General features: G+C 67.9%; 57 protein-coding genes and 8 pseudogenes. 32 read left to right on the top strand and 33 right to left on the bottom strand.

Translation table 11 applies throughout. The annotated features are described in order from the left end of the window. Positions 1-482 precede the first annotated feature (482 nt). The gene (locus ABT254_RS20810) at positions 483-1,028 is read right to left on the bottom strand and encodes a DUF6884 domain-containing protein (protein WP_351471928.1); all 546 of its coding nucleotides are present in this window, start codon (positions 1,026-1,028) and stop codon (positions 483-485) included. A gap of 661 nt (positions 1,029-1,689) precedes the next feature. Between ABT254_RS20810 and ABT254_RS20805 the strand changes: the two genes are divergently transcribed. Further along, complete coding sequence (locus ABT254_RS20805) at positions 1,690-3,384, top strand: thiol-activated cytolysin family protein (protein WP_351471925.1); 1,695 nt, start codon at positions 1,690-1,692, stop codon at positions 3,382-3,384. On the opposite strand, the gene ilvY is transcribed toward ABT254_RS20805, so the two are convergent. After that, positions 3,385-4,269 (bottom strand): HTH-type transcriptional activator IlvY, encoded by an 885-nt coding sequence (gene ilvY / locus ABT254_RS20800; RefSeq protein WP_351471922.1) that lies wholly within the window; start codon positions 4,267-4,269, stop codon positions 3,385-3,387. A 74-nt stretch (positions 4,270-4,343) separates the two neighbouring features. Here ilvY and ABT254_RS20795 point away from each other — a divergent pair, with 74 nt between their 5' ends. After that, positions 4,344-5,060, top strand: a complete 717-nt coding sequence (locus ABT254_RS20795; protein WP_351471919.1) for a class I SAM-dependent methyltransferase — start codon at positions 4,344-4,346, stop codon at positions 5,058-5,060. 35 nt (positions 5,061-5,095) lie between these two features. Here ABT254_RS20795 and ABT254_RS20790 read toward each other — a convergent pair. From ABT254_RS20790 to ABT254_RS20785, 3 genes and pseudogenes are all read right to left on the bottom strand, one after another. Then, positions 5,096-5,469 (bottom strand): annotated as a pseudogene (locus tag ABT254_RS20790) (transposase); the annotation flags it as partial. After that, positions 5,455-5,967: pseudogene (locus ABT254_RS46565) on the bottom strand (Mu transposase domain-containing protein); the annotation flags it as partial. The pseudogenes ABT254_RS46565 and ABT254_RS20790, both read right to left, overlap by 15 nt. A gap of 164 nt (positions 5,968-6,131) precedes the next feature. Then, on the bottom strand, positions 6,132-6,845 hold the full coding sequence (locus ABT254_RS20785; RefSeq protein WP_351471916.1) for an SDR family NAD(P)-dependent oxidoreductase: 714 nt from the start codon (positions 6,843-6,845) through the stop codon (positions 6,132-6,134). 223 nt (positions 6,846-7,068) lie between these two features. On the opposite strand from ABT254_RS20785, the gene ABT254_RS20780 reads away from it, so the two are divergent. The 5 genes and pseudogenes from ABT254_RS20780 to ABT254_RS20760 all read left to right on the top strand — a co-directional run. After that, positions 7,069-8,253 carry a N(5)-(carboxyethyl)ornithine synthase gene (locus ABT254_RS20780; RefSeq protein WP_351471913.1) on the top strand — a complete coding sequence of 395 codons (1,185 nt, stop codon included), beginning with the start codon at positions 7,069-7,071 and terminating at the stop codon, positions 8,251-8,253. Positions 8,254-8,798: 545 nt separating this feature from the next. Beyond that, positions 8,799-9,086: a hypothetical protein gene (locus tag ABT254_RS20775; protein ID WP_502972003.1), complete on the top strand. Its 288-nt coding sequence runs from the start codon at positions 8,799-8,801 to the stop codon at positions 9,084-9,086. Positions 9,087-9,128: 42 nt separating this feature from the next. After that, positions 9,129-9,530 (top strand): DUF5994 family protein, encoded by a 402-nt coding sequence (locus ABT254_RS20770; protein ID WP_351471910.1) that lies wholly within the window; start codon positions 9,129-9,131, stop codon positions 9,528-9,530. A gap of 305 nt (positions 9,531-9,835) precedes the next feature. Beyond that, positions 9,836-10,021, top strand: a pseudogene (locus ABT254_RS20765) (transposase); the annotation flags it as partial. Next, positions 10,021-10,185 (top strand): annotated as a pseudogene (locus ABT254_RS20760) (hypothetical protein); the annotation flags it as partial. The pseudogenes ABT254_RS20765 and ABT254_RS20760, both read left to right, overlap by 1 nt. 297 nt (positions 10,186-10,482) lie before the next feature. On the opposite strand, the gene nhaA reads toward ABT254_RS20760, so the two are convergent. The 4 genes from nhaA to ABT254_RS20740 form a co-directional block, all read right to left on the bottom strand. Then, on the bottom strand, positions 10,483-12,363 hold the full coding sequence (gene nhaA / locus ABT254_RS20755) for a Na+/H+ antiporter NhaA (protein ID WP_351471908.1): 1,881 nt from the start codon (positions 12,361-12,363) through the stop codon (positions 10,483-10,485). Positions 12,364-12,886: 523 nt separating this feature from the next. Next, positions 12,887-13,201 carry a cation:proton antiporter domain-containing protein gene (locus ABT254_RS20750; protein WP_351471905.1) on the bottom strand — a complete coding sequence of 105 codons (315 nt, stop codon included), beginning with the start codon at positions 13,199-13,201 and terminating at the stop codon, positions 12,887-12,889. A gap of 204 nt (positions 13,202-13,405) precedes the next feature. Next, positions 13,406-13,585 (bottom strand): hypothetical protein, encoded by a 180-nt coding sequence (locus tag ABT254_RS20745; protein WP_351471902.1) that lies wholly within the window; start codon positions 13,583-13,585, stop codon positions 13,406-13,408. Further along, the gene (locus tag ABT254_RS20740; RefSeq protein ID WP_351471899.1) at positions 13,510-13,947 is read right to left on the bottom strand and encodes a cation:proton antiporter domain-containing protein; all 438 of its coding nucleotides are present in this window, start codon (positions 13,945-13,947) and stop codon (positions 13,510-13,512) included. Before ABT254_RS20740 ends, ABT254_RS20745 begins: the two co-directional genes overlap by 76 nt. A 154-nt stretch (positions 13,948-14,101) precedes the next feature. Between ABT254_RS20740 and ABT254_RS20735 the strand changes: the two genes are divergently transcribed. The 4 genes from ABT254_RS20735 (at position 14,102) to ABT254_RS20720 (ending at position 16,431) form a co-directional block, all read left to right on the top strand. Next, entirely contained in the window at positions 14,102-14,695 is a 594-nt protein-coding gene (locus ABT254_RS20735; protein ID WP_351471896.1) for a molybdopterin-dependent oxidoreductase, read from the top strand. A 10-nt stretch (positions 14,696-14,705) separates the two neighbouring features. After that, the gene (locus ABT254_RS20730; RefSeq protein ID WP_351471893.1) at positions 14,706-15,425 is read left to right on the top strand and encodes an FAD-binding oxidoreductase; all 720 of its coding nucleotides are present in this window, start codon (positions 14,706-14,708) and stop codon (positions 15,423-15,425) included. Positions 15,426-15,435: 10 nt separating this feature from the next. Next, on the top strand, positions 15,436-15,726 hold the full coding sequence (locus ABT254_RS20725; protein WP_351471890.1) for a DUF6510 family protein: 291 nt from the start codon (positions 15,436-15,438) through the stop codon (positions 15,724-15,726). A gap of 252 nt (positions 15,727-15,978) precedes the next feature. Beyond that, positions 15,979-16,431: an RraA family protein gene (locus ABT254_RS20720; protein ID WP_351471887.1), complete on the top strand. Its 453-nt coding sequence runs from the start codon at positions 15,979-15,981 to the stop codon at positions 16,429-16,431. A gap of 120 nt (positions 16,432-16,551) precedes the next feature. On the opposite strand, the gene ABT254_RS20715 is transcribed toward ABT254_RS20720, so the two are convergent. The 4 genes from ABT254_RS20715 to ABT254_RS20700 form a co-directional block, all read right to left on the bottom strand. Further along, positions 16,552-17,469, bottom strand: coding sequence for an NADP-dependent oxidoreductase (locus ABT254_RS20715; protein WP_351471884.1), 918 nt, complete (start codon positions 17,467-17,469; stop codon positions 16,552-16,554). 1,115 nt (positions 17,470-18,584) lie between these two features. Beyond that, entirely contained in the window at positions 18,585-18,770 is a 186-nt protein-coding gene (locus tag ABT254_RS20710; RefSeq protein ID WP_351471881.1) for a DUF8636 domain-containing protein, read from the bottom strand. A gap of 213 nt (positions 18,771-18,983) precedes the next feature. After that, entirely contained in the window at positions 18,984-19,658 is a 675-nt protein-coding gene (phoU, locus tag ABT254_RS20705; RefSeq protein WP_351471879.1) for a phosphate signaling complex protein PhoU, read from the bottom strand. Between the two features lie 341 nt (positions 19,659-19,999). Further along, on the bottom strand, positions 20,000-20,488 hold the full coding sequence (locus tag ABT254_RS20700) for a DUF6415 family natural product biosynthesis protein (RefSeq protein ID WP_351471876.1): 489 nt from the start codon (positions 20,486-20,488) through the stop codon (positions 20,000-20,002). 417 nt (positions 20,489-20,905) lie between these two features. On the opposite strand from ABT254_RS20700, the gene ABT254_RS20695 reads away from it, so the two are divergent. Both ABT254_RS20695 and ABT254_RS20690 read left to right on the top strand, forming a co-directional pair. Beyond that, a complete protein-coding gene (locus ABT254_RS20695; protein ID WP_351471873.1) occupies positions 20,906-21,418 on the top strand; it encodes a hypothetical protein in 513 nt (170 codons plus the stop codon). A gap of 140 nt (positions 21,419-21,558) precedes the next feature. Next, the gene (locus ABT254_RS20690; protein WP_351471870.1) at positions 21,559-21,822 is read left to right on the top strand and encodes a hypothetical protein; all 264 of its coding nucleotides are present in this window, start codon (positions 21,559-21,561) and stop codon (positions 21,820-21,822) included. Positions 21,823-21,879: 57 nt separating this feature from the next. Here ABT254_RS20690 and ABT254_RS20685 read toward each other — a convergent pair whose 3' ends face one another. Further along, positions 21,880-22,368 (bottom strand): hypothetical protein, encoded by a 489-nt coding sequence (locus tag ABT254_RS20685; protein ID WP_351471867.1) that lies wholly within the window; start codon positions 22,366-22,368, stop codon positions 21,880-21,882. 623 nt (positions 22,369-22,991) lie between these two features. Here ABT254_RS20685 and ABT254_RS20680 point away from each other — a divergent pair. Next, entirely contained in the window at positions 22,992-23,714 is a 723-nt protein-coding gene (locus ABT254_RS20680) for a hypothetical protein (RefSeq protein ID WP_351471864.1), read from the top strand. A gap of 524 nt (positions 23,715-24,238) precedes the next feature. Continuing rightward, positions 24,239-24,595, top strand: coding sequence for a DUF6879 family protein (locus tag ABT254_RS20675; RefSeq protein WP_351471862.1), 357 nt, complete (start codon positions 24,239-24,241; stop codon positions 24,593-24,595). Positions 24,596-24,688: 93 nt separating this feature from the next. Here ABT254_RS20675 and ABT254_RS20670 read toward each other — a convergent pair whose 3' ends face one another. From ABT254_RS20670 to ABT254_RS20655, 4 genes and pseudogenes are all read right to left on the bottom strand, one after another. Then, entirely contained in the window at positions 24,689-25,501 is an 813-nt protein-coding gene (locus ABT254_RS20670) for a hypothetical protein (RefSeq protein ID WP_351471859.1), read from the bottom strand. Between the two features lie 195 nt (positions 25,502-25,696). After that, positions 25,697-26,098 (bottom strand): annotated as a pseudogene (locus tag ABT254_RS20665) (transposase family protein); the annotation flags it as partial. Positions 26,099-26,114: 16 nt separating this feature from the next. Beyond that, positions 26,115-27,230: pseudogene (locus ABT254_RS20660) on the bottom strand (IS110 family RNA-guided transposase). A 225-nt stretch (positions 27,231-27,455) separates the two neighbouring features. Continuing rightward, a pseudogene (locus ABT254_RS20655) lies at positions 27,456-27,819 on the bottom strand (transposase family protein); the annotation flags it as partial. Positions 27,820-28,012: 193 nt separating this feature from the next. Between ABT254_RS20655 and ABT254_RS20650 the strand changes: the two are divergent. Beyond that, complete coding sequence (locus ABT254_RS20650) at positions 28,013-28,834, top strand: ATP-binding cassette domain-containing protein (protein WP_351471857.1); 822 nt, start codon at positions 28,013-28,015, stop codon at positions 28,832-28,834. Continuing rightward, positions 28,831-29,487 carry a hypothetical protein gene (locus ABT254_RS20645; RefSeq protein WP_351471854.1) on the top strand — a complete coding sequence of 219 codons (657 nt, stop codon included), beginning with the start codon at positions 28,831-28,833 and terminating at the stop codon, positions 29,485-29,487. Before ABT254_RS20650 ends, ABT254_RS20645 begins: the two co-directional genes overlap by 4 nt. A 335-nt stretch (positions 29,488-29,822) precedes the next feature. On the opposite strand, the gene ABT254_RS20640 is transcribed toward ABT254_RS20645, so the two are convergent. From ABT254_RS20640 to ABT254_RS20625, 4 genes are all read right to left on the bottom strand, one after another. Next, on the bottom strand, positions 29,823-30,797 hold the full coding sequence (locus tag ABT254_RS20640) for a hypothetical protein (protein ID WP_351471851.1): 975 nt from the start codon (positions 30,795-30,797) through the stop codon (positions 29,823-29,825). 177 nt (positions 30,798-30,974) lie between these two features. After that, a complete protein-coding gene (locus ABT254_RS20635; RefSeq protein ID WP_351471848.1) occupies positions 30,975-31,553 on the bottom strand; it encodes an AAA family ATPase in 579 nt (192 codons plus the stop codon). Positions 31,554-31,579: 26 nt separating this feature from the next. Then, positions 31,580-31,738 carry a hypothetical protein gene (locus ABT254_RS20630; RefSeq protein WP_351471845.1) on the bottom strand — a complete coding sequence of 53 codons (159 nt, stop codon included), beginning with the start codon at positions 31,736-31,738 and terminating at the stop codon, positions 31,580-31,582. Positions 31,739-31,873: 135 nt separating this feature from the next. Then, positions 31,874-32,548, bottom strand: a complete 675-nt coding sequence (locus ABT254_RS20625; RefSeq protein WP_351471842.1) for a hypothetical protein — start codon at positions 32,546-32,548, stop codon at positions 31,874-31,876. A gap of 614 nt (positions 32,549-33,162) precedes the next feature. Here ABT254_RS20625 and ABT254_RS20620 point away from each other — a divergent pair. The 6 genes from ABT254_RS20620 to ABT254_RS20595 all read left to right on the top strand — a co-directional run bounded on the left by ABT254_RS20620 (position 33,163) and on the right by ABT254_RS20595 (position 39,852). Beyond that, positions 33,163-33,366, top strand: coding sequence for a hypothetical protein (locus ABT254_RS20620; protein WP_351471840.1), 204 nt, complete (start codon positions 33,163-33,165; stop codon positions 33,364-33,366). 233 nt (positions 33,367-33,599) lie between these two features. Beyond that, positions 33,600-33,902: a bacteriocin immunity protein gene (locus tag ABT254_RS20615; RefSeq protein ID WP_351471837.1), complete on the top strand. Its 303-nt coding sequence runs from the start codon at positions 33,600-33,602 to the stop codon at positions 33,900-33,902. Between the two features lie 259 nt (positions 33,903-34,161). After that, complete coding sequence (locus tag ABT254_RS20610; protein ID WP_351471834.1) at positions 34,162-35,856, top strand: IS1182 family transposase; 1,695 nt, start codon at positions 34,162-34,164, stop codon at positions 35,854-35,856. Between the two features lie 294 nt (positions 35,857-36,150). After that, positions 36,151-37,233 (top strand): pentapeptide repeat-containing protein, encoded by a 1,083-nt coding sequence (locus ABT254_RS20605; protein WP_351471831.1) that lies wholly within the window; start codon positions 36,151-36,153, stop codon positions 37,231-37,233. 652 nt (positions 37,234-37,885) lie between these two features. After that, on the top strand, positions 37,886-39,517 hold the full coding sequence (locus ABT254_RS20600) for a hypothetical protein (protein ID WP_351471828.1): 1,632 nt from the start codon (positions 37,886-37,888) through the stop codon (positions 39,515-39,517). Positions 39,518-39,576: 59 nt separating this feature from the next. Next, complete coding sequence (locus ABT254_RS20595; RefSeq protein WP_351471825.1) at positions 39,577-39,852, top strand: hypothetical protein; 276 nt, start codon at positions 39,577-39,579, stop codon at positions 39,850-39,852. Between the two features lie 237 nt (positions 39,853-40,089). On the opposite strand, the gene ABT254_RS20590 is transcribed toward ABT254_RS20595, so the two are convergent. Then, entirely contained in the window at positions 40,090-40,542 is a 453-nt protein-coding gene (locus tag ABT254_RS20590) for a WD40 repeat domain-containing protein (protein WP_351471822.1), read from the bottom strand. A 479-nt stretch (positions 40,543-41,021) separates the two neighbouring features. On the opposite strand from ABT254_RS20590, the gene ABT254_RS20585 reads away from it, so the two are divergent. After that, on the top strand, positions 41,022-41,477 hold the full coding sequence (locus ABT254_RS20585; RefSeq protein WP_351471819.1) for a hypothetical protein: 456 nt from the start codon (positions 41,022-41,024) through the stop codon (positions 41,475-41,477). Between the two features lie 446 nt (positions 41,478-41,923). Continuing rightward, the gene (locus tag ABT254_RS20580; protein WP_351471816.1) at positions 41,924-42,490 is read left to right on the top strand and encodes a SigE family RNA polymerase sigma factor; all 567 of its coding nucleotides are present in this window, start codon (positions 41,924-41,926) and stop codon (positions 42,488-42,490) included. Positions 42,491-42,598: 108 nt separating this feature from the next. On the opposite strand, the gene ABT254_RS20575 is transcribed toward ABT254_RS20580, so the two are convergent. Then, positions 42,599-43,066, bottom strand: a complete 468-nt coding sequence (locus ABT254_RS20575; protein ID WP_351471813.1) for a hypothetical protein — start codon at positions 43,064-43,066, stop codon at positions 42,599-42,601. A 121-nt stretch (positions 43,067-43,187) separates the two neighbouring features. Beyond that, complete coding sequence (locus ABT254_RS20570) at positions 43,188-43,349, bottom strand: hypothetical protein (RefSeq protein ID WP_351471810.1); 162 nt, start codon at positions 43,347-43,349, stop codon at positions 43,188-43,190. A gap of 978 nt (positions 43,350-44,327) precedes the next feature. Between ABT254_RS20570 and ABT254_RS20565 the strand changes: the two genes are divergently transcribed. Together ABT254_RS20565 and ABT254_RS20560 are read left to right on the top strand one after the other, a co-directional pair. Next, entirely contained in the window at positions 44,328-44,990 is a 663-nt protein-coding gene (locus ABT254_RS20565) for a hypothetical protein (RefSeq protein WP_351471808.1), read from the top strand. A 331-nt stretch (positions 44,991-45,321) separates the two neighbouring features. Continuing rightward, the gene (locus ABT254_RS20560) at positions 45,322-45,483 is read left to right on the top strand and encodes a DUF6417 family protein (protein WP_351471805.1); all 162 of its coding nucleotides are present in this window, start codon (positions 45,322-45,324) and stop codon (positions 45,481-45,483) included. A 231-nt stretch (positions 45,484-45,714) separates the two neighbouring features. Here ABT254_RS20560 and ABT254_RS20555 read toward each other — a convergent pair whose 3' ends face one another. Next, on the bottom strand, positions 45,715-45,975 hold the full coding sequence (locus ABT254_RS20555) for a hypothetical protein (RefSeq protein WP_351471802.1): 261 nt from the start codon (positions 45,973-45,975) through the stop codon (positions 45,715-45,717). A gap of 177 nt (positions 45,976-46,152) precedes the next feature. On the opposite strand from ABT254_RS20555, the gene ABT254_RS20550 reads away from it, so the two are divergent. Further along, positions 46,153-46,353, top strand: coding sequence for a hypothetical protein (locus ABT254_RS20550; protein WP_351471799.1), 201 nt, complete (start codon positions 46,153-46,155; stop codon positions 46,351-46,353). A 14-nt stretch (positions 46,354-46,367) separates the two neighbouring features. On the opposite strand, the gene ABT254_RS20545 is transcribed toward ABT254_RS20550, so the two are convergent. The 6 genes from ABT254_RS20545 to ABT254_RS20520 all read right to left on the bottom strand — a co-directional run bounded on the left by ABT254_RS20545 (position 46,368) and on the right by ABT254_RS20520 (position 51,626). After that, positions 46,368-46,727 carry a hypothetical protein gene (locus ABT254_RS20545; RefSeq protein ID WP_351471796.1) on the bottom strand — a complete coding sequence of 120 codons (360 nt, stop codon included), beginning with the start codon at positions 46,725-46,727 and terminating at the stop codon, positions 46,368-46,370. Positions 46,728-46,921: 194 nt separating this feature from the next. Further along, complete coding sequence (locus tag ABT254_RS20540) at positions 46,922-47,839, bottom strand: hypothetical protein (protein ID WP_351471793.1); 918 nt, start codon at positions 47,837-47,839, stop codon at positions 46,922-46,924. Positions 47,840-48,160: 321 nt separating this feature from the next. Continuing rightward, the gene (locus ABT254_RS20535) at positions 48,161-50,620 is read right to left on the bottom strand and encodes a caspase, EACC1-associated type (protein ID WP_351471790.1); all 2,460 of its coding nucleotides are present in this window, start codon (positions 50,618-50,620) and stop codon (positions 48,161-48,163) included. Continuing rightward, positions 50,617-50,976 carry an effector-associated constant component EACC1 gene (locus ABT254_RS20530; RefSeq protein ID WP_351471787.1) on the bottom strand — a complete coding sequence of 120 codons (360 nt, stop codon included), beginning with the start codon at positions 50,974-50,976 and terminating at the stop codon, positions 50,617-50,619. Before ABT254_RS20530 ends, ABT254_RS20535 begins: the two co-directional genes overlap by 4 nt. A gap of 87 nt (positions 50,977-51,063) precedes the next feature. Beyond that, positions 51,064-51,216 (bottom strand): hypothetical protein, encoded by a 153-nt coding sequence (locus tag ABT254_RS20525; protein WP_351471784.1) that lies wholly within the window; start codon positions 51,214-51,216, stop codon positions 51,064-51,066. 74 nt (positions 51,217-51,290) lie between these two features. Further along, positions 51,291-51,626, bottom strand: a complete 336-nt coding sequence (locus tag ABT254_RS20520; RefSeq protein WP_351471781.1) for a hypothetical protein — start codon at positions 51,624-51,626, stop codon at positions 51,291-51,293. Between the two features lie 113 nt (positions 51,627-51,739). On the opposite strand from ABT254_RS20520, the gene ABT254_RS20515 reads away from it, so the two are divergent. The 3 genes and pseudogenes from ABT254_RS20515 to ABT254_RS20505 all read left to right on the top strand — a co-directional run. After that, positions 51,740-51,910 carry a hypothetical protein gene (locus ABT254_RS20515; RefSeq protein ID WP_351471778.1) on the top strand — a complete coding sequence of 57 codons (171 nt, stop codon included), beginning with the start codon at positions 51,740-51,742 and terminating at the stop codon, positions 51,908-51,910. Positions 51,911-52,476: 566 nt separating this feature from the next. Next, positions 52,477-53,288, top strand: a protein-coding gene (locus ABT254_RS20510; RefSeq protein ID WP_351471775.1) for an IS5 family transposase whose coding sequence is annotated in 2 segments (ribosomal slippage) — positions 52,477-52,824 and positions 52,827-53,288 — 810 coding nt in all. Because the reading frame shifts where the segments join, the coding sequence is not laid out codon by codon here. Between the two features lie 529 nt (positions 53,289-53,817). Continuing rightward, positions 53,818-53,907, top strand: a pseudogene (locus ABT254_RS20505) (transposase); the annotation flags it as partial. A gap of 28 nt (positions 53,908-53,935) precedes the next feature. Here the strand turns inward: ABT254_RS20505 and ABT254_RS20500 are convergent. Next, complete coding sequence (locus ABT254_RS20500; RefSeq protein ID WP_351471772.1) at positions 53,936-54,808, bottom strand: SDR family oxidoreductase; 873 nt, start codon at positions 54,806-54,808, stop codon at positions 53,936-53,938. 145 nt (positions 54,809-54,953) lie between these two features. Here ABT254_RS20500 and ABT254_RS20495 point away from each other — a divergent pair, with 145 nt between their 5' ends. Continuing rightward, complete coding sequence (locus ABT254_RS20495) at positions 54,954-55,358, top strand: winged helix-turn-helix transcriptional regulator (RefSeq protein ID WP_067253666.1); 405 nt, start codon at positions 54,954-54,956, stop codon at positions 55,356-55,358. Positions 55,359-56,041: the final 683 nt, after the last annotated feature.

Below are 56,041 nucleotides of genomic sequence, written 5' to 3'. Positions count from 1 at the left end.
CGGGGCCGACAGGTTTTCTCAAGGTCAGCAACACCCCTTCCGACCTGGGCGCTTCGACCATGCCCCCTGGCACGCAGGCCACACCGGGCGAGACCGCTGCCGCGACGGCGGCCGACGCCCGACTGGAGGCGATGCGCCACCGCGTACACCCGACACACGCAGCAGTCCGGACCATCACCGCCGACGGCCCCCTCACCCTGGATGTCGCGGTACTGTCCGGGCCGACCACCGTGGCGGCCGCCCCATCCGCGAAGCCCACCGCCGTGCGCACCGCGACGGCCACCAACAACCCAGGCGGCTATACGCAGTTCCTCAGCGCATGGCTGCGCAGCAGCGCGGACGAGGCGACGAGTGCGCAGACGCGGCTTGCGCAATCGATGGCACCGGACATCGAACTGCCCGACCCAGCCCCCAGTGCGCAACCGGCGCCCCAGTCGGTGACGGCGGTGCGCAGCAGTGCGCAGCGTGGCGCCGGCACGTGGTCAGTGACCGTGGCTGCACAACACGCCGACCAGTCGGTGCGCTACTACACGGTGCCGGTGGCCTACGACAGCACGGGCTCCCGCTGCCGTCCACGGTGCCCGCATCCAGCGCCTAGCCGGGCGGTGACGGCACTGGGCAAGCCGCGAAGCTCCGGGCCAGGCCGAGCGGATCGAACGGCCGCGGCCAGGCCGGCCAGTCGGGAGCGCTGCGCGCCGATGCCGCGGCATCCGTCCAGGGGGCGCAGGGCGTCCGGCCGTACGGCGGTGACGGCGTCGACGTACGCGCGGCCGCCCAGGGCGATCAGGAAGGTTGGCCGCGAGGCTGCCGAGCTCGGCAGCCTGCCCACGCAGGCGCTCGATACCGATGCGGCCGTGGGTGTCCATCCGCTGCTCGTACGGCAGGAGTTCGTCGTCGAGCCGGACGAAGCCGTGCAGGGCGGAAAGCACGAGGACTCCGGCGGGACCGGCGATCCTCTCGGCGGCTCGCCGGCACATGAGGTGATAGGAGCCGGTGTAGAGGTGGCGGGCGGGGGTGGGACGGTCCACTGCGAGTTTGGCGGCCGAGCAGGGCGAAGCGCGCGGGTTCGTCGATTCCTGGATGAGGCGGTGCCCCAACCCACGCGCCGATGACGGTTTTGGCCGACCCTACGAGCGAGTTCGCCGCCCAGACAAGCGACGGCCTGTGCCCGTACCCGCGCACCACCAAGTGGGGGCGGGGTCAAGCCCGTACGCCAGACCTACCAGCCCGGATCCAGAGGCTGGTACAGACTGAGGCGCCGCGACACCACCGAAGCGGTCATCGGCGCCATAACGGGCCCTCTGATCCGCCTCGGCTCTTCTTGCTCGGCCGCAACGACCAAGACGGCCTGCTGCGCCCTGTGGGACGGACCGGCCCGCTGAGGACTGAAGGACGCACGGCTGGGCGCGAGGCGTTGGGGCCATTGACCAAAACGGCCTGTAGCCGCCTTCGCCGATAGCCACGCCGCAGCTGCCGACGTCACCTCTGACAGCCCAGAGTGCGCCGCGATTCCCGCCCACGGTGCGCCATTACGCCCTCGTGGATCCCCCGGACGGCCCTAGATCCACATCTACTGCCTGGCACAGGGTGGAAGCCACCAAAACGATCAGGGATCCGTAGCAAGAAGGATGGCCGTCGCTGCTGCTTCGGGCTCCTGACGGCAGCGCGATCAGACGGGAGCGCCTCTCAATGACTAGCGGACCGGACGAGCGCGGCACGCACCGCAAGCACGCACTCAGCGAACAGACCGAACTCGTGCCCTACCGCCTTCTCGATGACGGTGAGGTGGGTCTGTCGTGGTGGCTCGTCCCTGGAGCGGACCGTTACGAGGTCACCGCACTCGACGGCGACGGGACGGCAACGCCCCTGGGAATCACCGAGGACATCACCTTGGTAATTCCGCCGGAGTCGGTGAACGGCGCGACGAGCTACCGCGTCGTCGCTGTCTCCGGCGGTGAGGAGATCACACAACTCGAAATCAGCCCTTCTCCCAAGGCTTCCGACAGTGAGCCCGCAGACATGAACGCGTACGTCAAGCAGCTTGCCGGCTGGCGCTCCATCGCCCCTCATGACCCGGACAAGGTTGAACCGCATGGTCCTGAAGCGAAGTTGACCGAGAAGGCCGAGTCCGGCTACGTGGTCACAAAAACGCAGCGCTACGACATGACCAAAACCCCTGAGATCATCATGACGCGCGACCCGAACGCGGACATCCTGTGGCCCGGCGCTCTGGTCCAGGGGGCCGCAGCCGTGGAGGGCGGCCTCACCGAATGTGCGATCAAGGAACGCAAACCTATCCGCATCGGAATCACCTCACTGGGAGGAAACATCAAGTCCCAGCTGGTGGAAAACCCGAGCGGCTCACTTGTCGGCGACGCGATCCGCGCCATGACAGGGGACAGGGACGCCACCCCGGAGACAACGTTTTACCGTATGAGTGAAGCGTCCTCCGCCCGCTCGGCGTTGCTGGAGATGAACGCCTCAGCGAGCTACATGGGGTTCAAGAGCGAAGCCAGTGGAGAGTTCAAGAAGGAAGACAAGAGCACAACAATCTACGCGCTCTTCATCCAGCGGGCTTTCACGATCACCTGCGACAATAACGGCCTGCCGGACCAGTGGTTCACGCCGGCGCTGACGAACAAGAGACTCAGCGAATACCAGCCGCAGTACATCGATCAGGGAAACCCGCCGCTGTGGATCTCCGGCGTGTCCTACGGACGGAGTCTGATCTTCGCGTTTCACAGCAACTCCAGCACCTTGGACGCCAAGGCTGCGCTTCGTATGGGATACGACGGGGGCGCGTTCAGCGGGTCGGTCGAGCTGAAAGCGAAGTTGCAGCAGATCCTGGATACGTCCGAGGTCAGCATCATCGCACGCGGCGGTCCGAACAAGGACATCATGGCCCTGATCAGGGATAATTCGCTGAAGTCCTATTTCAGCGGTGACCTGAAGATGAACCAGTGTGTGCCGATCTCCTACACCCTCAAGTCCCTGGCCGACGCGTCCATCGCCAGCATGTCGGAGACGACCCAGTTCACCAAGGTCAGCCGCTCGCCCCTCGCCTTCACGTTCCAGCTCGATGCCACCAGCTTCGACGGCCGGACTATCGCTTGGGGCATGGAGATCGGGATTAGAGGAAAACTCGAAAAGAGATGGACCAGGGACTTCGGCTCCAACCCGTTTGAAACTGGTTTTGAGGAGCAACTCGACATCTCTGGTCACAAGTTGACTGTTCGGGTCCCGGTGAACCCTGAAATGTTCCGGCAGCGCAGGACGATCAACAGCAAGAGCTATTGCGAGCAACCTGACATTCCGCTCAGCGGTGATGTCTCTTACACCCTGACGATGCTGCAGCCGTCCGGGGACGACTGGCCCATGGTCTAGCTAGTGCTGTGACCGCAAAGATTGACCGGATCCTGTGGCAGCCCAAGCGGCGGCGACCAGGGGGCGGTGGAGATCAGTGCGCCGGATGCACGCCCCGATGGTGAGTTCGCCGGGACTGGACGGGGTGGGGACGACCTGGAGCCGGTTCCGGATGCTGCAGTGCTGTAGGACGAGGTCGGGGATGATGCCGGTGCCGTAATCGAGAGCGGCCAGCGTGAGCAAGGCTTCGTGTCCGTCGGCCTCCGCGGCTATGCGGGGGGTGATGCCGATACGGCGGAACCACCGGTTGGCGATGTCTCGCACCAAGCCCTGCCTCGGAAGCACGAACGGCTCGTCGGGATCAGGAGGCTTCACGCTCGATCGTGGTTGGTCGGCTCGGACGAGGACGAGCGAGGTGCGGGTGACGGTGCGGGCGAGGAGGGTGGCCGGAATCCGAGAGGGCAGGGCCGCGACGGCGAGGTCGGCCTCGCCGTCGTCGAGGAGCGCGAGGGCGGCTGCGGCGTCACCTGTCCGCACCGAGATCTGCACCCGGGGATGGGCGTCTCGCAGAGGTGCGAGCAGGTCGGGCAGCAGACTCTGGCAGGCCGTGACTGAGGCGAATACCCGTAGTTGACCACCGAGTTGGTCCCTTGCAAAGCCGTCGTCACAGTAGCGGTCCCACAACTCCAGGGCATCTGTCACGTAGCGGCGAAAGCGGTGACCGTGCTCTGTCAGCGCGACACCGTGCGGGCCTCGGTCCAAGAGCCGGCGCCCGGTCGTGGCCTCCAGCCGCTGCACGGTCCGGGACAACGTCGCGGGGCTGACATGGCAGTCGGCCGCGGTTCGGGTGAAGCTCAGCGTGGACGCGAGATGGAGGAAGAGCCGGTACTGGTCGCGGTCCTGCATCTTTCACCTTCCGGAACGCCATGCTGCGGATGTTGCTGTTGCCGCCGGGTCTGCCCGGACCCTACAAACGGGTCATGCCACAAAGCGACACCACCCGCCCACGCCCCGCATGGTTCTTCCGTGAGTACGAGCCTGTCGGCATCGACCTGGGCAGCGCGGCTGCGGTGGCCTCATACGACAGCAACCAGGGCACCGACCCGGACGCCGACGATGCGCTGCTCGACCGCCTCGATGTGGTCGCAGGCACCCGCCTGGTCGATTTGGCCTGCGGCACCGGCGCGCTGGTGGTCCAGGCAGCACGACGCGGAGCCGAGGCCCACGGCGTCGACGTCTCGGAGGAAATGCTCGCCTTCGCCCGGACCAGAGCGAAACGGGCCGGTGCCAGCGCACACTGGCACCGGGCCGGCTTCTTGGACTACACCCACCAGGCAGAGCCTGCGGACGTGGTGACCACCAAGTCGGCTCTGCACCAGCTCCCGGACTTCTGGAAACAGCAGGCGCTCCTCAACGCTGCCGGCATGCTGCGGCCGGGCGGCATCTTGTACCTGTGGGACGTCATTTTCAGCTTCCCGCCCGCCGACGCCGCTGAGCATCTGCAGCAGTGGATCGACACCGCAGGCCGCCCCGAGGGCCGGGGCTTCACCCGGGCGGACTTCGAGGCGCACGTTCGGGAGGAGTTCTCCACATACACCTGGATCCTGGAGGGCATGCTGGAGCGGGCCAGCTTCGACATCGTCTCGCATGCGGCCCGCACACCGACGCACGGTGAATTTCTCTGCCGCCGCCGGTAGCTTCTTCAGCGGGTACGGCCGAGGATCCTGGCTGGTCAAGCGGTATCGGCGAGGGGGCGTCCGCCCCAGCGGATGCCCTTTCGCTGCGGATGCGGGCGCGTTCTTTGCGTTCGGCGGCCAGGACGTCGCGGCGGCGGGCGTTGGTGTTGCGCCAGCTCAGGTAGGCGTGCAGGGCCCGGGTCTGCACGGTGTGGTTGGGGTGGTTGGAGTTGGCGATGGTGAACTGCCGCAGCGGTCCGAAGTGGGCTTCGATCGGGTTCGCCCCGGATGCGTAGGTCGGGGTGAAGCACAACTCGACCTTGTTCTTCTTGGACCATCGGCGGAGGTCGGCGCCCTTATGGGCAGACAGGTTGTCCAGGATCACGTAGATCGGGGCGCCGTCGGGCCGAGCGGCGCGGATCGGCTCGACCCGGTCGTGCTCACCCTGATGGTCCAGGATCGACAGCAGGTCGCCCTCGGCGAAGCGGCCCACCGTCGCCGCGGTGCCCAGAGCCCGGTCGACGTCAGTTGTCCCGTGCAGCTTCGCCAGGGTGACGGCGTCGGCCATCTTCGCCCGGATCCGGCGGACGCCAGTCGCTGCGGCCTCGACCAGCCAGGCTGCCGCCCCCGGGCCGATCGCCAGGAACTGAGCCTCGGCCGGGTTCGTCGCCCGGGGTGTGCGCTCGCCGCGTGGGGCGTCGGGGTAGTGCTCGTCGGCAATCCGCGGGCTGCCCGGCGTCGAGCGCAGGTGGCGGGCGACCTCGATTGCGTTGCCCGCGACCATTGCGGTCACGATCAGTTCGTCGCCGTGGAAGCGGACCCAGACGCTCTCCTCGACGAGCTCGTGCGGGACCGAGTAGCGGACCGACCCAACCGAGATCGTGGAGTCCTTGCCGACTCTGCGGGTCTCGCCGAACGCGGCCTTGAACGAGTCGCCGACCCGCTCGGGTTCGTGTGCGTCCACCGCGGACTTCCAGCGCTCCAGGACGTCACGCAGCACCGCTTCGTCATCGGCCTTGCTGCTCGTCGTGTCTGGTCGGCCTGTCCATCAATCCTCCGTGTGTGGATGTCACGCGTCGCGTCCGGAAAGTTTCAGGAGCCGGCGCTCTGACCGCCGTCGACGTGCAGGATCTCGCCGGTGACGAACGAGGCCTGCTCCAAATACATGATCGCCTCCACGACGTCGTCGATCTCGCCCGTGCGTCCCATTGGGTGCAGTGCGGCCAGTACACCGCCCGGGTCGTCAGGGTGCATGGGGGTGCTGATGACGCCGAGTGATAGGGCGTTGGCGCGGATGCCGCGGGCCGCGTACTCGATGGCCAGTTCCTTGGTGACGGCGACGAGGCCACCCTTGGTCAGCGAGGCGAGCGCCGCAGGGATGCGCGCGTTGGCGCGGTCGACCAGAGACGTGGACACACACAGCACGTGCCCGCCGTCGCCGCCGGCGAGCATCGCGGGGATGGCGCTGCGGGTGACGTCGAAGAAGCCGCGCAGATTGACGCCGGCCACCAGGTCGTAGTCGTCGTCGGTGTAGTCGGTGAACGGCTTCTCGATGTACACGCTGGCGTTGTTTACCAGCGTGTCGATCCGGCCGAAGCGAGCCATCGCCTGGTCAACGATCTTGGCGCCGGTACCCGGCTGCGACAGGTCGCCGGAGACAGCGAGGACGTCCGGATCCTCCGACACCGGGATGGACCGCGCGACTGCGACGAGCGCGTATCCTCGTTTGCGATATGCCTCGGCGACACCTGCACCAATGCCTTGGGATGCGCCGGTGACGATAACAACCTTCTTCGTCGAGCTCATGTCGTTATCCAAACTGCGGAGCAAGCCGACTGGTCAGGGCCGACAGTCCGGTGTCTCCGGCCATTTCCCAAATACGTTACGTCCCAACCGACTCCGGCGCCGCCCGGAAGCGCACGGGGCCACGCGTATGTCGCCGGGGCCCGGCTCCCGCCTGGCACCGCCCGTCACGACTGGCTGCCGCATTGCCCCGGTGTGCTAAACAGGGAGCAACCAAAGGGGAATTTTGCAGCAGCTCACGCTCGGAATCATGTCGCAGACCCGCAAGGAAAACGAGCATCGTCTGCCCGTTCACCCCGCTCATTTCGACCGCATCGACGCCGGTACCCGCAAGCGCATCTACCTCCAGGAAAACTACGGAGAGCATTTCGGTGTCCCGGACAGCCGACTCGCCCCGCTCGTCGCGGGCTTCCGCACGCGCGAGGAACTCATCGCCGACTGCGATGTCATCCTGCTGGCCAAACCGCTCCACGAGGACCTGGCGGAACTACGCGAGGGTCAGGTCCTGTGGGGCTGGCCGCACTGTGTCCAGGACGAGAGGCTAACCCAGACCGCCATAGACCGGCGGCTGACTTTGATCGCCTTCGAAGCGATGAACCACTGGACCCGCAGCGGCGCCTTCAACCTGCACGTCTTCCACAAGAACAACGAGCTGGCCGGCTACTCCTCGGTCCTGCACGCCATGCAGCTGACCGGCGTGACAGGCGACTACGGGCGGCGGCAGCGTGCCGTGGTCATCGGCTTCGGCGCGACCGCCCGCGGCGCGGTGACCGCGCTCAGCGCCCTGGGCGTGCACGACGTCGACGTGCTCACCGCGCGTGGCGTCACCGCTGTCAGCTCCCCCATCCACTCCGCGCGGATCGTCCACTTCGATCACGACAAGGCCGACGACACCCTCGACCCGCGACGCAGCATCGCCCTCACCGAGGACGGCCCGCTGCCGCTGGCCGAGTTCCTCGCCGGGCACAACATCATCGTCAACTGCGTGCTGCAGGACACCGACGCGCCGCTGATGTTCCTGATAGACGAGGACCTGCCCAAGCTGGCCCCGGGCACCCTGGTCATCGACGTCTCCTGCGACGAGGGCATGGGCTTCGACTGGGCCCGGCCCACCACCTTCACCGAGCCGATGTTCACGGTCGGCGACCACGTCAGGTACTACGGCGTGGACCACAGCCCCTCCTACCTGTGGAACTCCGCGACCTGGGAGAACAGCGAGGCCCTTCTGCCGTATCTGGACGTCGTGCTCCAGGGCCCCGACGGCTGGGACGCCGACGACACGATCCGGCACGCCATCGAGATCCGCCGTGGCGTCGTCCAAAACCCCAAGGTGCTCGCTTTCCAGCACCGCACCGCAAAGTACCCGCACGCCCACGAGGAGACCCAGACCCGGGCGGCGTCGCGGCCGTAGCGGCAGGGCATCCGGTGCTCAGCCGTCCTCCGACCACTGTCCCGAGCCGCCGCGTGGCGGGCGCCTCGCGGAGGAGTGCGGATCCGGCTCGTCCGTAGAGCTCCGAGACACTCGGCGATCTTGTCCCGCTCGTCCGACGGGGACAGCGGTCCCGGATCCGGGGCGCGGCATCCTGTGACGCCGCAGGGCTGGTCCGCTGAGTGTGGGGCGCGCGTCTGCTCGTACATGATCAAGTGCGCTTTCCTGCGCGTTGTGTCGGATGTGCGGAGCGGCATGGCCCTCAGCTGTGCAGCCGGTCAACGCCCGGTGGCGGCCCGCGTCCACGCGATGCCGCTTGCGAGCACACGCGGTTGTGACACGGGCGGGAGTATGGTGGAAACGGCGAGTAGTTTCCGTATGCCGGAACTGAGACTGGCCCGCCCCGGGCCGTCGCCTCGTGTTCGGGTCTACCGGCCCACACCCTCCTTCCGCACCACGCCACCCGTCCTCACAGGGCAGCCCGTGAGCCCGGCCGCGCCATCCGCATCCAGGCCGAGGAGTCACGTATGCCGCTCAGTCCAACCACGTCCACGAGGGTCACACCGTCCCGCTGCCCCAGAGCTACGAAAGGGACGTCCCCCTTCCCGGCGCTGTGCCTCCTCGCCCTCTCCCTGCTCTCGTTCTGCGAGAGCGGGCACAACCTCCTCCACGCTGACCCCACCAGCGCCCGCCACGGGGCCGATCGCGGCCAGCTCGCGCCATCGGCCGCCGTCATCCGCCTCCTCAAACACCTCGGCTGGGTGCACGACGACCGTCGGCCGAGTCCGGCCCGCATCGCCGCCCGCCGCGCCTGACATCAACCATTCGCCCATGTACGGCAGTTGGCAGGAGCTCTCATGACCACCGCACTCCAACCCCCGCTTCCTTCCCATCCCCTCCTGCGCCTGCGCCTGGCACCTCACGGCGGCATGCCCCGCGCCATCGATGGAGCGTGGTGGCCCCGTTCGTACGACCTGCTCGCCGAACTCCCCCTACTGCTCGCCGGGTTGCCGCGCGCGTGGGGCCATATCACCAGCGTCACGGTCAACGGGACAACCTGGTCTGCGGTGCCCGGCCGGATGCTCGTCTCCAACCACGTCGTCAGGCTGCACAGGACCCTCACGGCATCCGCCGCGCACACCATCGTCCTGCTCGCGCCCGGTCAGGGGCGCTGGGACCTGACGGTCGTGCCACCGAATACGACCGAGGAGGCCGCGGAACCGCTCATGGCGGCCGGGGCGGCGGGCGGTCAGGCGTGAGAAGCTGTGGAGAAACCTCGAGTTGATCTTGTGGGTCGGGGCGGGGGTCAAGCGCGTGCGGCGAGCGGTCCGGTGCGGACTGCGCTGCCCAGCACGGACAGAGGCCGATGGTGTACGGACCCGTTCGCGGCACAGATCATCTCCGGCGCCTTCGACAGCACGTTCATCCCGGCCTCAGCACCGGACTGGGCACGACGGCCGCCTCGGCTGACGGCGTCAAGTCTTCGGCGCTACCCGGTCCGTACCGGTGTCGATGAGGATCTGTCTGCGTGATCGACGCCCAGAGCGTCAAGACCTCCACCTCCATGCCCGCAAGGACGCAAGGGATCGACGCGGGGAAGAAGATCGTGGGCCGCAAGCGCAGCATCATCACCGACACCCTCGGCCTGCTGCTGGCGGTGCTGGTCACCGCGGCCGGCGTCCAGGACTCCACCGCCGGCCGCACCCTCCTGGAGCAGGCCGCCACCGACCACCCCACCCTGCGCAAGGTCTGGGTCGACGGCGGCTACCGCAAGCACTTCGTCGAGCACGCCGCCGCCCTCGGCATCGACCTCGAAATCGTCCAACGCACCCCCGGGACCAGGGGATTCACCCCATCCCGAAACGCTGGACGGTGGAGCGGACCTATGGCTGGCTCATGCTGCACCGACGCCTGGCGCGCGACTACGAAACCCACCCGCACCGCTCCGAAGCCATGATCCATCTCGCCATGACCGACCTGATGGCCCGCCGCCTCACCGGCGAGACCACCATCTCCTGGCGCGACCCGACATCACCGGATCAAATTCGCATCCCGGGATGAAACAACGGGAGAAAACGACCTCTAAGCTCTGTACGCCATGGGCTCCTGCCAACTCGGCATGAGCCCGCGCTGCCCGAAGCCATGATGCTCCGCGCGACCTGGGCGAGAAGGATGCCGCCCTGGACGGTAGCAAGGAGCAGATTGGCCCCGTCACGTGGCGACGGCGGCTCGTTCGCGGGCTGCGCGAACGGCGGCGGTGAGGCTGGGGAGGTCGTAGGCGCCGTGGTGTCTGCGGCCATTGATGAAGAAGGTGGGAGTGCCGGCCACGCTGCTGAGGTCGGCTGACTCGACGTGTTCGGCGATGCGGGCTGCGCCGGTGTGAGCGCGCATGTCTCGTTCGAAGCGCTCGGTGTCCAGGCCGATAGCGGCCGCGTGGGCGTGCAGGTCTTCGATGCGGAGGGCTTGTTGATGGCTGAGCAGCAGGTCGTGCATGTCCCAGAAGCGGCCCTGGTGTGCGGCGGCTTCGGAGGCTTCGGCGGCGAGTTGGGCGTGGATGTGCACGTCGGTGAGGGGGAGGTGGCGCCATACGTAGCGCAGGTCTCCGAAGTCGGCGAGGAGTTCGCGGACGATGGGTTCGGCCTGCCCGCAGTAGGGGCATTCGTAGTCGCCGTATTCCACGACGGTGACCGCGGCGTGGTGTGGTCCTCGGATGTGATCGTGGTCGGGGTCCACGGGCACGGCCAGGTCGACGATCGTCTCCGCCTTCCCGAGCAGGGCCCGGAGTCGCAGCGCAGGCGGCAGAAGGCCGATCGCCGCGGTGACGAGCCGGGCTGTCAGGTAAGAGCAGACGAGTGTGGCGAGGATGCCGATCTTGGCCTCGTTGAGGCGTGCACCGTGGAAGGCGAGGGTCGCGATGAGCAGGGAAACGGTGAACCCGACCCCGCACAGCGCGCCGCCGGCGGTTGCCGCGCCCCAGCCGACCGGGAGGCGTAGCCGCCCGCGGGAGGCGAGCGTGGTGAGGGCACAGGCCCCGACGATGCCCAGCGGCTTGCCCAGGATGTAGGCGATGAGGATGCCCAGGGTGACGGGCGAGGTGAAGGCTCGTGCCAGTTGGTCGCTGCTGATCTCGATGCCTGCATTGGCGAGGGCGAACAGCGGGACCACCGCGTAGCTGGTCCAGGGGTGGTAGATGCGTTGCAGGCGGTCGTTGGGGGAGATAGCCGAGGCGATTCCGGCGCGGACGGACCGCTCCAGTTCCGGGGTGGGCTGCTCGCGGAACAGCCGGAAAAGGCCGCTGGCGTGTTCCAGGTCGGCGCGCGAGGCGGGGTAGGCGTAGGTGAGCAGTCCCAGGGCGAGACCGACCACGACCGGGTCCACACCCGACTCGAGCAGGGCGACCCAGGCGACGACCCCCAGCAGCGCGTACACGCTGCCGTGGTGTACGCCGAGTCGCCGGGTGAGCAGGACGAGTGCGAGGGTGCCGATGGCCGCGACGAGAGCGGGTACGGCGATGCGGTTGCTGTAGGCGAAGGCGATGACGCCGAGGGAGAGGAAGTCATCGACGACGCTCAGCAGGAGAATGAAGACCCGCAGTCCGGGCGGCATGCCGCGGCCTGCGACAGCCAGCACGCCCAGGGCGAACGCGGTGTCGGTGGACATCGCCGCTCCCCAGCCGTGCTCGCTGCCGTGGCCGGCGTTGACGGCAAGGTAGAGGGCGACGGGCACGATCATGCCGCTGAGTCCCGCGACGAGCGGGAGTGTGAGCCGCTTGCGCTCGCGCAGTTCGCCCATGTCGAACTCGCGGCGTGCCTCCAGACCGACGACGAAGAAGAAGAGCGTCATCAGGCCGCTGTTGACCCACTCACGCAGGCCGAGGGAGATCCCGTACGCCCCGAAGCGGACAGACAGGCGGGTGTGCCAGAACGACGTGTATGCCGAGGGTGCCGCGTTGGCCCACAGGAGTGCGGCGAGCGCCGCGGCGACCAGGACGGCGGCGCCGCCGGTCTCGGTGCGCAAGAAGGTACGCAGCGGGGAACGCGATCCGCTGCTGCACAGCGTCTGCCCGGTGTAAGCCTCTGGGTCAGGGGACATGGGTCAGATTCTCGTTCGAGGCCTGGCGAGCCGGCGTGCGGACGGAAAGCCGGTGCGTCGGCAGTGGGTCGATTCGCAGGCTGGTGGGCTCGTGGGTCATGGCAGCGGCGCCGGCCAAATTCACGGGGGCCTCGTCGGCTGCGTCCAGGCGCTGGAGCACGCGGCCCCGCATGCACCGTACGTCACGCTCCCCGAGCTTGGAGTACGCCGGCGTCGGGAGACGTCCTTGCCGCCCACCTGCCGCCCTACGCCCCCGGCCGCAACCCAGTCGAGGGCATCTGGTCCCTGCGGCAGACGAAGCGCTCTCGGGCTGCGGGTAGCGCTCGGCCCTGGCGGCCGGTGCCTGCCTGGCCCGCGTCTTTGGGGCGGCCGTGAGAATCATTCCGCCTCCTTCTCGGGCCCGATCTTGCGGATCCGCGTGAACGGTTCAGCAATGGCAAGGCCGTCAGAGGAAGCACGACCACTGACAGTAGGCCTGCCGCCACCAGCGCGGCGGCGTTAGCTGGTCGGATCGCCTCCAACTTCAAGCCGATCGTCGTCGCAGCCACGATGAGCGGAACGAGGTGGCCTGCAAGAGTCCGCTGGCCATGACCTCGGCGCGCGAGAGGCCGGCGCTGCGGTAGACCAATGCGGGCACTCCACGAACGAGGAGGAGCGCGGCAAGGAACACCGGTACCCGCAGCGCCGTTCCGGCGTCCGCGAACGGGGCTCCAAGGTCGAACCGGATGCCGCTCGTCACGAAGAAGACCGGGATGAGAAAGCCATAGCCGAGGCCCTCCAGTTTGACGTGGAACTGCGGATGCGTCTGTTCGGAGTCGGGGTCGACCAGCCGTAGCACGGCCCTGCGATGAAGGCACCCAGAACGGCCTCGAATCCGAGATGCAGGGCGACCGCGGATAGACCAACGATCAGAGCCATTGTCAAGCGGACCCGGACTCGAGCGCTCGTGTCCGCGCCAGGTTCATTACCGTCTGGGAGAGCCACATGGAGCGTCCTGCGCGTATTGAGGCCGCCACGATGAGCACCATCAGGCAAGCAAGGCCTAGCAGGAGAAGCAGCCTGGAAGCCGGCCCGATGCATGCTCGGAGAAGAACAGCGACAGCAACACCACAGCGCTGATCTCACCTGCCGAGCCTCCACCGATGGTCAGCTGGCCAACCGGCCGGTCGACCGCGCCGGCGTCCTCGAGGATCGGGACCAGAAGTCCCAGAGACGTGGCCACCAGCGCGGTGCCGAGGAGCAGCGGGCTCCGAACAACCCGGCGATGTGCAGCGTCCAGCCGAGGGCTGCGGCCAGCGCAAGTGTGCCGGCCAGACCAGTGCCGACGAGCCTCGCCCGCGGCCCGCGTAGTTGCTTGAAGTCGATCTCGAGCCCGGCAAGGAACAACAGGAAGCTCAGTCCAGTGATCGACAAGGCCTGAACGGTGGCGTCTGGCTGCACCACGTTCAGCACCGCCGGGCCAAGAACGACGCCAGCCACGATCTCGAGGACCGGGCCCGGGAGAGGGACGCGGGGCACCAGGGCGAGGAGGAAGGGGACGCCGGCGGCTACCGGGAGAACGATGACCAGGTTGTCGTACGACATTGTGACTCCGGCGGCCGGTCGGCGGGGCAAGGTTCTGACCCAGATTGCCTCATCCAACGTGCACGCCACGGTCAGCGGCTTCCGGGCTGCTGGCGACGAAGGCGAGAATACTCACGTTGGGTTACCCTGTCGATACGATGGGTGGTGAGGGTACATGGTCACGCGCGGATTCACGGGACGTCCTCGACGCACGGAAGGCGCGGTCCCGCCGGGGCAGTTCGTCACCAGCGACTTCCCGGTCCTCACGGCGGGCCCGACCCAGCATGTACCGATCCGCGCGTGGGAACTGGTGGTCACCGACGGGACCACGGAGAGAACCTACACGTGGGCATCCCTGCGCGATCTGGGCGTGGTGGACCTGACCACCGACATTCACTGCGTCACGCACTGGTCCAAGCTGGCGACGACCTGGCAGGGTGTTCCGGTGGCGGCCGTGCTGGAGGACGCCGGGGTGGCCGACGAGCCCTTCGCGCTGGTGTCCTCGTACGGCGGCTACACCACGAACGTCCCGGTGGAGGACTTGGTGAACCGCGACGCGATGGTCGCGGTGGGCTACGAGGGCGGTCCGATCCCGGCCGATCACGGCGGGCCGGTCCGGCTGCTGGTGCCGCACCTGTATCTGTGGAAGTCGGCCAAGTGGTTGCGCGGGATCCGGGTGATGCCCGAGGACGAGCTGGGGTTCTGGGAGAACGCCGGCTACCACCACCGCGGTGACCCGTTCCTCGAACAGCGCTACTACGGTGACTGACCGTTCAGCCATGCCACCGCGCGTGCGCCCCGTTCACGGCTGGCGAGCCGCCACTGTGGCCGGTACGGCGCGTGAGAGCGCCTCGGCGCGCAGCATCCGGCTCGCCGTCGCCGGCTGGCCGGGGCATGTCGCCGGCCAGCACATCGACGTCCGGCTCACCGCCGAGGACGGGTACCAGGCCACGCGCAGCTTCTCGCTGTCCTCCGCGCCCGGGGAGGATCCGCAGATCACCGTGGAACGCGTGGACGACGGCGAAGTCTCTCCGTACCTGGTCGACGTCGCCACCGACGGTGATGCCCTGGAGGTCATGGGACCGGTGGGGGGCTATTTCGTGTGGCAGCCCGGCGACGACGTACCGCTGCTCCTGGTCGCGGGCGGCTCCGGCATCGCGCCGATGCGCGCCATCTGGCGGGCCGCCCGCGCTCACGGCACTGAGGTGCGACTGGTGTACTCCGCGCGCACCGCAGACCGGGTCATCTTCGCCGACGAGCTGCGCAGTCCCAACGGGCCGGAGAGCACCATCCACCTGACCCGTCAACGCGCGGCGGGGTTCGAGCACGGCCGGCTGAGAGCCGAGCAGCTGAGCGCGCTGCTTCGTCCGGGTGGTGTTCGCGAGCCGCGGCTGCGGGCTTACGTATGCGGCCCGACCGCCTTCGTCGAGGAAGCCTCCCGCGCACTGATCGGCGCCGGCTTGGACGCCGACTCGTTGAGGACCGAGAGGTTCGGATAGGAGGCCCGCAGTGAACGCAGAGGAAGACCTCCTCTCCGTGCCCCCGGAGGACGGCTATGTGGACGGCAACGCCGTCGCCGGGGCGATGTCCCTGGCTCTGGGCCGGGACGCAACCACGATGGTCCTGGAGTGTGCCGAGTGCGGGGATCGGCACCGCGTCGCCGAGACCAGGGTCTATCTGCGCTGTCCCGGCATGGTGGTGCGCTGTCCGGCGTGCTCGGCGTGCGAGGTGCTGCTCGTCGACCGACCCCGCCGGCTCCAGCTCACCCTGATGTCGATCCGTACCTTGGGGCTGCCGTGACCCCCGCCCCGCCGGGCGAAGACCGCGAGGCGGTGGCCGAGCGGCGTGCTCGGGCGGCCCGGTCGCTGGATGCGCGGACATCGTCGACGCCCTCGGACGAATCCATCGGCAGCACGCACACATTCACGACCTCGTCACTCCGACAACAGGCCGGGTCCTGTTCGGGCCGGCGGTCACGATCTCCTTCTTCCCCTCCTGTTCGGTGATGGTGGACCCCGAGACCCGCACCTTCGGCGCTCTGTTCCAGCAGGCGTGGGGGTCAAATCAGACGATGCCCGGGGCAAGGTGCTGGTACTGGCGAGCAACGGCCACCGCGACGTCCTCATCGGCGGCGGCACCAATCTTTCCCTGCTGGCGCGCTACGGCCTGGCCGGTGTGCTCACCGACGCATGGCTGCGAGACTTCGCCCAGCTGCGGTCTTACCCCTTCGCGGCCTACTGTTCCGCGGAAGCCGTGCGATGGGTCGGTGCTGTGATCACGCCGTACCAGGCGAACGTGCCGATCGTGGTCACGGGGGTGGGAGTGCACCCGGGGCAGTGCGTCTTCGCCGACGACTCTGGCGCGGTGGTGAGCCCGGAACCCGACATCGACGCCGTGCTAGACGGAGCCGTGACGGTGGGCAAGGAGGAGGCCGCGTTCCGTGCCCAGGCCGAGCAGGAGCGCACGAGCGGCGGAGCCGGCATCGAAGGACAGCGGGAACGCTGACACACCAAGGGCAACGAGGGACCGTCACTCCGGCCGAAGCGGGCTCTGCGAGTCAAGTCCGACACCGGGCCGGTCGGCGGTCGTCCAGCTCACTATCGCTGTTGGCCCGTTCCAGGGCGCTCAGGGGCGCACGCGAATGACGGTCTTGCCCTTGCGCCGTTCGGTCGGGTTGAGCGCAGGGACGGCGTCGTCGAGGGTCGCGACGGTTCCGATGTGCGTGCGAAGGCGCCCGTCGCGCACCCGGTCGACGATCTCCACCAGCTGGCTCGGAACGGACTCGACGACGAAGTCGACCGCCAGGCCGTCGACAGGGCGAGCCTCAACAGGCCCGACCACCGACACCAGCGTCCCGCCAGGCCGGATGATTCTCGCCGAGCGCCTTTGGATGTCAGCGCCGATGACATCGAACACCACGTCGACCCCGCCGATGTCGTCGAGATCCTCGGTGGCGAGGTCGAGGAACTCGTTCGCGCCGAAGTCGAGCGCCGCCTGGCGGTCCGCCGCCCGCCCGGTACCGATGACGTAGGCGCCGAACTCCCGGGCGAGCTGCGTGACCACAGACCCGACTGCGCCGGCGGCGCCGTGTGCGAGGACGCTCTGCCCCGCCTGAAGACGACCGTGCTGGAACAGACCTTGCCACGCGGTCAGGCCGGAGATCGGCAGGCTCGCACCCATCGTGAAGTCGACGTTCCCCGGCAGCGGCGCCAGGTTGCGTGCCTCCACGGCCGCGTACTCGGCCAGGGTTCCATCGCGGTGCCAGTCCGTGATCCCGAACACCCGCTGTCCCAGCGAGAGCCCCGTCGTGCCGTAGCCGAGGGAGGTGACCACTCCGGCGAACTCGTGGCCGATGATCGCCTGGGCGCGATCGCGACCGGCGCGATCGACCCACGTCGAGGGCCACTCCCACTCCGCGGGGACGAAGCCCGACGCATGGACTTCAACGACGACGTCGTTGATCGCCGGCGTCGGCTCAGGCCGCTCCGCGAGTGTGATCCCGGCTGCTTCCGCGGCCGGATCCGTCGCGACGATTGCCTTCACTGGTACCTCCGTACATCTCGTGCTCGCCAGCTCTGTGCGCCGCCCAAGCCATGGAGCCGGCTGATCAGCTCACAGAGGAACGGCAACAAGATCCGTCACCACAGACGGACGGACCACTGCAACGCGTCGAGTCCAACGGGAGCTCGACGAGCAGCACACACCCAGGGCAGCAACACCCACCCACGCGCTAGTCTCACGGCGATGTCGTATAGGACATCGGTACGACACGGCTCGTGCGATAGCGACATCAGCCGTAAGACCCAACAGTCGAGGAACGTCCACAACCATTAGGTCGAAGCGGTCCTTCCCCTGACGGCGTGCTCGTAAGTACCTGTTGCAAAGCTAGCTTGTTCCTGCGCCGGCGAGTTGATGAGGATCTTTGAAAGTGGCTCTGCCCGCAGTTCCGTGAATCCCCAGGTCAGCGAAGTGAGCGAGGGATCGTTTCGGCAGAGTATGTCCCGGCATGGCGAGCAAGACGGTCGAGGCTGTGCTGCTTCCCGGGATCGATGTGCGAGTGGAGCGCGTCAGCGACTCCTGCGACGTCCTGGTGGTGGAGGCGGTGTCCACCGCTCGCGCGGGTCGGTGCCCGGACTGCGGAAACAGGCGCGGCGCACGCACAGCTCGTATCAACGCGGTCTGAATGAAAGGCCGTTGGGCTCTCACCGGGTCATAATCCGCCCGCGTGTCCGCCGGTACTTCTGTGACCGGAAGAGCTGTTCCCGCAAGACGTTCGTGGAGCAGGTGCCGGGCCTGTCCGAGCGGCACCGTCGCTCCAGCACCGGGCTGACAGGCTGGCTGCGGTGATCGCGATCGAGCTCGGCGGTCGTCCGGCCGCGCGGTTGTGCCGCCGCCAGCGGCTGGTCGCGGGCCGTACCCGGCTGCTCAGGCTGTTGACGGCACCGACGGTGCCAGACCGTGCGCCGCGGGTGCTGGGGGTGGACGAGTTCGCCTTCCCTAGGGGCTGCACCTACGGCACCGTGCTGGTTGACGTCGAGGCCAGCCTGGTCGTGGACGTACTGCCCGACCGCACCTCGGAGACGAAGCACTCTGGAAACAGGGGCAGGCGTCGCGTCGCCACCTGCGGTCACAAATGCGGGCACCCGGCACGTAATTCTTCAGATGGCGGGTTCGGGAAGCTCTCCCACGTGTACCTTCACGACCTTCACGTGCGTGCAGCCGGCGGCTTTGAGGGCTTGCCGGCGCCGGATGGCGGCCCGCCTGTCGAAGACGCCAGCGGACGCCTGTGCAGCACCGTCGGGATCGGTCCACGTCAAGCCGTAGCGTCGCACTGCGGTCGTCATGAACCCGATCCTTTCCACTCACAGCCGGTCTCGAACACCATACGGACGGCCTGTGGGACATGATCGTCTTCCTGCGGCGAGCCGGCCTGGACCTGGGCCAGGAGGAGGAGATCGCTCCTCACCTCTGATCGAGTGGACCGGCCCGGGCCCGCTGGTCTGGGAGCACTGAGGGGATGCGTGGGAACAGACGCGGGCGATGTGCTGCGGATCAGGTCAGGGGAGCAGAGGGGTGTCGGGGAGGTAGTCGTCGGCGCTCTCACCCGTGACGAGGTAGACCACGCGGCGGGCGATGGAAACGGAGTGGTCGGCGAAGCGTTCGTAGTAGCGGCCGACCAGGGTTACGTCCACGGCCGTCTCCACCCCGTGGTGCCAGCGCTCGTCCATCAGGTGATGGAAGATCATGCGGTGCAGCTCGTCCATCCGGTCGTCGTCCTGCTCCATCTGCAGAGCCGCGTCGACGTCCTGGGTGATGAGCACCTCGGCAGCCTGGGCCATCAGCCGCTGGGCGAGCTGGCCCATCTCCAAAAGCGTGCGGCGCAGATCATCCGGCACCGCGTGCTGGGGATGGCGCCGCTGGGCCACCGTGGCCACATGCTGCGCCAGCACGCCGCAGCGTTCCAGGTCCGCGCTCATCCGCAGTGAGGTGACCACCATCCGCAGGTCCGTGGCGACCGGCTGCTGGCGGGCCAGCACCGCGATCGCCCGCTCCTCCAGGTCCCGCTGGAGCGCTTCCACCTGCTCCTCGGTGGAGGTGACGCTCTGCGCCTGCTGGAGGTCGGCGTCCAACAGGGCGCCGGTGGCCCGGCCCATGGCCGAACCGACCAGGTTCGCCATCTCCACCAGCGCCTGAGTGATCGACTCCAGTTCCTTGTGATACGCCTCGCGCATCCCGTCCTCACCGCCCAGTCCGCGAACCCCGACCTCACCGGCCGCCAGCCTCCCACACCGCTGACCCCGAAGCTGTTTCGCCCACCACGTACAACGAGCCCTGGACCTCGATGACGGCGAACAACCGCGAACCTCTGCGGACCTTCCGCGCAGGTGAGAGCACACCACCCCCAAGGCAGCGCCCCCAAGTTGCTTACGGGACGAAGAGGTCGTGGCTTCACATCCCGTAGTCGTCCGGCACACGGAACACCGGTCCTCGAGCACCCAGCAGTCCGGGGACGCCATGCCACAGGGCCACCCCGTTTGCTCGTCGAGCACGGCGGTCTGCGCCGCTGCATCCGTCATCCCCACGACGGAAGCCCCATCACCAACGCTTCCTCAGCAGCGTCAGCGGCTCCTCTCCAGCCGACAGCGGGGCGGTCTGCAGATCGCGAGCGGTCGCTGTCATTGACGCTCGCCGCCGAGTTCGTCGTAGTGCACGCACAGGGCGAGCAGGACGCGGGCCAGGCGGTGGGCGTAGGCGACGCGAGAGCCCGGCTCGGGGCGCGGCTGAATGTCAGCTTCCTGCGGGCCTCACCGACGCAGGCGAGTGCGCAGTAGGCCTTGACGTTCGAGGGACGCGGGCCGACCGCCTGCTCAACGTCCGTGAGGATCAGCGCGAGGTGGCCGCGCAGAGCGAGCGTCAGGGTGTCGACGTCTGTGGCCGGCGGGAGTGCCCCGGGGCCGCCGTCGGGGCCGAGGAGACGGCGCGCGGTGGCCCGCATCGTTTCGACGTCCGGGGGGTCCTGTGCCAGGGCGCTGAGCGCGGTGTCGTGCGTGGTGCTGGTCATGCGCCCGCTCCTCGGTGGAGTGCGTCGCAGGCGCTGGGCGACGTCGGGGCGGACGCGGCCGAGTTCGACGAGCCGCACCCGTGCGGTGGCCTGCGGGGCTACGCCGAGGGACTGTGTCCCGCCCTCGGCCGGGCGACGCATAGGGTCCCGCTTCCTGACGCCCTCACCTGTGATTCGGAGCCGTCACAAGGACGGATGGGTGCGGATGCGACCTGTACCCACCTCACCCCCTACTCGTCAGGGACTTGTTCTGCGCCACCTGCCCACCGGCGCCACCATCACCCTCAAGCCGGCAGCAGGACAACAGGGGCGGGCGTCCTGCTCATCCTGCCACTGGAGGAATGTGCGGCCGTTCATCCGCTGGCGGAAGCACGGAAACGGTCGCGCCGGGTATGCGTGGGCCCCAGACTCGCCAGGGTGAGCGAATGGGTGACGGCAGTGATCGGTCTGCTGGGTGCCGCAGTTGGTACCGGTGCGGCCATCTGGGGTGCGCAGAGGCAAGCGAAAGCGAGCGCAGACGTGGTCGCCGTGCAGATGCGCCGGGAAGACGAACGCTGGATGCGCGACCAGCGGCAGGCGGCATACCACGCGATGCTTCAGGCCGAAGGAGCCGTTGACGATGCCGCACTAGCCCTGCGGACACTGCTGACTGCCGACCATCAAGTGCCGCCTGAGCAACGGGAGATAACACATGCGGCTACCCGAGGCGCCTACGCTGCGTTGACGCTCATTCAACTGTGCGGGCCGCAGACAGTACGCGAAGCGGCCCGCAGGCTGCGGAATACCGGCGACAACCTGCTCGAATTTCATCTGCGCTCCGCGGGGCGGCCCGAAGGGGGCCCCGCGCTCACGTTGCTGGCGCGGGGGCATGCGTTGAGGGATTTCCAGCAAGCAGCGACGGAAGCTCTCGGATACGACTCGCTGGACTGAATAGACGGGACCCCCGGTCAGCGGTCACGCAAAACGGTTCAGGCCCCTCCAGCGCGGCTGGCCCTGTCGCGGCGATCTCCTCCACGCGGCCGGCCGGCCGCCACCGGCCTCCCTATCGGCCCAGCAGCAGGTGCGGCGTCATGGGAGTACGACTGTCTGGCGGCATCGGACCGCTGCGGGTGTCAGTGCCCGTATTCGGGGCGGCCAGCGGATTCGCAGGGCTGTGCGTCTTCTCAGTGAAGCTGCTGGTCTGGCTGCTCTGGTGGGAGCTCGTCCTGTGCTGGTACGTACTCCTCGGCTGCTACTGGCTGCTGAGAGCCGTGTACTGGGACGGCCCGCGCACCGCGTGGCGCAGGTGGCAGCGTCGGCAAACTCAACAAGGTGCCGTCGGCGGCAGTGCATAGCCGCCGTGTCTGTTCACTACCATCCCGATCCCGTATGCCGCGGCGCCCAGCATTCCGTCACTCGGCCGGTTGCGGTCCCATCCTGGCGGCCATCCGTGCGGACTCCTCCGGGGACACCAGCCGTACCATGCTGCGGAACGCGCCCTTGACCTCGAAGAAGCACGAGAACTTGCCGTACGGGCCGATTCCCCGGCACTCGTACAGGCCCGCCCCGGGCAGCGGCCACCCGTAGGGCTGGTCACGGCCGCGGTTGAGGAAGGTGCGCGCGTATTCGTACTGCTCGTTCGTGCCGCGGATCCGGGCGACCCAGCCGCCCAGGGCCTCGCAGACAAGCCGCTGCGGCGTGATCGACACTCCTGGGAACACCGCAGCCGGATGCGCCGCCGCGAGGTTGACGGGGACGTCCAGTGCGGCCGTTGAGGCGGCCTTCTGTTCCGGGGTGGCGTGCCGCTCGCAGACCTGCGGGTGCGGGCCGAGGCCGTACCAGACCATGAGCGGATTCCGGCAGCGCGTACCCCGGGTCGTAGTCGTCGTGCACTGGCTCACGCTGGCCCCCCGGCCGGTCACATTGGAGCCGGACCCCATCGAGAGGCCCGGCGGTCCCGAACACCCTCTACGGCGGGACGTCGGCAGCGTAACCGGCCTGGACACGGTGGTCACCGACTAGGACTCACCTCGCATACGGTCGCCCGATTCTTCTCCTCCCCCAACTGCCTCCAGGCCTCGACCATCGCACTGCTGAAGGCGGCCGACAGGAACAAGAACATCGGCGTCAGGCCCCGGTGATGGCGCGCTCTGCGGCGTAGGCGGTGCGGCCGAACCTCTTGGTCTCGGTGGCGAACACGTCGTCGAGGGCGCTGAGTCGTACGGCGTGGTTGCTTCGCGTCCACTTGGAGCGTCCTCATCGCCGGGGCTGCCCACCCGGACGCCCGGGCGCTGCGCCGTAACGCAGCACGACGACACCGTAGACGGAGCAGGGCGCGGCCCTGAACGGCGGCCCGGGAAATCGGGCCGCCGGTGGGCAGATCAAGATCGGCTCAACGGATCCTCTTTGCCAATTGGTGATCACTTTTTGCTGTCACGCCGGGCTACGATCCCCCGGCGCTCCGGGAAATGGGGGGCCTGGAAACAGGAGTACGGAGAAGATCGAAGTGAGACGAAGACCGGCTGTGGCGGGGGTCTGGGCAGCCATGGCGATGGCGCTACTCGTTGGGTGCGCCCCCACGGCAAGCGGCCCCGCGGCGAGCAGAGCGGGGGACGGCGGCGCCGCACCAGACAAGAATGCGCTCACGTTCACCTATCACCGGCACAGCGGTGACAACTACATCGACCAGCAATTGTTGATCAAGAACACCGACAGGGACTCCGTCGTCCCTGCACTGGCGTTCACCGCGCTCGACCAGCACGGTCACCAACTGCCAGGAGTGCAGGTCCGAACCGTCTACGGCAGCGACAGCGGCCGTTTGGTCGTTCCATACGGGTGGGGTTACGACATCCTGCGCTTCTCGGGGCCCGGCGAGCACCAGGTGTACGACGTCCGGGTCACCGTCACTCACCTGACCACAGCCAAGGTGCGGGCCAACGTCCACCCGGTGAGCACCCAGCCCCTGAACGATGCAGGGCAAGCCGTCAGCAAGTTTTCCCGTTTCACCGCCGTACGCGTGACGAACCCCGACCCGTTCGCGGTCTCCGTGCGCGTCGCCTACCTCGTCTACGACCAGCCCGCCGAAGACGAAACCCAGCAAGCGATCTCCGTCACCCCCATCGGAGGGCTCGTCCAGGTCCCGGCTCTCAGCACAGCGACCGTCAAAGTCACCGGCGACGCCGTCCACGCAGTAGCCAGATACTCCAACGGCCCCGCAGTGAGCGTCAAAGCCTACAACTCCCAGTGACCACAGGCGGCGGAACCACTCCCCGCCGCCGGGGGTTTGGGGTGCTGGCCTGCCGTCAGCGGGTACGGACGGCGTAGCCTACGCAAGTGTTCATCGGCGCCTGGCTGCGAAGCGACACGAACGAGGCGACGAGTGCGCAGGCCCGGCTTGCGCACTCGATGGCACCGGACGTCGAACTGCCCGACCCCGCCCCCAGTGCGCAATCGGCGCCCCAGTGGGTGACCGCGGTGCGCAGTGCGGCGCCAGCGCGTGGTCAGTGACCGTGGCCGCACCACTCCCCACCCGAGGCTGCGCAGCGGCCGAGCCCACTGCCGGGCGCGCCAGCGCCCGGACACCCGCTCCGCGGGAAGAAGAGAAACGCCTCCCCCAGGTCCAACACTCACGTAGCGCCCCACCGGCGGCCGTCAGACCAGCCGCACAATGCGCGGGACCGGCCGTTGGCCGGCATCGGGAAGCCCCCTGCCGGGGGCTTCGGACGGGGCAGAAGCCGGGCCCCTGCCGGGCCCTCCAGGGCCGGTGACCGCGTGCCGAAGATCATCGACCTGGACGAGTTCGGCCAGCTCTTTCGCACCTTCGAGCACACCGCGTCGGGGCTGGAGACTCGCCGCCGATACGCCTCCGACCGCGAGGACCCCACCTACACGGAGTTCGCCGTGACCGGCAGCATCACCCTCACCTACGACGACAAGTGGTCGCAGAACATCCGCCTCCAGGTGCAGGCCGGGGAGACGATCGGCCGCGTCCGCATCGGCGACGAGCCGCCGACCGAGGGCCAGCAGTTCCTCCTCGCCGACTCGCCCCGCAACACCGCGGCCGGCGAGTCAATCCTCTGCCTTCCGCGCAACTGTGGGTTCCGAATAGAGATGTCGTTGTCCAAGTGATTTGTCATCAACTTGTCGCCCGGTCTGCCGGTCGAGTCTCCACTCGGTACGGCGCCAGCGTCACGCTGGCGCGCCGCGGTGAGCACAACGCGACTACGACTTGTCCGGACGATCATGTGGCTGCTGCTTCCTCAGGATCCCCGCGTGGTGTTCCAGGATCGGCTTGGCGGATTCGTACGAACGCCGAAACTCGCTCTCGTCGAAGTTGTTACAGAATTCAACGAGACTCGGGAACTTTGATCCATCCGCAAGTGCCTGCCAGGCAGGAAGAGGCCCTTTCAAGTCATCTGGAATCAAGGGTGGTTGATTCGAGTCAGCCTTACCGAGGGTCGCGATTCTTTGACTCAGATATGCTTCATCCAGTCGCTGCTGCCGAGAAACCGGAAGATATTTTTCGTTGTACTCCTTGATTATTTTCTTCAGGTATCGACGCATGTCCTGAAGGTGCTGCCGCAGGAGCGGGTCGCCATGCAGTTGCTGGGACGTCATTACACGTCGCAGACTTTCTCGCACATTACCCAACTCGATGATCTGCTCTGAGTACGTCTTTGCAGTGACATGTGCTGGGATGAGTCGACTTGCCTGATGAGCTCTGTCGTGTGCCGCGATGACTTCTTGAAGAAATCCGACCCAAACTTCCCGTTGAGCCCGGGTTAGATCTACTTGGCGAAGTAGCGCACTGATCGCGCCCGCACCTGCGAAGACCGATGCCAACTGCAGCAGCCACTTGCCGCATTCCGTCGGGGTGTCGTTCGGCTGGCCATAATTCAAGAGCACGATCCCTGCCACGGCAGAAAGCGCCGCAATAGCTCCCAGTTTGAGAGCCAGTCCGGTCAAGATTGATTCGCTAGCCTTCTTTTGACCTACCACTTCTCCAGGCTGCCACCGGCGCATCATGGCGTCCATAGACCGTTCCACGACGCACCGGACGGGCCACCTGCGGACGAACCCGCCTCGGCGGACACCTCCCAGCCGAGCGGCGACATCAGCATCTGGAGAAGCCGACAGATCGTACGGACGAAACTCCGACAAGAAGCCCGGACAGCCCTACGAAGCCCCAGGTCACGTCGTCACCAGACAACGAGTGAGCCTTTTCCATCCTCAGTTTTGGCTGGCCAGATGCAGGCTGAGGACAGCCCGGACGAGGCTCGTGATCCGGGTGGTTGAGCATCGAAGCCGGCAGAGGAGCCGCCAGGACTTCAGAGTGGCGACGGCCTGCTCGACGAGTGCCCGGATCTTCGCATGAGATCGGTTGACCTCCTGCTGGCCTGCTGAAAGGCTGTTCCAACGGCCGCGGTAAGGAGTGCGGACCGTGCCGTCGGCACCCTGGTAGCCCTTGTCGGCCCAGGACTTGATGCCCGCCTTGGCTAGAGCATCGACGATGCCGTGCTCACGTGCCGCCCGGACGTCATGGACGGCTCCGGGCAGGGCCGGTGAGGCCCACAGCAAATGGCCCTTCGGGTCGGCGATTAGCTGCACGTTCATGCCATGCTTCTTGTGTTTGATGCCCCTATGTTCGTCAAGCTGCGGTCGTGAGGGTCGCTGGATCATCAGGCTGTCGGTCGCACGTCACCATGTCGGCGCGTATCAGGGCGTAAATCTCGCGGGCTACGTAGCGCTTCAAGCAGCGCATTACCTCACGCTTCCCCTTGCCCTCGGCGGTGCGGCGCTCCAGGTAGCCGCGGGTGCGTTCGTCCTGGCGCATGCGGGTGACCACGATGCGGTGCAACGCGGCGTTGGCCTGCCGGTCCCCGCCTCGATTGAGCCGGCGGCGCTGGCTCTTGCCCGAGGACTGCTCGACAGGACTGGCGCCGCACAGCGCGGCGAAGGATGCCTCACTGCCCAGCCGCTCAGGGTTGTCACCGGCGGCGATCAGCAGGGCCGCTGCGCTGTCCGGCCCGATCCCGAACCGCTCCAGCGGGCTGGGCGCTTGGCCTTGACCGCTGCGGTCATTCGCCGTCCGAGCTCGGTAACTTCCTGCCGAAGTCGCAAGACGCGCTGTGCGAGCAGTCGGAGCGTGAAGACCGCCGTGTCGGCGGCCGGATCGTCACTGCGGGAGTCGACCAGCTCCGCGCAACGGCGGACCAGGAGCCAAGTCGAGAGCGGCTCCAGCTCCTCGCGCAGCGCAGAGAGCTGGTTGAGCGCTTGGGTGCGCGCCTTGACCGCGGAGTTCTTCGCCAACCGGAGCATGCGCAACGCTTCCACCTGCTCGTCGCCGCTCTTCGGCAGCGCCCGGGCGATGCCCGACAGCGCAGCCCGGGCGGCAGCCTCGGCGTCGACGGCGTCGGTCTTGCCGCGCCGGCGCCGGGCGGATCGGTCGGGCTGGTTGACTTCCACCACCGCCACCCGCTCGCTCACGAGGTAGCGGGAGAGGCCAGCGCCGTAGGAGCCGGTGCCCTCCACTTCCGCCCCGCAATACGGTCCCGCGCTGGCGTGCCCAGTTGAGAAGTTGGCGATAGCCGGCCAGGGTGGCCGGGAACTCCCCGGTACCCAGCAGCCCGCCAAGGTGGCCAAGGACGGCGGCGACGTGCACGTCCTTGTGGGTGTCAACGCCGAGCACCGCCGAAGGCGGCGTGGCCGGGGCCTCGGCGGCTTGGATGGCACGGAAGGCAGCGGCCATGCTGAGGGTGGTCACGGTGCTCCTGTTCGACGACGCGGTACCGATGGCCAGCGCCAGTCGGTGGAGCGGTCAGGACTGTGACGGTGCCCTCTAGGCCAAGGCCCCTATCGGGACACGCTCCGCCGGCCCGGTGGCCGTACGCGTCGCTCCGGCCGGGCCGACAGATCAAACACAAGGCACAAGCAGCCAGCCAGAGTACGAGTCAGGCCACGGCCGAAACGACACGCCATCATCCTCACAGCCCGAGTAGAAGGGCCGGTCGGCGGCGATCCGGTCGATGGGCAGAAGCGTGCCGTCTAGGATCAGATAGGCCTTCATCGACGAGGCCCGCACAGCTTCGGCGAGTGTGGGTGCCATGGAGGCCAGAAGCTCGACGGCCTCGGTGACGTAGCGGTAAGCGGTGGTGGTACCGACGCTGAAGCCAACTGCGAGCTGGGCGTAAGTGTGTCCGTTGCGGAGGTGGGCGAGAGCGAGCAGAGCCTGTCGACCCGCGCTCAGCCACCGCCATCGGGTACCAAGAGCGCGGGCGACGCGCTTGCAGGCGGGCGGACAGGAAGCGAAGGGAAGAGCTGGACACGTCGACACCCGACGGGTAAACAAGCACGCGAAGCCTCTGGTGGAGACGGTTCTCTTGGTCGAAAGCCATCTACCAGGGGCTTCACCTGCCTGTCAGCTTAGTTATCAAGCTCGCCCGCCAGGCTGGAAGGGCCAGCGCGGAGGCCACGGGGAGGAACGGGTTGTTACGTTGTGAGGCGGTTGGCAAACGTTACGGCAGAGAACGGTGGATCCTCCGTGACGTGGACATGAGAGTCTCGGCCGGTGACGTTCTCGCGGTGGTGGGCAGCAATGGTTCAGGGAAGTCGACCTTGCTGAGGATCCTCGCTGGACTGTCCCAGCCCACCTCCGGAAGCGTGTCGGGCCGACCGCCGCACATCGGTTACGTACCGGACCGCTTCGCCGCCCACGACCGCATCTCGGCGATCTCTTACCTCACCCACATGGGGCGTATTCGCGGTCTGTCGGCCGCCGTCGCCCGTACACGAGGAAATCACCTGCTGGAGCGGCTGTCCTTGGTGGGCGGGCGGGACGCGTCGTTGCGCACGCTATCGAAGGGCAACGCGCAGAAGGTGGCGCTCGCTCAGGCACTGCTCGTCCAGCCCGACCTGCTGGTCCTTGACGAGCCCTGGTCAGGTCTGGACGCCTCGGCCCACAAGGTCCTCGCCGAGTTCATCGACGAAGTGGCCGCACAGGGCGGGGCGGTGGTCTTCACCGACCATCGCGAGGCGATCGCCGAGACGCACGCCAGCGGCGTCTACGTCATCAGCGATGGCGGGGTCATTTTGCACGGCGGCCGGCACGCCGGGGGTCGGGTCTCGATGGTCAAAGTGGTCCTGACGGTGCCGCCCACTGGCGTCATGCCGGTGGAGGTGAACTGGTCCGCGCTGCCGGGTGTGGTGGCCTCCGCCCCGCACGGCGGGGATGTCGTCCTGAGGGTGGCGCGGGAGCACTCGGACGCCGTACTGCTGACGGCGCTGCAACACCGGTGGTCGGTGGCGCACCTCACCGGGACTGTGGGTGAACATGATCACCGGTTCGATGTGAGGAGGGCCGCCCGGTGATCGCCCTGGTCCGCTACATGTGCACGGTGCTACTGCTCTCCCAGCGCTACCTCGCGCCGCTGCTGCTGTTCCTTGGTCTGGTGGCCGTGCTGACCAGCAGCGACGCCGGCCCGCTCACCGCGACCTACGCCTCGGTGGCCGGGGCCATGCTGCTGTGCTCGGTCTGGCTGACCATGGCAGTGATCGCTCTCGAGGATCAGCCGCACCGCTCAATCGTCGTCGTCAGCACCGGCAGCCATCTACGCGTTCTGCTCGCGACGGTCGGGACGGCCGTCGTGTGGTGCCTGCTGCTGACGGCTGCCGGTCTGGTGCTGCCGCTGATGTTCGCAACCCACACACCCGGCCTAGCGGACCTGGTGCTGGGCGCCGAGGCCCAACTCACCTGCGCTTTCACCGGCATAGCCATCGGACTGGTCTGCTCACGGCTGGTGTTTCGACGGCAGGGCTACGCGCTCGTCCTCGCCCTGGGGCTCCTGCTGGCCGTGCTGCTGGGCAAAGGCGTTTCCCCGGTCAACATCATGCTCACCCACCTGCAGAACGCCTCAGACTCGACGGATGCCCTGGTGCCCACAGGTGGCCTGCTCGCCGCCGCCGCAGGCTTCTTGGTGGTCGGCGCGGCTGTCACACAGGCGATCACCCTCAGAAAGGCATGAACTCCACGACGGTGTGCCTGAATCAGCGCAGGCCAGGTTGGAAAAGCCTCAATGAAGGCCGTTCGTTAGAGCTCGTAGCAGGATCTTGCTGAACGGCCCTGGTCGGCGGGGCCGTTGTGACGATCTGATCGTTCCGGGGGGGACTGTCACGACTCTGCCGTGGATCGTGGACGACGACTTGTGCGCTGATCGGGCCGTTACTACCGCCCTGGCTTGAGCGGTCGCCGGTGCCAAAGCCGATGCATGACGGTTGTGCCTGCAGCGCATTCGCGCGGCAGCTGGTGCCTCTGGAACCAGGATCCGGTTCCGGGCAGATCTACGCAGTTTCGTTTGGATCAGTTGAGGGTTGGGCGTGAAGGGCCTGGCACGGTCGGCCCGTTCGCGGAAGGACTTGGCGGCGGAAGGTGAGCCTTTCGGCGCGGCGGGCGGGTGTGCCCAGACGCTTGCTCTTCACACGACGTCGCCCCGGACTTCCGGTGTGCGGCAGGGCGAAGTCGTGGGGGACGGCGTTCTTGGGCACTCGGGTGACATGTTCGGGCAGGTCGCGCGGGGAGCGGCCGTGGTAGGTGGCGTCGCCCCATGTGGGCCTCGCGCCGGTGGTGGCACGCGGCCAGGATGCGGATCATCGCCGCGACAAGCTCGACCTTGGTGTTCTCGCCTTTGGGCCGCCAGAGCCTGGCCATCACCGGCAGGCACACCGGCCGGGCCAGGAAGGGCAGGTGGACGATCAGGCCGAGGACGGCGAAGCAGGTCCCCCGCCCGGTGCCCTTCGGCGTCTTCGCGGCGCCGTCGTGCTGCCAGGCCGCGCCGAACACCTTCTTCCCCGGCTTGAACAGGGTGTCGTCCACCGCCGCCACCAGCGGCTCCCCTGCGGGCACGAGGAGGCGGTCGATCACGTGCGGTTCGACGGCGATGTGCTTCTGCTCGGCCCAGCAGGGGCTCATGGGGTTCAGTGGGCTGATGCCGGTTCCGGCGTACAGCTCGGGGTCCAGGGACAGCAGCGTCGCGTCGTCTCCGGTCTGCTGAGCCACGACAGCCAAGGAGGCAGGGTGGAGGATCCGCCAGACCGCCTCCCGCCATGCAGTCGAGGCCAGGGCATGGGTGCGTGTGTAGTCGGCGACCGTGGTGAAGCGGCGGCTGAGGATGTCCCGGCCTGATCCGGGCCTGGCACGTTCGGCGACCGTGGCGGACAGGGCGGGGATCACGATCTCGGCGTAGCCATAACTGGCCTCGACGTACAGGCCGTTGAGGAATTCGTCGCGCTCGGCAAGCGCCTGGATGCAGGTGTGGTCGAGCAGGACGCGGATCACGCGGCGGGGTGCTCCTGTCCGAGGGTCTGCAGGAAGGTGCGGGCCCGGGCCCGGGCCTCGTCAGAGACGGTCACGCCGTGGTCTGCCGGACTTCTTCCAGGGCCTGCTGTGCGCGGTGTTCCTTTTCCTCCTCGGTCAGCTCACGCGTGACCAGCTCTGTCAGGAGCTCGTTCATGGTTACGCACCGCCTCTCAGCTCCTGAACTGCATCGACCACGCTGTCCACCACCTCGGTCACCGGCTTGGATGCATCGATGATCGTCGCGCCGAGGCGTTCGTAGATCGCTCGCATCCGAGGATTCCACTTCAGGGCCGCTGCGAGCTCTTCGGGATGTTGACCGAATGCGTTCGTAGTCCGGGTCGCGAGCCGGTGACGGAGGTTGTCCTCGTCGATCACCAGGCACACGATGACGTCGAAAAGATCGCGGACGTCTGCCTCGTTCTCCGCCGACCCACACAAGAACGCGACGCGGAAACGAGACTCCTCGACGAGGGTCTCAACGCGCTCACGGACGATCGCCCACTCGTATCGATCGAGCCAGCCCCTGGGAACCGGATACGGAGGATCCATCACGACTTCGCCCTTAGCTCGGTCGATCCAGCGACTGAAGCCGTCCTCGTCGGCGTCGAGCGCAACGTAGCCACGCTCTCGCAACACCCCGCAGACCGTGGACTTACCAGCCCCTGAATTACCCGTCACCCACACCAATGTCACGCCGCCAGCGTAGACATGACCACTCCGGGCCAGCGACGCCATTGCCGCGATCAGGCCGCGGAGTCCGATCAGGAGTCACGTGTCCAGGCCTGGCCTGTCTGGCGGTACTCCTCAACAGACAGGGGGTCAACGCCGGGCCGCACCCGGTCCAGGTACAGCAGCCGGTCGAGGTGGTCGATCTCGTGAGCGACGAGCCGCAGCAGGGTCGGGTCAGGAAGATCAGCCACCGACTCAGGGGCGAGATCCGCGAGCCACGTCTTGCGCGCAGCCTGATCAGCAGTGGTCGCTCCCATTGGGTCCAACGGGAGCCGTCGCCGCTGGGACCTTCCGGCGGCGACGGCAGCTGACGAACATTCAGCCGGTCACAGCGGTGAGGCGAGGTGGCGCAGCTGGTCGACCAGAGCGGGTGTGGGGAGGGGGACGGTGCCGATCTCCGGGTGCTGCTGGCGGGTGATGTGGGGGTGGACCTGGTCCATGTGGGGCGGGGTGAGCAGGGGGGCGGTGGACCGGTCGCCGCACCGGGCGGTGGGGTCGAACCGGTGGCGTACCAGTTCGGTGCGCCAGTGGTCGGCGTCGTGGTACTCGCCGCTGTGGGCGTGCTCGCGGAAGAGGAGTATTCGGCGACGTCGTGGCCAACGCCGGCGGCGAAGCGAGCAGAAGCGGGCGCCGCTGCTGTCGTCGGCGAGGTGGAGCAGACAGGCGAAGACGAGCGCACCAGCCTTGTCGGCGTACTGGCTGGCGATGAAGTCGGCCAGGTGGGTGTCGGCGTCGGGGCCGAGGAGCAGGAGGCAGACGGCGTTCAGGTCCCGCCAGGCGCGGTCGGCGTCCGGGGTGCGGTCGTCCTCGGGTGCGGTCCACTCGGTGTAGGCGAGGGCGGCGTCGGCGGTGCGCTGGCGGGGTGGCCGGTGGCGGGTGACCTGGCGGGCGCGCAGCCGGGCCTCGGCCGCGGTCATGTCGTAGGTGGCGTAGCGGTTGGGGGTGCGGGCCTTGGTGAGCAGGTCGTCGATGGCGCCGGGTTCGGTCGGCAGCGGGGTCATGAGGGTTCTTCCCGTCGGGGGTCTCCGGGCAGCGGAGTTTGAGCGTGTGGGCGAGGCGTTCGTGGCCGGTGCGGAGCTGGGACCGGACGGTGGCTTCTTCGTTGCCCATCACGTCGGCGGCTTCGGCGGCGGTCGCGTCGCGTTGTCGCTCGCTGAGCGAGGCGACGGCGGTGTACAAGGCGATGGTGTCGGTCAGCGCGTCGTAGGGGTCCTCGACGTGCACGGGTCCTCCCCATGTACCTGGTACTTGTTCTGTTCCAGGTGCCGCCCCCTCCGCCCCGGCACCAGAGGCACCAACCGCCTCCACCCATAAAGCGCCTCAGCAGGCCCAAGCGTGCAGTCGATCACCCCAGAAAATTACGGACAGTATCGAAGCGATTGCGATTAGTTCAACCACGGGCCGCTCACGCGCGGGGGGGGGGGCGCCAACCTCAGCCCGAAGGTGGCGCCAGCTACTAGGCAAGGCCGCTACGGGAGCCCAGCTCGGCGATCGGCGAGCGGCCACCCGGTGACGCCGATGCCGTCGCATCGCTGGACAAGCAGGTGGAGAGTGGCTCCGGAGAGCCCTGCCAGGATCCAAGCCCCTCAGATCCGCGGCCAACGGCATCGTGACGATGGCCTTCAGCCCCCGCAGCGACGCACTGGCCACCGCCTACGAAGACGGCACAATCCTCATCCTCAGCGGCACCCAGTACAGCGAAATCACCGCCGTCGACGAGCAGGGCGTCACGACACTGACGTTCAACCACACCGGCCGGCTCCTCCAGGGCATCGACCGTGACGGCGTTCTCCATGCCTGGAGAGTCCCTGGCACCTAGTCAGTTGCCGTCGGCCCAGAGGCCGTCAGAATCCCTGCAGGGTGGCGCGGAACCTCTCGATCGTGGCGCGCACGCGGGGCGGCCCCTACCGCTCCATGCTCCCCCGTGGTGATTGTGTCGGTGGGAAGCAGCAACGTCTGACGGTGAGTTCCCGAAACGCTTGAGCGTGCTCGGCGGCAGGAATGTCGGCGAGTTTCAGGTTCTGGCACAGATCTTGGGGAGCGGCTCGCCCCGTGGTTGCGGACATCACCCGGGACGAGCTCGTTGAGATCGTTCGCAGACTCCTGACTTCCTCTGCGGAGAGCAGCTACTATCTGCGGCTCCTGGAAGCGAACGTGTCGCATCCCCGGGTGAGTGACCTGGTCTTCCATCCCTCGGGCATCCTTCAGGACCCATCTGCGGAGCAGATTATCGACGAGGCTCTGAAGTACCGGCCGATCGCGCCTTGCGCGAATCGAACACCACCGTCACCCTCTGCGATCGCTCCTCAAGATCTGTGCCAGAACCTGCTTGAAACCTACGCAGCCAGCCCGTGACGCCGAACGAACTCGAGCGGTGCGAGTGGATTCCGGATAACTGCTGCTTATCGGGGAACCATGCGGCACGGGGGGAGGCCGGCGGCGACGGCGGCGCACGGACGGGGGGTGCCGGTAAGAACTGCGTCACCCATCCTGCTGGCTTATTCCGTGCCCGGCGGGGCTGGCGGCTCGTTGGTCGGGACAGCAGCGGCCGTCTTGGCGTTCCCGGCCGCGGGTGGGGTGTGGAATGTCGATGCGGCCGAGACCGTGGCCGAAGGTGCCTGAGTTGACCGCGCAGGTGGCGCGGGCGGTGGCGGCACGGGGCCCGTACCCGTTGGCGATGCGGGTCCGTGACGAGCTGGGCGAGCTGTTCGCGGACGCCGAGTTCGCCGAGGCGTTCGGAGCCAGAGGGCGGCCCGGCTGGTCACCGGGCCAGCTGGCGCTGGTGACGGTGTTGCAGTTCGCCGAGAACCTCACCGACCGGGCGGCAGCGCATCGGGTGCGGTTCGGCATGGACCTGAAATACGCGCTCGGCCTGGAGCTGGATGATCCCGGGTTCGACGCCTCGGTGCTGTCCGAGTTCCGCACGCGACTGGTCGAGCACGGGATGGAGGAGAAGGTGCTCGACCTGCTGCTGACCGAGCTCAAGGACCGGGGCCTGGTGAAGGCCGGAGGCAGGCAGCGCACCGACTCCACCCGCGTTCTAGCGGCGGTACGCGATCTGAACAGGCTGGAGTTGGCCGGGGAGACGCTGCGGGCCACGCTGGAGGCGCTGGCCTGCGCGGCCCCGCACTGGCTGACCCAGGCGGCGCCCGTTCGGGAATGGGCCGAACGCTACGGCCCGCGAACTCACTCCTGGCATCCGCCGGCTTCCACGAGCAAGCGCGAGGAGATGGCCCTGGTCTATGGCCGGGACGGGTTCGCGCTGCTGGAGGCGGTGCATGCCCCCGACGCCCCGGCCTGGCTGCGCGAACTCCCGGCGGTGCAGGTCCTGCGCACGATGTGGGTGCAGAACTACCACCGCACTGTGAGCGAGGCCGGGGCGGAGGTGAAGCGGCGGGAGAGCAAAGACCTCCCGCCCGGCAGGCTGCGGCTGGCTTCTCCGTACGACACCGACGCACGCTACGGCCTCAAACAGGGCTCCTGGTGGACCGGCTACAAAATCCACATCAGTGAGTCCTGCGACGAAAGCGACGTGCAGGACGCGGCCACCGAACAGGCGGTGATCCCCGTAGCCGACGGACCGCCGCGCTTGATCACCAGCATCGCGACCACCGATGCCACGGTGACCGATGCAGAAATGACCGAACCGGTCCATCACATGCTCGCCGCCCGCGATCTCCTGCCCGCCGAGCACTTCCTCGACTCCGGTTACGCGTCCGCCGAGTTGATCGTGGGCATGAAGAAGAACTTCGGGGTCACCCTGGTCACCCCGGTCCTGATGAACAGCTCACCCCAGGCGCGTGCCGGCGCCGGGTTCGACCGCACCGTGTTCACCGTCGACTGGGACAAGCGGCAGGCCACCTGCCCACGCGGGGACACCAGCACCTGGTGGAGCCCTGCCACCCTGCGTGGCACCAAGGCCATCGTCATCAAGTTCGACAAGGAGACCTGTCGCCCCTGCCCGGTGCGCGACCAGTGCACTCGCTCGAAGACCGGCGGCAGGACCCTCTCCCTGCAACCCCGCGAGGTTCAAGAAGTCCTCGACCATGCCCGCCTCCAGCAGGGCGACGAGCAGTGGCGAGCCAAGTACGGAACCCGCGCGGATATCGAGGGGACTATCCACCAGGCCGTCGCGGTCACCGGCATGAGACGTGCCCGCTACCTCGGTCTCCAGAAGACCCACCTGGAGCACGTCTTCTCGGCCGTTGCACTCAACCTCATTCGCCTCGATGCCTGGTGGAACGGCCACCCGCTCGACCGCACCCGCGTCAGCCACCTTGCCCGACTCGGCCTCTCCCTCGCCACCTGACCGAATAGGCTCCGGGCTCCCAGCTCGGACACCAGGGGACAACTAACCGGCCAGTAGCTGGGGTCGAACCGAACGGACGTGCGACCATCGTGCGCGCACCGTGCGGAAATGCGCCCAGGGCCGGGAGTACCCCGGACCCAGGCGGGTGTTCACGTTCCGCCGAACGGCGGCCACAGCGCTCCGTCAGGGCCAGAGCACGAGCATGATCAAGCCGTGACAGCTATGCCGCGACGGGGACACAAGGACCCGGCCTCGCGGGGCCGACACGCTCCCCGCTTGTGGCCCGTCTGGGTAGTGGGCCTGCTCGCCCTCCTGCTGGCCCTGGCCGTGGGCTACGGGATCTACGAATTCCTTCACTCTCTCGCGTCGAAGGAGGCCACCCCGGAGAACCCCGTCGCTACCCACGAGGTGATCCGCACCGTGCTGGCGACCCTCACCTTTGCTGGCGCTGTTCTCGCAGGGGTCTATGGCTACCGCAAACAGCGCCTTGCGGAGGGCGACGCTCATCGGGCCGACGACAAGCAGCTCGCTGAGCGCTTCACCACCGCCGCCGACCAACTCGGCCACGACCAGGCAGCGGTGCGCCTGGCTGGCGTATACGCCATGGCCCGGCTCGCCGACGACTGGATCGAGCAGCGACAGGTGTGCGTCGACGTTCTGTGCGCCTACCTGCGCATGCCGTACGAGCCCAATCCGGAGGCCGCCTCGACGGCATCGGTGGGCGAATCACTGTCGTCGACGCCCGCCGCATACAAGGAGGGCGAACGCGAGGTCCGCCTCACCATCATCCGGACCATCCGCAGCCACCTACAACCCCAAGCATCAACCTCCTGGTCGGCGTGCAACTTCGACTTCACCCGCGCCACTTTCGACGGCGGGTACCTACAGGGAAGTCTTTTTCAAGGCACGGTCTCCTTCGGTGGCGCGGAGTTCAGCGGCCGCAGCTTCTACTTCGGCGGCGCGGATTTCAGCGCTGGCAGAGTCTACTTCGGCGGCGCGAAGTTCAGTGGAGCCAGCGTCGACTTCACCGGCGCGAAGTTCAGCAGAGGCAGAGTCTACTTCGGCGGCGCGAAGTTCAGCGCCGGCAGCGTCGACTTCGGCCGCGCGAAGTTCAACGGAGGCAGCGTCGACTTCATCGACGCAGAGTTCAACGGAGGCACGGTTACCTTCATTGGCGCGAAGTTCAGCAGAGGCAGCGTCGACTTCACCGGCGCGAAGTTCAGCGCCGGCAGCGTCGACTTCGGCCGCGCGAAGTTCAGCGGCGGCACGGTTACCTTCATCGACGCGGTGCACAGCGGCGGCACAGTCGACTTCGAGGACGTGACAGGCGCCCCACAGAACTGGGGACCTTTCCCGCCAACTGACTCGGGAGGGTGACGCCAAAAGTGGAAGAAGGCTAGGAAGCCCTCGAAGGCCAGGCCTCCACTCGCAGGCTTCACCGCACCTCACCGAAGAGGAAGCCCCCACCGACGCCACCGCGTGTGCCCAGGACTCGGACGGTACAGGGACGCCGGGCCCTGTACCCATTTCCGCAGTCGGCTCACGATGGTCGTGGTGTCACGTCTGGTTCCGCCCCAGCTACCGGCCGGTTAGTTGTCCCATGGTGTCCGAGCTGGGATGCCAGGGCCGAATAGGCCAGCAGGATCGTCACCAGCCGCAAACGACATCGGCGAGCCTGGACTTGCCGATGCCGCGGCGGCCGGTGGACGGCCTCAAGGCCGGTGACGGTGGCACCGCAGTTGCGGCAGGTGCCCTCGAAGGCCAGGGCGTGGTTGAGGGTGGGGCGGGGCTCCTGCTTCCAGGTGAGGGTGTGGCCGCGGTCGGCGACCTGGGTTTCATGTGCTGCGTGGCGAGGGTCCCCAGTGTCGCCGTGCCGACGGCCGTCCCGACGACCTGGGGCCCCCGCGAGAGCCTGCGGGGCCCGTGCGATGATCGGCCACCTGTTCGTTGGCTTGTTTTTTGGCTTGTTCGTTGCCTTGTCCGTTGACCTGTACATTTCCGAGTCTCGACGATTCCTCTGGAGCCCCCTGTGCGTCGGCCTCTCACCGCACCGCTCTCGCTCATCGCCGCCCTGGTGAGCATCCCGGCAGCCGGCCCCGCGTTCGCCGACACCGCCGACACCGTGCTGCCCGTCGTCTCCTCGGTCGGAGGTGACCCGGACGACGCCGGCTATCTGGAGCTCCACGCGACGTCCGACACCGCGATCGACGCCGGCTCCATCACCGCGCAGCTCACCCTGCGGGTCTCCGGCGACCGGCCGGTGACGACCGTCACCGGGTTCACCCTCGTCTCCGGTACCGCGGAAGACGGCACGTGGCGCAGCTCCGACCGGATGGCCCTGGGCACCCACGGCGTCTACGACACCACCGTCGACCTCGCCGACGCGGACGGTGACCACCCGAGCTACGTCGGCCGGGGCGTCGTCCGCTACGAGGACGTGCCCGTCTTCACAGACACCGCCCTGGACCGGACCACGGTGGACTTCGAGCACCAGACGGTGACCGCCACCGGGAAGGTGTCGACGTTCGACCCGGCCACCGGAGTCACCACCCCCGGCTGGACCGGGAGCGAGGTCTACCTCACCGGGACACGGTCGGCGGGATCGAGTCCCTACGAGATCGGGGCCGCCGTCCAGGCCGACGGCAGCTACCAGGTCACCGCCCCCGTGCGTAACTCCGTGTACGTGTACGCGGTGCAGCAGGACGACCAGACGGTCGGCACGGACCCCGTACAGGTGTCCAGGACGACCAGCCCGACCCGGGTCGTCTTCGACAAGGCGGCGGACACCGCCGTGTACGGCCGCTCCTACACGGTCGGCGGCACCGCGCAGTACCTGAGCCCGACGACGGACACCTGGACGCCGCTGCCGGCCGCCGACCACGACACCGAGGTACTCCTGACCGGCCCGAACGGCTCCCACGCCTACGAGCTCGGCACCGGAGGCCGGTTCAGCGAGACGCTCGCCACGGTGACCGGTGACACCAGCTGGACGGCGGGCGTCGGAGGCTTCGCCTTCCTCCAAGGCGGCAACGCGCAGGCCACCCTGCACGCCCTCTCGCACTCCACCCTCGCCTGGTCCGACCACACCTTCACCGGCGCCGGGGCGGTCCGGGTCAAGGGCCGCCTCAGCGCCTCGGCGGGCCCGCTGCCCACCGGGCGCGTCCAGCTCCAGCAGTCGGCGGACGGCCGTGCCGGCTGGACGACGGTGGCGTCGGTGACCCCCGACGCGACGGGTGCCTTCGACGCCTGGCAGACGCTGCACAAGCCCACCGGCTACCTGCGCCTGTACTACCCCGGCAACGCGGACGCCACCGCCACCACGACCGGCGTCGTGCACCTGACCCGTGCGGTCACCCGCATCACCGGCTTCAACGCCTCGCCGGAGCCGGTGCGCAAGGGCCGGACCCTGACCGTGACGGGGACCCTGCAGCGCCAGAACGGCTCCACGTGGACGGGCGTGTCCGGCCAGCACATGACCATCCGCTTCCGCGTCGCCGGAGCCAAGACCAGCACCGGCATGGCGACCGTGACCACGGGCGAGGACGGCAGGTTCACCCTCACGTTCACCGCGAAGCAGGACGGCACCTGGACCGCCGCGTACACGGCGACCAGCGCGTACCTGAACAGCACGTCCGCCGGCGACTACGTCGACGTACGCTGACCGCTTCTCCCGTCCGGGAGCCATTGCAGGGCGAACCAGAGTTCCACGCGGGGCTGCCCGTGCAGGGTGAGCCTGGCCCGCAGGGTGTCGAGGAGGACCGCGGCACCCTGCGGGCCGGCTCGGTCCAGGGGGCGAAGCGGGTGCGGGCGAGTTCGCGGGCGTCGGCCGGAGCGACGAGCGCGTGCAGGGTGAGCGGGTCGGTGGTGTGGACGACGGCGGGTGACCCGGCGGCGAGGGCGTACGACGCCGTCATCGCCATCTGCCGCACCTGGCACAAGACGAGCAGCACCAACCAGCACCCCCAGGCCACCACCACAGCCGACCGCGCAGCCTGACACCGCAACCGGCTGGAACCCTCTTCCAGACCCGCACGCTCCCAAACCGGTGCTCCGACCACTGTCGGAGCACCTCTTCGTGACCGGACCCAATTCCTCAAGCCGTCTTCGCCCTGCACCACAGGGCACGCCGCACGATGCCATGCAGCACCAACGGCCGCCCCGTGCCTCCACTTCGGGCGGCAGGCTGCTGGCACTCGGCGCAGGCCACGCCAACCGTCACGGGCCGCCGTAACTTCAGTCGTTAAAGATCTCTAGGCGCACTCCGGGGGCTGGTCCGAGGTACTTCGAGCGCTCACCACGTGTGAAGGAGCGGTGAACCGCTCTGGAGATCTTTCTCATGGCGGAGAGGGGATCAGAGTGAGAGATATCCCGCGGCCGGATCTCCCCGTCGGCGCCGCCGCTGACGAAGGTCTGGCCATCTGGACTGAACATCACAGACATGACGAGGTTGGTATGCCCGCTCAAAGTGATGCGTAGGCCACCGGTCGCTGCGCCCCACAACCGGACTGTCCCGTCAGCCCCGCCGCTGGCGAGGATGTGGCCGTCTGGGCTGAACGCCACTGACTCAACGGTGTCGGTGTGGCCGGTCAGGGTGGTACGCAGTTTGCCAGTCGCCGTACCCCACAACCGGACCCTCTTGTCCGCGCTGCCGCTGGCGAGAGTGTGGCCGTCTGGGCTGAACGCCACCGAGTCCTTGGCAAGGTCGGCAGCCGCTCCCCGCCAGCCGCCTGCGACAGCGTGCCCGCCCCCTGACCGGCGCGCTGCGCCATCACCCGGTACGTCGGACTCCCGGCCTCCGCCCGCACCTTGCGTAACTCGGCCGCGAACTGCGCGACCGGCCCCGCACTCGGATCGAGCGGGCTCTCAGGACGTCCTGCCATCGACGGCTCACCCCTCTACCCGCCGCCTCCCCCGTGGACACGGCGCGATCACCCGGACGCTACGCACGCCCAGGGAGAAGAGCAAACGACAGGCGCCTTCTTTGGTCAGCGTCACGCGCCGTGCCCGTGACCTGCAGTCTCGCCATTGATCAGGGTGGCGGAGCTGGCTGTCCATTCAATTCCGAGCCCGCTGAACTCGATGTCAGACGCCAGCCAGGCCGCGGACCACCCGCTCGCCACAGGCCGGTCGTCGTCCTGCCGCTCATCACGAAAGGAACCCTCGTCATGAACACACGCAGGCGCTCCGCGCTCGCCATCGCCACCCTCATATGTGCTGCAGCTGCGGCCACGGGGCCGACCGCCGATGCCCTCGCGGCCCCGGCGGCCCCCGCCGTGCCGCCCTCACTGGCAGACACCATCTCGGTCCAGACCAGTTGGACGAGGCTGTGGCAGTCCACCATCTCCAAGGACTACATGCAGGCATATGGCAAGTGGATCTCGCAGGGCTACCGGGAGCCCAATGGATCACGGATCGCCCGAGGCGTCTTCAGCTGCACCGGCGGCGGGGAGGAAACGCTGACGGTCCGGAATCTGGACACCGGCCAGAAGGAGAGCAAGACCCACCGGTGCAACGGCGACAGGCACCACACTCCCGTCGTGAGCTATCGCAACGGTGAGACCGTAAAGCTCATCCTCAAGGGCAGCAAGAAGACCACGGTCGAGGCGTGGGCCGGCCGCTAGACAGGCAGCAAGGGCCGCAACAACAGCTCCACCGTGCCGCGTCCGTAACCAGACCCGGTCAGGTCCCATAGAGGGACTCGCCCGGGTGTCGCTCCTCCGGTGAGATCCCGCGCGTCGCAGCACTGGAGACTCGGTGTTTCCCGAAGGCGCGCGGCCAGCTCCCCGCCTGAGGCCAGTACCAACCGGTATGAACTTCCTCAGCTGTGACGCTCGGCCGGATTCTCACCCGAGCACGATCCCTGCCCTGAGCAAATGCACCGTTGAGGCCTCCGATGCTCGAGCCAGAGTTTGTGCTTCACGGCGTGGCCACCGCTGTGCGGCAGCGGCTCGCGCGACTGGCCTGGCCGATGTCCAACGGGGGTGGGCATCGGCCAGGCCCCTATCTGCCCTTCCAGCGCACCCGTGCCGCCTCCTGGCCGTCATGCCCACAGGAAAGGAGTCCGATCGTGGACGTTCGCCAGCCCGTTGGTGAAGTGCTGGAATTCGAGGGGTACGTACGCGCGCGGCACGATGCTCTGCTGCGCAGCGCCCGGCAGTTGGTTGCAGACCCTCTCGAGGCCCAGGACCTTCTGCAGACCGCGTTGTTACGCACCTACCGCCGGTGGGGGTGGATAGCGGACAAGCAACTCACGGACGCCTATCTGCGCCGCGTCATGATCAACACTCGCACGGAATGGTGGCGAGCCCGGAAGCTGCAGGAGCTCCCGTCCGCGCAGCTGCCGGACACGATCGTCGAGGACCCCGCCGAGCAGCACGCCGATCGCGCGCTGCTGCTGGACATCATGCGAGTGCTGACGCCGCAGCAGCGCTGCGGCGTGGTGCTGCGGTACTGGGAACGGATGTCCACCGACGAGACCGCCATCGCTCTCGGCATGGCACCCGGAACGGTCAAAAGTACTCTGCACCGAGCGCTCGCCCGGCTCCGCCAGGAGCATCAGCGCCGCGCTCCCGACTCTGCTACATCGTCAACCGCCAGCCGTGAATGCCCAGCAGCTGGCCGCCAGACTCGGTGATGCACGGGACGCACCGCATCATGGCTTTGTCGCTGAGAACCGGGCTCTGGCACAGATCTTGGGGTGCGATCGCAGAGCGTCACCGGGTAGGTCGCTTCGCAGCTGTGATCACACTTGTTCTTGGTGGATCCTGATTTCCTGGGGATGGGAGTGGCGGACGACCGTCCAGAATTCCTGGCGGCCCAGGCCGTCGACCCAGCGGACAAGGTTGTCGTCCGTGTCGTGGAAGAACCAGGACTCGAAGTGTCCCAGTGCCCGAAGTTGAGGGACGGGTTCATATCGAAGTTCGCAGTGGAGCTGGATGTAATGATCATGCTCGCCGGAAGCATCGTTGATCTCGAACTGCCGGGCAAGGTCCAGCGTGAAGACGGCCGGTCCCTCGAACGCGTGAGTCCCGTACTGGAAGAGAAGGCCATCAGCGTCCGGCGTGTCCGCGGTGTCGAATCGTTGGGAGCCGAAGCGTACGAACCTGAGCCACACCTCGTCCAAGTCCAACTCGGCCAGGGGCTGCTGCCCACGGCTCAGCTCATGTTGGAGTCGCTCCTCGGCCCGGTCTATGGGCAGTCTCCTCGACATCCCTGTCCTTCGCGGTCTCGACGGGATCTGTGGCCTCGCGGCGATCTTCTCAGCCCACCGCACTCGCTGACGTGATCAGGGCTTGGCTGCAGAGCCTGGGGGAGCCGCTATTGGAGCAGGATCATCCACGTCCGTAGAGCTGCCTCTTGATCTTCTTGATGCGGTTCACGGCGCCTTTCGTGCCGCCGGAGCTCCAGTGCAAGGTGAGGCCGGCGGTCACCGCATCGAGGTTTCGAAGCAATTGGAGGGCGAAGTTGGTGAGGCCGGGCAGCTGGGCTGGCATCGACGGCCTCGATCCACGCAGGGAGCCTAGGACCCAGCCGGTGAGCCAGGATCTCGCCGAGACCGCGGACATGTCCGGCCGCGATATCCAGTCCAGGACAGCGAGCCAGGACGTCCTTCAACACAGCGCGCTCATCTTCGCTCAGGGTTGAGGGGTGACGGGTGAGCCAGCCGGGACCCGCCTCACGGACAGCGGCGGGGGCGGCGCCTTGATCGGTGCGGAGCGCAGGGTGGCAATGTAGGCGCGGACCATCTGGTAGGTGACGGGCGCGTTCTCAACGATCAGTTCGCGATGCAGGCAGGTGACGTTCGTGCATCCCGCAGCGAACCGCGGCTCCAGATAGGGCTCGTAGGGATCCAGACGACTGGGCCGGGCCGGTTCTCACGGAGGGTGTCCTGCCAGGTGGCGGCGCGGGCGTAGCGCAGCACAGTGTTGAGGCCCCAGCACAGGTGGCGGGCGATGGCCCGGCGCGAGTGCCCCTGCACGAGCAGTTCGTGGACCAGGGGCGTGAGCGGCCTTCTTGCGCTGCGCCCGTCGGCCGATCAGATCCGGGCTGGCACGCACTTGATCGTCGCGCGACACGTCAACATCGCTCGCTGTCGGCGGCGTTGGGGAACTCAGGCACTCGCGGTGGGCGGCGACACAGTGCCGCCCAACGCTGCGGCGACCGCGCGCGTCGGCTACCCGAAACGAACATTGGATCGCACACAAAACACACACGGCGCGCCCAAGGCTGGATAGCCATCGGTATGACTCGCAGTGGCGCTTGGCCACTCGCGATGATGGTTGGCCAGTGCGGGGCGCCTTCGCCATGGGCCCCTGAGTCGAATCCACTTGATGCCACCGGGGTCGATGGCGCACTGTTCAGGTGACGTTGAACGAGGGGCGCCAAAGGGAGTGGATTGTGCCTCTCGGTGGCGGGTCGACGCGGAACATTTCGGTGATGGGGGCGTTGTGGCCGGGCGAATACTGAGGCGGGTGCGCCTGCTGGCCCTGGCCGCGTTGTTCCTGGTGGGCTCCACAGTGGTGTCCCTGGGCCTTCAGGGTGGCAGTGGCATCCTGCTGCACGTCACGCAGAGCATCTGGCTGGCGCTGCTCGTGTATCCCGTGCTCTATCTCCTGTCGTTCCTTCTCCTCGCACTGATAGTGCCGCACATGGAGGAGTTTGAGGGCTGGTCCAAGGCCTGGGTCATCATGGCGATGATCTTGGTGCCCATCGCTGCTCTGGTCGTGACGTACCAGACCTCCTCGGGCCTGGACCAGCGGACGCTGCACGCCCGCGGCCGCGAAGAGCGGGCGACGGTGACCGACGTGTACTGGGTCGACCAGGGTGCCGATCCGCCAGCTCACGCCGCGCAGCTGGCCGATCCGTCGGGACAGCCGTTGCCAGGCACGGTGTCCGGGGACGGCCTGAAAACCGGCCAGACCGTCACCGTCACTGTAGATCCCCGGGGGGAGATCCCAGTGCTGCTGGGCACTCCTTCGACAGGTTCAGGGAATTTCCGGACCGCGGGCATCACCGCGGGCGTCGAGATCCTGTTCCTTGCGTGGGCGGCCTACCGGGGTGCCGCAGACCGGCTGGCCACGAAGACGACCCACGAGCCGAGGCCGACGCAGAGGCCCGACGACGTTCGGACATGACGTACCTGCGGCAACGGCCCCAAGGTTCCTCAGCTCCTGCCCGAACCGCTGCCGAGAGCCGCAGTCGGCGAAATACGGACCGGCGTCGGCGTCACGGCCGTACCGGGGGGTGTCGGGATTCATCCCGGTGTCGAACTGCAGGGACTGGCCGGGTGTGCCGCGGACACGCATTGGGGCGCGTCGTCACACGACCGTTTCGAGGGCACGGTGGGCCTCCCCTCTTTCGAGGCGTCGCGAGAGGGCCAACACAACGGCTTTGGTGCCCGTAACTGGAAGGGAGTGTCGGCTGTTTGTCCGGCATGGAAGACGACCTCCTCGTGCCGACTACGCCATGCCTCTGACCGAGCCGCGTCTGATGCTGTTCACGTTGTCGGAGGCGCATGAACTGCTGGATGTACTGCATCATTTCAGCGCCGCAGGTGATGACTCGGCTGCCCAAGCCGGGCGCTTCGCGGCGGAGTTGGCGGCGCGTGTTCCATCACGCGAGGCATAAGCGCACCCGTTCGAAACACCTGCGCGCCTGTCCCGCCGGAGAGACAGTTGAGTCGTCTTGGGCACGCCATATCGCCCTGTCTGCGCCTCGCGTGCGGAGGTGAAGCAGAGAATCTGGCGAAAGCTGTTGGTCTGGATATCCCAACCTCGTCCCGCAGCAGGGCAGTGGGCCGGGGTGAATCCTCGCCAACGCCATCAGTGAACGACTCGGCATGATCGGCCCTTCGCAGCTCTAGTCGCCGAATCCCGGGCAGGTCAACTCACCCAGTTCACTCTCGAGCCTGTCGAGTGTGCCTCCGAACCGCTGGTGCTCGGTGCCTGCGGCAACCAGGAACAGCATCTTGTCCACGAACCGCTCGCCGAGAAGCCGCCCCCGCTTGCCTACAGGTTGTAGGTGCTGGGAGCGCGCGTCGGCGGAGCCCTGGCCCGCCGCCTCGTCATCGCCCCCCGTTGCCTCTCCTTCCCGGTTATCGCCGCTGGCCCCGAACGACACGTGCCCAGCTCCGCTCCGCTCTCTGGCGTCCCCTTGTAAGTCGCTCGCCGTGAGGCACCCCACGGACTTTTTCAAGATTTTTCGGGTGGGCTGCCATGCGGAAATCAACCGTGGGGTGCCGGGCCGACTGCGACATATGAGCGGACGCCATCATCGCCAACAACCGTGGGAGCGAATGTGAGTTCGCCTGTTACCCCGACGCCCGAGCCGCCCTTCCTCAGCATGCACACCGCGGTCGTCCTCCTGACCGCGGCCGTCATCGGACTGATCGTCGGCGGATTGACCTTCCTCTCCAACCTCTCCGTTCCAGGGGCGGTCTTGGCGGGGCTGGGCGCCGGCAGCCTCAGCGTGCCGGTGCTGCGTTTGCTCATCCGGTGACGTCGGCGTCGCATTTACGACAGGCGGGCTGCGCGTCGCACCCCCACGAAGTCGTCCCGCCTCGCGCGCGCACGCCGGGGCGGCGGCGCAGGCCGACGCAGGAGCTCGGGGCGGGCGTCGGCAAGGTTGAGGGCGGGCTCCATCCGGTAGAGGCGGCCGCCGTGCCGGGCTGCGGCGCCGCCCGCGAGCCTCATTTCGATGTAGACGCGGACCGCGCCGAACTTATCCTTGAGGTCCTCGACCCGGTAGTCCGTGTCCCGCGCGAGGAGTTGGGTGTGCAACCGCAGCAGCAGCGGGTGCCAGCCCTGCCCGACGGCGCGCAGCCGGTCGGGCAGTTGCCGTGCGCGGCCGCGCCCCGTCTGGTGGTCTTGCATGTGATCCTGTTCTCTGCTGCCCGCCGCGGGCCGGTCCTGTGACGGTCGTCGTCAGCGCCGGCGACCGGCGCGCACCGTGAGGTAGTGGGAGTGCTGGTCTGGCGTCAAGCGCTGTCCGGACCATCCGTGGCAGAAGGAGCAGCTGGGCCCGTTCCATTCCCAGAAGCTGCTGAGTTCAAAGAGGCGGGCCAGGGTCATCCGCTCGGTGTCCGCGGTGAGGGGGCGGGCGTGCTGACAGCCCTGGCCCACGGCGTGGGAGCGGCCCTGATAGCGGCCGTTGAGGTTGCTGCCATAGACCCAGACGTCGGCCAGCGGCCCCAAGGCCGCGGGGTCTTCCCGGACGGGGTGCACATCGAAGCGGTGCCCGGGAAAGGTGAGCGCGTCGGTCCAAGTGGCGCGCAGGCCGAAGTGCACGTCCTTGATGCGGCGGCCAGTTGCCGCAGATCGGTGTCGTGGGTGGCCTGCGCGGCGACGGCCAGGGCGGTGGCGCGGTCGCTGTGGCTCCAACCGGAGAACTCGCACTCCCCCTCAAGGTCGACCAGGCTCGTGGCAGCCGCCAGCCAGTCGCGGGGCTCCGTCTGTGCCGCCGGGGCGGGCACGGTCGGCTGGCGGGTACCGGCCAGCGGGGTCGTGGCCGGCTCAGGGTGGTGGGGCCGGCCATGGAGGTGGGCCTGGTAGGCGGCGGAGAGGACCTCCAGGTCCTTGCGGCGCGCACGGTGCAGGTCGAGGGGCTCTTGCAGGCTGGTGTCGAGCAGTTGCACCCCGCCGTGGAAGGCGTGGAAGCCGATCGACTCCCACAAGGCGGCAACCTTGGCCTTGGCGGTGGTGCGGTCGGCGTCGCTCACCTCGTCCCGGTTGTCGGGCCATTCGGCCATGCCGGGCTCGGCCGCGACCGCGCAGCAGCCGTCGAACAGACGGCGTATGGCCTCGGCGGCGAACACCGGGCCCAACCCGAAGCCGCGCCAGGGCCGGGCGAGGAACACCCGGTCCAGGATGAGCAGGTCCCCCACCGGGGAGTCGATGGCCTCCTGGAAGGCGGCGGAGTACTCGCCGTCGTCGAGGACGGCGGCGGCGATGCTCTCCAGGTCCCCCAACTCGGCGTCCGCAACCATCCAGCGGTCCGCACCGGTGTAGTCGCGCAGCCGCCACAGACGCAGCCAGCCGACCTCGCTGCCGTTGTCGATGAGCTGCTGGCAGGCGTCGGTGCAGCCGCCGGCGCATTCCTCCTCCTCGTCGTGGTAGGCGCGGATGGAGACATGCCAGTTTTCGAGGGTGTCCTCGTCCTTGTAGGGCAGGGCGGGGTGGCTGTGCGCCGCAACTGGGCCGGGTCACTGGGAAGCTCGTGGGCCGGTCGGCGCGCAAGACTCATGGGGGTGGAGGCTAGACGCCGCCACTGACAATCGGTCCGCCGTGGACGGGCCCTGGCCCGGGCGTCACTTCTTCTTCGGCGCGGTCTGCCGGAGGACCGTCATCCGGGTGTGCCGTCGTCCCGCATACCGTGCCAAGGCCTGGTCGACCTGTTCCGCGCCGGCCTCGATCCGGTAATTCTCCAGGGTTAGGAGGCGCAGCCCGCCGTGGAGCTGCTGGCACAGCAGCCACGCAGGGCGGGATATGCGTGTGCCCGGGCGCGGCCACAGCAGGAGGGCGTGTTCCTTGGGATCGGTGCGGGCCACGAGCCCAATGCCGTCGACGTCTGCCCAGGGGATGCGGAGGTGGCGTCCGCCGAAGGCGCGGAGGGTCAGGCCGGACGGGCTCAGCTGGAGGCGGACGTGGTGTCTGCCAGTGAGGAAGTACGCGGCGAAACCGATGACGAACAGCGGGTCCAACAACACTCCGTTGAGAACGGGAAGCCAAGGGGGAGCCTTCGGCAGGCTCGCCAGCCATACACCGGTTATGGAGGGGGCCGCGAGTGCCAACCCCACCAGGAAGGACACACCCACGGGCTGCCGGCCTCGGAACGTCACGCCCGTCCGGGCCGGTGCCGGTGCGCCCGCCTTCGTCCGCAGCCATGCCTCACCTGGCAGGTCGATCTGTTCCTCGTCCGCGAACCGCGCCAGCGCGGCCTCGAGGGACCGTTGGCGGTAGGTCACCTCAGGGAGCACGCACAATGTCAGGGCACCCGGCGCCAGCTTCGGCAGCAGTCGGTTCGTACGGTCGATTCGCCCCTCCACGCTCCCCGCGGGCCGCACCGCCAGCAGTCCCAGGTTGCGGGCGCCGCGCGGCCAGTTCACCACAGCGATCCGCTCGATCTCCGTCCAAGCGTAGGTGATCTCCAACTCGCCCCGGGCCAGGGTCAGTCCGGCCGCACCGATCACCAGCCGCACGGGCTTGAGGCAGCGCGAGACGGCGAACCAGGCCGCGCCGAGGCACACCGCGCAGGTGGTCAGGGGCACCAGCGCCAGCAGGATCCGCGCGGGCTCGACGAGCACGCCGAACGGGAAGGCATTGAAGCCCAGGACTGTGCCGATCACCGCCACCGCCACGAGAATCCGGCGGTCGGCGGTAAAAACCTCTTCCGCCTGCGGAACCGACGCCCTCGATAGGTCGATGTCGTCACTTGGCGTCCATGCCTCTCCGGCGTACCGGGCGAGGGCGGCCTCCACGGCCTCCGGCGCCGTCGCGAGCCGTCGCAGGTCCGCGAAGCGGAGATTGCCCTCGGTGCCGTCCTGGTGGGGGCCCGGGGTCCGGCGGCTCGCGGTGTGCGGGAAGACGCCGTCCATGGGGCGGACCATCAACTCGTGGTGGGGGCGGCGCAACCGGGTTCCCGGTCGTCGCCGTAGCCAGCATCTGTTGACCCGATGCCAGGGATAGGCGAAGTGTTCGGTGCCGCTGTACTGCACCTCCACCCCATCCGGACTCAGGACCAGGGAATAGTCCTTCGGGTAGCGCTTGCCCATGAGGTGGATCACCGCCAGGGCGCCGAGGAAGGCGAGAATCGCAACCCAATGGTGAGGGTTGGCTATCTGGATGGTGTGGTTTTTGTCGCTGGGCGCGTTCATCCATGCGGTCGCCAACAGCCCTATGGCGATCGGCCCACCGATGGCCCAGCTGCGGGTCCAGTGGAAGGTACGGCTGGGGCCGAACCGGATCTCGCCGTCCACGGGTGCGTCCCGGACCGCGCCCTCCGCGGCCGGAACAACCGGGCCCGCGCCCACGGCCCGGTTCCTCACGAGCGCCAGCCGTGCATGCCCGTCTGAACCCTGCTGCCGCGGCTCCGGGTAGCCCTGCGCCTTCAGCGCCTGGGACAGGGGGCCGTAGAGGTCACTGAGCGTCAGCAGCTTCGCCTTCCCCGGCAGGCCGCCCCGCAGCAGCCGTATGAGCTCACCGCTGAAGGCGGTGTAGCGCTCGCCGACCGGGGCGTAGGAGGGAAGGTCACGGGAGGAGGAGGTGAGGATGTACGTACCCCGGATGTTCAGCGCGTCGCCCGCCTCGGCCTGCGCTCCCATCAGCGAGTCCAGCACCTGCCCGCTGTTGCAGCAGTCCAGGATCAGCACCTTGTTGGGGCAGGGAGACGCTTCGAAGATCTCCCGCACCGCCTCGAACGGTATGGACGTCCACCGCAGATCATTCTCGTCCGTGCCGGTCAGCGCGAGGTGGAGGGACAGGTCGGCGCCCAGCACCCCGTGCCCGGAGAAGTACACGAGTAACGTGTCCGTGGCCGTCATCGCGGCTTCACGGATGGTGCCGCACACCGCACGCGGATCCTCCGAGTCCTGCACCACCGTGCACCGCTGGACCGGGAACCCGCCGTAGGAGTCGGAGGTCAGCACCGCCTGCAGGACCTCCAGGTTGTTGCGTACGGCGAGAAGGTCCAACAGGGTCCCACTGTCGTAGCGGGAGGTGCCGATGAGGACCGCGCGGGAGCCCCGCGCCTCCGGCAGCCGGACGGTCACGGCTGCTGCTGGTCCCGTAGCACGCTGTTGAGCAGGGTGTGGGCGTCGTCCGCGGAGTCAGCCGTGATCTTGACGCTGCGGCCGTCAGGGAGCGTGAGTTCCACGGTCGCCGCCGCCCTGCGGGCCTTGAGCAGCGCCGGAAGCACCCGGACGAACGCAGTGACGGCGCCACCGCCTGCGAGGGAGACGGTGAGCAGCCCGATGACACCCGCGCTCATCTGCCCATGCTCCCGAGCCTGCCTCACCAGGCCCACCCGGCCGCGCAGTTCGGGCTCGCTGATCAGGCCGCGACGCAGCACGTCCAGATCCTCGGCACCCGCACCCTCGCCTATCAGACTCAGCGTCACGTCCAGCATGCCGTCCCCCGGCGGTCGCGCCCGATCACGTGGAGGCCAGTGTGCAGCACGGGGGACCGCCCGGCCCAGCCCTTTGCGAACGGGTGTCTAGTAGCGTGCGGTCTTCCGGAAGTGGGCCTGGTACACGCGACCTGCGAAGTCGACGTCGTAGGAGGTGCTGTCGGCCAGGGCGTCTCCCAGCCGGGTCAGGGTGTGCCCGCCGTAGCCCCCGGCGGCCCGAGGTCCCTGGCTGGCAAACACCCACGCGCTGCCGTGCGGCCCAGGCATCAGCTGGCCGGGGCCACGCAACCCGCCACATACGACCCACGCTCGCCTCATGCGACGAGCCTGGTGGCAAAGGCCGCTATCAGAGTGTCCGCCCTCAGCAGCATCTCAGGGTTGGAAGTTCCCGCCACGCGGACAGAAACCTCATCACCACCCACGGCCTTGGCAAGGTGCACTTCGAGGTGATGGTCCGATCCGACGAGTGGATAGCTGTACCAACGATCTCGGTGCTCATCATCGGTGGCCTCAAGACCGAGTTCGACCACCTGCCAGTCGGTACCATCGAAGTCATAGTTGACGTAACGCGCCAAGAGAGCCAAGAAGGGCTGGACGTTCTCGTTCCAGATCCAGCCCTCTACCCCGCGTTCCCGGTCGCCCTCTACCATCCGGCCAGAGTGCCACATACGGCACGTTCGCTCTCCGCCATATGTCCGTTCACGGAACTGCGGACAGAGCCGTTTCCAAGAATCCCCATCATTACGTACCCTCGCCTGGCGAAGTGGCCGCCGCGCAGACTCCGGCCGACGGCTGGACGAAGCAGCAGCTCGCGGAGCGGGGCGTCCCCTGGCCTCCACCGGCGGGTTGGCGCAAGCACCTGGAGGCGAAGTGGCGGGGCGAGGACGTGGCCCCACTCTCGCGCCATGAACCCGACCAGGAAGCCCTGTTCTAAGAGCAGACGCAGCTCCCCCGCGGCCGCGCGGACCGTGGGCGGCCGTGCGATCCGAGCACGGCAGTCTCCCGCGCAGCAAAGCGGTTCACCACGCTGAGCATCATGACGTCCTATGACAGGGGCGCGCGGCACTGTCGTGCGCCCCTAGGGCGCTGACGTGCGCGGGGGCGTACTCCGATCAGCGTGAACGGAAGACAGGCGCCCCGCAATTGTAGGTGGCGCTCAAGGGGTTCGTCACCTACTCCCAGGAGGGGTGCGTCGAGAGTGATGCATGCCACACGGTCGATATTGGATGGGTCACACAGCGATCGCGACTGCATCAGTGGACGTAGACCCCCTCCTCGCCCCCGAACCGAACACAGCGTCACCACCCGCGAAACGCCGCCCCAGCAGCGGTTGTTCGTTCAGCTGTTCGCCAGCCGCTGCGACGTCGACCGGTGTCGTACAAGAGTCAACCAACCGTCAAAGTGCGATTTACAACCGGAGTTGATACAGGGCTGGTCGCGCGCGGACCGGTCCTGTAAGACGCCATTTCAGTTGGCGTGATCTTGCGGCAGTCTGGGGTGATGGCTGCTGCGCTTGTCGAGCGGATGGTGCCGGAAGAGCTGTGGACGTTGTTCCAGCGGGTGGTGCCGCCGGCACCGGTTCGCCCGCAGGGTGGAGGTCATCGCCGACGAGGGGACCGCGAGGTGCTGGCGGCGATCATCTTCGTGGCCACTTCGGGCTGCACCTGGAACCAACTGCCGCCGGGCTTCGGACTGTCGGGGGTCACCGCCTTCCGACGGTTCACCGAGTGGACCGAGGCCAGAGTGTGGGCCAAACTGCACCGCCTGGTCCTGGACGAGCTCGGTGCCCGGGGCGGTCTGGACTGGTCGCGGTGTGCGATCGACTCCATCAGCGTCCGGGCCCTCAAAGGGGGCAGCTGACGGGACCGAATCCGACCGACCGCGGCAAGAAGGGATCGAAAATCCATCTCATCGTCGACCGCCAGGGCCTGCCCCTGTCTGTCGGCATTTCCGCCGCCAACCTCCATGACAGCCAGGCCCTCATCCCGCTGGTCCGCGGCATTCCGCCCATCCGTTCCCGCCGCGGTCCCCGACGTCAGCGGCCCGGGAGACTGCATGGTGAAAAGGGCTACGACTACCGCCACCTGCGGCGATGGCTCGCTTCCTGTGGCATCCGGCACCGCCTCGCCCGAAAGGGCATCGAGTCGTCCCGGCGCCTGGGCCGACATCGCTGGGTCGTGGAGCGGACAGTGTCCTGGCTGTCCGGGTGCCGACGCCTTCACGGCCGCTACTACGAGCGCAAGCCGGAACACTTCCTCGCCTTCACCGCCATCGCCGCGACCCTCATATGTCACCGCAGACTCGCCAAGTGAAATGACGTCTTAAGCGGTCCTTGAATGCGGTGAGGGCCTCTGGGTTCGGTGGTGTCCTCGATGGGGTCCGGCGGTGTTGGGGTGTTGGTCTGGTCGGCGGGGGTGTCACCTTTCGGGCGGGCGAAGTCGTCCGCGATGAGGACGCGGGGCCATTCGCGTCCCACGCCCCGCCGGCCGATGGCCGGGTGATCTGCGTCGAGGACTTCGGACCGCTCACCGGCCGGCACATCGATCACCGGGCCCACGCTGCCAGACGAGACCACCAGCTGCCGTGGCCGGGCTCATGGCCGGGCCGACCACGGCCTTCACCCCGGGCGCTCAGTGAGCTTTTTCAGAGTGACCACTGATCGAGTGATGGCTGGGCCGAAGCACGCTGGTTGCCCCATAGGCAGGCTTGCTGTCGATGTCGCCGAGGCTGCATGCGTGGGACCTGACCGGCTGATCACCGATGTCACCGAAGCTGGTTGAGGCGGCCGGGGGCTGTCAGTGGCTGGTGGCAGGATCACCGACATGGTTTTCGTACGTACTACTCCGGCGCGGCCTACGGCACATCCAGTACCGCAGCGAACTCATAGACGGCTGCCTCGCCGAGACCGGCCTGGCAATCAGACGCACCTGAGCAACCCGGCCACATCACGAGTTCAACCTCAGTCATGCAGGGCGGCCGCGAGTGCCTCGGCCAGGGTCACGGGCGGGCGGCCGATCAGGCGGCGCAAGTCGCCAGAGTCGGTGTACATCTCGCCGCGGTTCATACCGCGGTCAGCGTCAGCGAGGACCTCTGCCAGCTCGGCGGGTAGGCCCGCGGAGGCCAGTACCTGGGCGAAGTCGGCCACCGGGAGGTCAGCGTAGGTAACCTGCTTTCCGGCCGCAGCGGAGATCGCGGCGGCGAGCTCAGTCAGGGTGAAGGATTCGTCGCCGCCGAGCTCGTACACGGCGCCGGTGTGGCCTTCAGCGGTGAGGACGACCGCTGCGGCCTCGGCGTAGTCGGCGCGGGACGCGGCGCTGATCCGCCCCTCGCCTGCGGCGCCGACGACCGCGCCGTTCTGCAGGATCTGCCGCAGTTGGCTTGTGTAGTTCTCGAGGTACCAGCCGTTGCGCAGCAGCACGCTGGGGATTCCGCGGTCCTGCAGATACGCCTCGGTCTCGCTGTGCGTGGCACCGATGACGGTGGTGGCCGTGTCCGCGTGCGTCGTGCTCGTGTACGCCACTAGCGACACGCCTGCGGATGCCGCGGCGTCGATCACGCGGCGGTGGTTGGCAACCCGCTCGCCCACGGGGACCGAGGCCGAGATCAGCAGCAGCCTTTCCGCCCCCGCGAATGCCTCGGCCAGGCCGTCGGTGTCCGCGAAGTCGGCGCGGCGTACCGTGATGCCTCGGTCGGCCAAATCCTTGATCCCGGCGATGTCCCGGCCGGTCGCGATGATGTCCGCGGCCGGGATCCCGCGCCGCAGCAGTGCCTCGACGGTGAGCCTGCCCAGCTGGCCGGTGGCTCCGGTGACGACGATCGGCATGATGGTCATTCCTTCCTTCCGCGCGTGCTCTTGCACGCCTGCCGCGGTCCGTCCGCCGCGGGATGGAACACAGAATGACCTGGACACTCTCTGTTGGGTAGTAGCCACTTCTTGGTAGGGTACTTACCGCAGCGAAAGCATTGAGGTGAGCCATATGGCTGCTGTCGAGAATGTGACCGGGCCCATGCCGTCATTCGATCCGTACGAGCGCGGCTGCCCGTCGCGGGACCTGCTCGACCAGATCGGCAGCAAGTGGGCGGTCCTCGTGCTGGGCGAACTCGGCCGGAACGGGACCTCCCGGTTCGGTCATCTCCGGCAGGCGCTGGCGGGCGTGAGCGAGAAGATGCTGACCCAGACGCTGCGCACCCTCGAACGCGACGGGCTGGTCAGCCGGACCGTCTACCCAGAGGTGCCGCCGCACGTGGAGTATGAGCTGACCGCGCTCGGCCAGACGCTACGGGAACCGCTGAAGGCGCTCACGGAGTGGTCCGTGCTGCACATCGAAGAAGTCATCACCGCCCGCGAAGAGTACGACGACCGCACTGAGCGCACCAGGTAATCAGCGGCGGCCAGCGGTCTGGTCATAGACGGCCGCCTCGCCGAGACCGGCCCGACAATCAGACCCACCTAAGCCACCCGGCGACATCACGAGTTCAACCTCAGTAACAGAGCATCCAGTGGCTTGGCGGGGTCCCAGGAGGCGACCGGGATACGTACCGGAACCGGGGCGTCTGCGTCGCGGTTCCTGATAAGGGCGAGCATGAGATAGACGGCAAGCAGGCTCTTGCTGGCCCCAGGCACCGGTGATTACCAGACGTCGCGGCCGAAGAGACTGGTAGAAGTCCAGGGTGCCGGGAAGCGCGGCGGACGGGTCGGAAATCAGATGCCCCGCGGGGAGGGCGGAGGCGTCCCGGCTGCTCGTCGGGAGTAGCGAATAGGCAAGGTCGATAAGGGCGGGGCCGGCATCGCATTGTCGCCGAATCGTCCAGGACTCGCTCTCAGCCATCACACGGGCCAGGACGTCCGCCCACCCGCGGACGGCTTGGGTCTCGTCGTCCTCGGCCGGTCCGCGGAGTGTCAAGACGGACGCCACCAAGCCAAGAACAGCGACGGGCAGGCCCAGTAGGCCTGCCGTGTCCGCTGGTTGGAGCCCACCCCGGGCGATCTGCCACACGACATAGGCCACTGAAACCACCAAGGCGGCGATGCATGCACCGAAGAGCACTGTGCGTCGCGCCGATA

Origin of the sequence: Streptomyces sp. NPDC001137, assembly GCF_040298885.1 — a bacterium.
Lineage (GTDB): Bacteria > Actinomycetota > Actinomycetes > Streptomycetales > Streptomycetaceae > Streptomyces.
Note: the sequence above shows the minus strand (reverse complement) of the source record. Positions and strands in the feature narration are given on the sequence as shown.

Bases quoted from the DNA above. Each gene is read 5' to 3' on its own strand.
- ABT254_RS20805 (WP_351471925.1), top strand. From the start codon at position 1,690: ATGACTAGCGGACCGGACGAGCGCGGCACGCACCGCAAGCACGCACTC.
- ilvY (WP_351471922.1), bottom strand. From the start codon at position 4,269: ATGCAGGACCGCGACCAGTACCGGCTCTTCCTCCATCTCGCGTCCACG.
- ABT254_RS20795 (WP_351471919.1), top strand. From the start codon at position 4,344: ATGCCACAAAGCGACACCACCCGCCCACGCCCCGCATGGTTCTTCCGT.
- ABT254_RS20785 (WP_351471916.1), bottom strand. From the start codon at position 6,845: ATGAGCTCGACGAAGAAGGTTGTTATCGTCACCGGCGCATCCCAAGGC.
- ABT254_RS20775 (WP_502972003.1), top strand. From the start codon at position 8,799: ATGCCGCTCAGTCCAACCACGTCCACGAGGGTCACACCGTCCCGCTGC.
- ABT254_RS20770 (WP_351471910.1), top strand. From the start codon at position 9,129: ATGACCACCGCACTCCAACCCCCGCTTCCTTCCCATCCCCTCCTGCGC.
- nhaA (WP_351471908.1), bottom strand. From the start codon at position 12,363: ATGTCCCCTGACCCAGAGGCTTACACCGGGCAGACGCTGTGCAGCAGC.
- ABT254_RS20740 (WP_351471899.1), bottom strand. From the start codon at position 13,947: ATGTCGTACGACAACCTGGTCATCGTTCTCCCGGTAGCCGCCGGCGTC.
- ABT254_RS20735 (WP_351471896.1), top strand. From the start codon at position 14,102: ATGGTCACGCGCGGATTCACGGGACGTCCTCGACGCACGGAAGGCGCG.
- ABT254_RS20730 (WP_351471893.1), top strand. From the start codon at position 14,706: ATGCCACCGCGCGTGCGCCCCGTTCACGGCTGGCGAGCCGCCACTGTG.
- ABT254_RS20710 (WP_351471881.1), bottom strand. From the start codon at position 18,770: ATGACGACCGCAGTGCGACGCTACGGCTTGACGTGGACCGATCCCGAC.
- phoU (WP_351471879.1), bottom strand. From the start codon at position 19,658: ATGCGCGAGGCGTATCACAAGGAACTGGAGTCGATCACTCAGGCGCTG.
- ABT254_RS20700 (WP_351471876.1), bottom strand. From the start codon at position 20,488: ATGACCAGCACCACGCACGACACCGCGCTCAGCGCCCTGGCACAGGAC.
- ABT254_RS20690 (WP_351471870.1), top strand. From the start codon at position 21,559: ATGGGAGTACGACTGTCTGGCGGCATCGGACCGCTGCGGGTGTCAGTG.
- ABT254_RS20670 (WP_351471859.1), bottom strand. From the start codon at position 25,501: ATGGACGCCATGATGCGCCGGTGGCAGCCTGGAGAAGTGGTAGGTCAA.
- ABT254_RS20635 (WP_351471848.1), bottom strand. From the start codon at position 31,553: ATGGCGTCGCTGGCCCGGAGTGGTCATGTCTACGCTGGCGGCGTGACA.
- ABT254_RS20625 (WP_351471842.1), bottom strand. From the start codon at position 32,548: ATGACCCCGCTGCCGACCGAACCCGGCGCCATCGACGACCTGCTCACC.
- ABT254_RS20620 (WP_351471840.1), top strand. From the start codon at position 33,163: ATGGCCTTCAGCCCCCGCAGCGACGCACTGGCCACCGCCTACGAAGAC.
- ABT254_RS20585 (WP_351471819.1), top strand. From the start codon at position 41,022: ATGAACACACGCAGGCGCTCCGCGCTCGCCATCGCCACCCTCATATGT.
- ABT254_RS20575 (WP_351471813.1), bottom strand. From the start codon at position 43,066: ATGTCGAGGAGACTGCCCATAGACCGGGCCGAGGAGCGACTCCAACAT.
- ABT254_RS20570 (WP_351471810.1), bottom strand. From the start codon at position 43,349: ATGCCAGCCCAGCTGCCCGGCCTCACCAACTTCGCCCTCCAATTGCTT.
- ABT254_RS20560 (WP_351471805.1), top strand. From the start codon at position 45,322: ATGCCTCTGACCGAGCCGCGTCTGATGCTGTTCACGTTGTCGGAGGCG.
- ABT254_RS20545 (WP_351471796.1), bottom strand. From the start codon at position 46,727: ATGCAAGACCACCAGACGGGGCGCGGCCGCGCACGGCAACTGCCCGAC.
- ABT254_RS20540 (WP_351471793.1), bottom strand. From the start codon at position 47,839: ATGGTTGCGGACGCCGAGTTGGGGGACCTGGAGAGCATCGCCGCCGCC.
- ABT254_RS20530 (WP_351471787.1), bottom strand. From the start codon at position 50,976: ATGCTGGACGTGACGCTGAGTCTGATAGGCGAGGGTGCGGGTGCCGAG.
- ABT254_RS20520 (WP_351471781.1), bottom strand. From the start codon at position 51,626: ATGGTAGAGGGCGACCGGGAACGCGGGGTAGAGGGCTGGATCTGGAAC.
- ABT254_RS20500 (WP_351471772.1), bottom strand. From the start codon at position 54,808: ATGACCATCATGCCGATCGTCGTCACCGGAGCCACCGGCCAGCTGGGC.
- ABT254_RS20495 (WP_067253666.1), top strand. From the start codon at position 54,954: ATGGCTGCTGTCGAGAATGTGACCGGGCCCATGCCGTCATTCGATCCG.